General features: G+C 33.1%; 47 protein-coding genes (2 of these 47 running past the window's edge). 20 read left to right on the plus strand and 27 right to left on the minus strand.

The genetic code is table 11. The annotated features are described in order from the left end of the window. Positions 1-443: the start of a UDP-N-acetylmuramate--L-alanine ligase gene (locus VDP25_RS13145; RefSeq protein WP_334470504.1), read on the minus strand. Its footprint begins 910 nt before the window's first position; only the first 443 of its 1,353 coding nucleotides appear in the window; its start codon is at positions 441-443; the stop codon falls past the left edge of the window. Between the two features lie 210 nt (positions 444-653). Further along, positions 654-1,598: a tetratricopeptide repeat protein gene (locus VDP25_RS13150; RefSeq protein WP_334470506.1), complete on the minus strand. Its 945-nt coding sequence runs from the start codon at positions 1,596-1,598 to the stop codon at positions 654-656. 185 nt (positions 1,599-1,783) lie between these two features. Here VDP25_RS13150 and VDP25_RS13155 point away from each other — a divergent pair, with 185 nt between their 5' ends. After that, a complete protein-coding gene (locus tag VDP25_RS13155; RefSeq protein ID WP_334470508.1) occupies positions 1,784-7,867 on the plus strand; it encodes an alpha-2-macroglobulin family protein in 6,084 nt (2,027 codons plus the stop codon). Positions 7,868-7,933: 66 nt separating this feature from the next. On the opposite strand, the gene VDP25_RS13160 is transcribed toward VDP25_RS13155, so the two are convergent. The 6 genes from VDP25_RS13160 to VDP25_RS13185 form a co-directional block, all read right to left on the minus strand. Next, a complete protein-coding gene (locus tag VDP25_RS13160) occupies positions 7,934-8,662 on the minus strand; it encodes an SDR family oxidoreductase (protein WP_334470511.1) in 729 nt (242 codons plus the stop codon). An 81-nt stretch (positions 8,663-8,743) separates the two neighbouring features. After that, positions 8,744-9,268, minus strand: a complete 525-nt coding sequence (locus VDP25_RS13165; protein WP_334470513.1) for a DUF4136 domain-containing protein — start codon at positions 9,266-9,268, stop codon at positions 8,744-8,746. Positions 9,269-9,297: 29 nt separating this feature from the next. Next, positions 9,298-10,290, minus strand: coding sequence for a T9SS type A sorting domain-containing protein (locus VDP25_RS13170; protein ID WP_334470515.1), 993 nt, complete (start codon positions 10,288-10,290; stop codon positions 9,298-9,300). A gap of 42 nt (positions 10,291-10,332) precedes the next feature. Further along, positions 10,333-11,046, minus strand: a complete 714-nt coding sequence (locus VDP25_RS13175; protein WP_334470517.1) for an ion transporter — start codon at positions 11,044-11,046, stop codon at positions 10,333-10,335. Positions 11,047-11,061: 15 nt separating this feature from the next. Beyond that, the gene (obgE, locus tag VDP25_RS13180) at positions 11,062-12,060 is read right to left on the minus strand and encodes a GTPase ObgE (protein ID WP_334470519.1); all 999 of its coding nucleotides are present in this window, start codon (positions 12,058-12,060) and stop codon (positions 11,062-11,064) included. A gap of 63 nt (positions 12,061-12,123) precedes the next feature. Next, complete coding sequence (locus VDP25_RS13185; protein ID WP_334470520.1) at positions 12,124-13,233, minus strand: adenylate kinase; 1,110 nt, start codon at positions 13,231-13,233, stop codon at positions 12,124-12,126. Positions 13,234-13,388: 155 nt separating this feature from the next. Here VDP25_RS13185 and VDP25_RS13190 point away from each other — a divergent pair, with 155 nt between their 5' ends. From VDP25_RS13190 to VDP25_RS13230, 9 genes are all read left to right on the plus strand, one after another. Next, on the plus strand, positions 13,389-14,543 hold the full coding sequence (locus tag VDP25_RS13190; RefSeq protein ID WP_334470522.1) for a 5-(carboxyamino)imidazole ribonucleotide synthase: 1,155 nt from the start codon (positions 13,389-13,391) through the stop codon (positions 14,541-14,543). Between the two features lie 2 nt (positions 14,544-14,545). Further along, a complete protein-coding gene (purE, locus tag VDP25_RS13195; protein WP_215927608.1) occupies positions 14,546-15,025 on the plus strand; it encodes a 5-(carboxyamino)imidazole ribonucleotide mutase in 480 nt (159 codons plus the stop codon). A 169-nt stretch (positions 15,026-15,194) separates the two neighbouring features. After that, a complete protein-coding gene (locus VDP25_RS13200) occupies positions 15,195-17,225 on the plus strand; it encodes a M3 family metallopeptidase (protein WP_334470525.1) in 2,031 nt (676 codons plus the stop codon). Between the two features lie 27 nt (positions 17,226-17,252). After that, a complete protein-coding gene (locus VDP25_RS13205; protein WP_334470527.1) occupies positions 17,253-18,035 on the plus strand; it encodes a hypothetical protein in 783 nt (260 codons plus the stop codon). Positions 18,036-18,082: 47 nt separating this feature from the next. Then, entirely contained in the window at positions 18,083-18,586 is a 504-nt protein-coding gene (locus VDP25_RS13210) for a GbsR/MarR family transcriptional regulator (protein WP_334470529.1), read from the plus strand. Positions 18,587-18,976: 390 nt separating this feature from the next. After that, positions 18,977-19,411: a hypothetical protein gene (locus VDP25_RS13215; RefSeq protein WP_334470531.1), complete on the plus strand. Its 435-nt coding sequence runs from the start codon at positions 18,977-18,979 to the stop codon at positions 19,409-19,411. A gap of 9 nt (positions 19,412-19,420) precedes the next feature. Further along, positions 19,421-20,299: a methyltransferase domain-containing protein gene (locus tag VDP25_RS13220; protein WP_334470533.1), complete on the plus strand. Its 879-nt coding sequence runs from the start codon at positions 19,421-19,423 to the stop codon at positions 20,297-20,299. A 96-nt stretch (positions 20,300-20,395) separates the two neighbouring features. After that, positions 20,396-20,953: a sigma-70 family RNA polymerase sigma factor gene (locus tag VDP25_RS13225; protein ID WP_334470535.1), complete on the plus strand. Its 558-nt coding sequence runs from the start codon at positions 20,396-20,398 to the stop codon at positions 20,951-20,953. A 25-nt stretch (positions 20,954-20,978) separates the two neighbouring features. Beyond that, positions 20,979-21,245: a hypothetical protein gene (locus tag VDP25_RS13230; RefSeq protein ID WP_215927596.1), complete on the plus strand. Its 267-nt coding sequence runs from the start codon at positions 20,979-20,981 to the stop codon at positions 21,243-21,245. Here the strand turns inward: VDP25_RS13230 and VDP25_RS13235 are convergent. Continuing rightward, positions 21,219-22,055: a hypothetical protein gene (locus VDP25_RS13235; protein WP_334470537.1), complete on the minus strand. Its 837-nt coding sequence runs from the start codon at positions 22,053-22,055 to the stop codon at positions 21,219-21,221. The two genes, VDP25_RS13230 and VDP25_RS13235, sit on opposite strands and share 27 nt — an antisense overlap. Before the next feature lie 119 nt (positions 22,056-22,174). Between VDP25_RS13235 and gcvP the strand changes: the two genes are divergently transcribed. The 4 genes from gcvP to VDP25_RS13255 all read left to right on the plus strand — a co-directional run bounded on the left by gcvP (position 22,175) and on the right by VDP25_RS13255 (position 27,711). Beyond that, positions 22,175-25,024 carry an aminomethyl-transferring glycine dehydrogenase gene (gene gcvP, locus VDP25_RS13240; protein ID WP_334470539.1) on the plus strand — a complete coding sequence of 950 codons (2,850 nt, stop codon included), beginning with the start codon at positions 22,175-22,177 and terminating at the stop codon, positions 25,022-25,024. 161 nt (positions 25,025-25,185) lie between these two features. Beyond that, a complete protein-coding gene (locus VDP25_RS13245) occupies positions 25,186-26,244 on the plus strand; it encodes a 3-oxoacyl-ACP synthase III family protein (RefSeq protein ID WP_334470541.1) in 1,059 nt (352 codons plus the stop codon). Positions 26,245-26,264: 20 nt separating this feature from the next. Further along, positions 26,265-26,801 (plus strand): methyltransferase, encoded by a 537-nt coding sequence (locus VDP25_RS13250; RefSeq protein WP_334470543.1) that lies wholly within the window; start codon positions 26,265-26,267, stop codon positions 26,799-26,801. 58 nt (positions 26,802-26,859) lie between these two features. Next, positions 26,860-27,711: a glycosyltransferase family 2 protein gene (locus VDP25_RS13255; RefSeq protein ID WP_334470602.1), complete on the plus strand. Its 852-nt coding sequence runs from the start codon at positions 26,860-26,862 to the stop codon at positions 27,709-27,711. A 50-nt stretch (positions 27,712-27,761) separates the two neighbouring features. On the opposite strand, the gene VDP25_RS13260 is transcribed toward VDP25_RS13255, so the two are convergent. Both VDP25_RS13260 and pafA read right to left on the minus strand, forming a co-directional pair. Beyond that, positions 27,762-28,568, minus strand: a complete 807-nt coding sequence (locus VDP25_RS13260) for a DNA/RNA non-specific endonuclease (protein WP_334470544.1) — start codon at positions 28,566-28,568, stop codon at positions 27,762-27,764. 9 nt (positions 28,569-28,577) lie between these two features. Then, a complete protein-coding gene (pafA, locus tag VDP25_RS13265) occupies positions 28,578-30,245 on the minus strand; it encodes an alkaline phosphatase PafA (protein WP_334470546.1) in 1,668 nt (555 codons plus the stop codon). 112 nt (positions 30,246-30,357) lie between these two features. Here pafA and VDP25_RS13270 point away from each other — a divergent pair, with 112 nt between their 5' ends. Both VDP25_RS13270 and VDP25_RS13275 read left to right on the plus strand, forming a co-directional pair. Next, positions 30,358-31,095 (plus strand): MlaE family ABC transporter permease, encoded by a 738-nt coding sequence (locus VDP25_RS13270; protein ID WP_215927582.1) that lies wholly within the window; start codon positions 30,358-30,360, stop codon positions 31,093-31,095. 2 nt (positions 31,096-31,097) lie between these two features. After that, positions 31,098-31,865 (plus strand): ABC transporter ATP-binding protein, encoded by a 768-nt coding sequence (locus VDP25_RS13275; protein WP_215927580.1) that lies wholly within the window; start codon positions 31,098-31,100, stop codon positions 31,863-31,865. Positions 31,866-31,868: 3 nt separating this feature from the next. Here VDP25_RS13275 and VDP25_RS13280 read toward each other — a convergent pair whose 3' ends face one another. The 4 genes from VDP25_RS13280 to VDP25_RS13295 all read right to left on the minus strand — a co-directional run bounded on the left by VDP25_RS13280 (position 31,869) and on the right by VDP25_RS13295 (position 36,009). Further along, complete coding sequence (locus VDP25_RS13280; RefSeq protein ID WP_334470549.1) at positions 31,869-33,362, minus strand: DUF389 domain-containing protein; 1,494 nt, start codon at positions 33,360-33,362, stop codon at positions 31,869-31,871. Between the two features lie 88 nt (positions 33,363-33,450). After that, entirely contained in the window at positions 33,451-34,539 is a 1,089-nt protein-coding gene (locus VDP25_RS13285; protein WP_334470551.1) for a mannose-1-phosphate guanylyltransferase, read from the minus strand. Positions 34,540-34,550: 11 nt separating this feature from the next. Further along, positions 34,551-35,147, minus strand: a complete 597-nt coding sequence (locus VDP25_RS13290) for a SprT-like domain-containing protein (RefSeq protein ID WP_334470553.1) — start codon at positions 35,145-35,147, stop codon at positions 34,551-34,553. A 25-nt stretch (positions 35,148-35,172) separates the two neighbouring features. Then, positions 35,173-36,009 carry a DUF4349 domain-containing protein gene (locus tag VDP25_RS13295; RefSeq protein ID WP_334470555.1) on the minus strand — a complete coding sequence of 279 codons (837 nt, stop codon included), beginning with the start codon at positions 36,007-36,009 and terminating at the stop codon, positions 35,173-35,175. A 127-nt stretch (positions 36,010-36,136) separates the two neighbouring features. Between VDP25_RS13295 and VDP25_RS13300 the strand changes: the two genes are divergently transcribed. Together VDP25_RS13300 and VDP25_RS13305 are read left to right on the plus strand one after the other, a co-directional pair. After that, positions 36,137-37,027 carry a hypothetical protein gene (locus tag VDP25_RS13300; protein ID WP_334470557.1) on the plus strand — a complete coding sequence of 297 codons (891 nt, stop codon included), beginning with the start codon at positions 36,137-36,139 and terminating at the stop codon, positions 37,025-37,027. Further along, positions 37,024-37,515 (plus strand): hypothetical protein, encoded by a 492-nt coding sequence (locus VDP25_RS13305; protein WP_334470559.1) that lies wholly within the window; start codon positions 37,024-37,026, stop codon positions 37,513-37,515. The genes VDP25_RS13300 and VDP25_RS13305 overlap by 4 nt, the downstream gene beginning before the upstream one ends. Here the strand turns inward: VDP25_RS13305 and VDP25_RS13310 are convergent. The 9 genes from VDP25_RS13310 to porU all read right to left on the minus strand — a co-directional run bounded on the left by VDP25_RS13310 (position 37,512) and on the right by porU (position 52,931). After that, positions 37,512-41,552 carry an FG-GAP-like repeat-containing protein gene (locus VDP25_RS13310; protein ID WP_334470561.1) on the minus strand — a complete coding sequence of 1,347 codons (4,041 nt, stop codon included), beginning with the start codon at positions 41,550-41,552 and terminating at the stop codon, positions 37,512-37,514. The genes VDP25_RS13305 and VDP25_RS13310 overlap by 4 nt on opposite strands. A 131-nt stretch (positions 41,553-41,683) precedes the next feature. Then, positions 41,684-42,367 (minus strand): SDR family NAD(P)-dependent oxidoreductase, encoded by a 684-nt coding sequence (locus VDP25_RS13315; RefSeq protein WP_334470564.1) that lies wholly within the window; start codon positions 42,365-42,367, stop codon positions 41,684-41,686. Next, the gene (locus VDP25_RS13320) at positions 42,360-43,322 is read right to left on the minus strand and encodes a M28 family peptidase (protein WP_334470566.1); all 963 of its coding nucleotides are present in this window, start codon (positions 43,320-43,322) and stop codon (positions 42,360-42,362) included. The genes VDP25_RS13315 and VDP25_RS13320 overlap by 8 nt, the downstream gene beginning before the upstream one ends. Before the next feature lie 85 nt (positions 43,323-43,407). Then, the gene (locus VDP25_RS13325) at positions 43,408-44,142 is read right to left on the minus strand and encodes a hypothetical protein (RefSeq protein ID WP_334470568.1); all 735 of its coding nucleotides are present in this window, start codon (positions 44,140-44,142) and stop codon (positions 43,408-43,410) included. A 152-nt stretch (positions 44,143-44,294) separates the two neighbouring features. Further along, positions 44,295-45,914, minus strand: coding sequence for a pyruvate dehydrogenase complex dihydrolipoamide acetyltransferase (locus VDP25_RS13330; RefSeq protein ID WP_334470571.1), 1,620 nt, complete (start codon positions 45,912-45,914; stop codon positions 44,295-44,297). Positions 45,915-45,917: 3 nt separating this feature from the next. Continuing rightward, positions 45,918-46,919 carry a pyruvate dehydrogenase (acetyl-transferring) E1 component subunit alpha gene (gene pdhA / locus VDP25_RS13335; protein ID WP_334470573.1) on the minus strand — a complete coding sequence of 334 codons (1,002 nt, stop codon included), beginning with the start codon at positions 46,917-46,919 and terminating at the stop codon, positions 45,918-45,920. A gap of 112 nt (positions 46,920-47,031) precedes the next feature. Further along, positions 47,032-47,514 (minus strand): cytidine deaminase, encoded by a 483-nt coding sequence (gene cdd, locus VDP25_RS13340; RefSeq protein ID WP_334470575.1) that lies wholly within the window; start codon positions 47,512-47,514, stop codon positions 47,032-47,034. Positions 47,515-47,592: 78 nt separating this feature from the next. Beyond that, entirely contained in the window at positions 47,593-48,855 is a 1,263-nt protein-coding gene (gene porV / locus VDP25_RS13345) for a type IX secretion system outer membrane channel protein PorV (RefSeq protein WP_334470577.1), read from the minus strand. Positions 48,856-49,064: 209 nt separating this feature from the next. After that, the gene (gene porU / locus VDP25_RS13350; RefSeq protein ID WP_334470579.1) at positions 49,065-52,931 is read right to left on the minus strand and encodes a type IX secretion system sortase PorU; all 3,867 of its coding nucleotides are present in this window, start codon (positions 52,929-52,931) and stop codon (positions 49,065-49,067) included. A 275-nt stretch (positions 52,932-53,206) separates the two neighbouring features. Here porU and gldJ point away from each other — a divergent pair, with 275 nt between their 5' ends. Both gldJ and VDP25_RS13360 read left to right on the plus strand, forming a co-directional pair. Continuing rightward, positions 53,207-54,895: a gliding motility lipoprotein GldJ gene (gldJ, locus tag VDP25_RS13355; protein ID WP_334470581.1), complete on the plus strand. Its 1,689-nt coding sequence runs from the start codon at positions 53,207-53,209 to the stop codon at positions 54,893-54,895. Positions 54,896-54,960: 65 nt separating this feature from the next. Continuing rightward, on the plus strand, positions 54,961-56,241 hold the full coding sequence (locus tag VDP25_RS13360; protein ID WP_334470583.1) for a UDP-N-acetylmuramoyl-tripeptide--D-alanyl-D-alanine ligase: 1,281 nt from the start codon (positions 54,961-54,963) through the stop codon (positions 56,239-56,241). A gap of 507 nt (positions 56,242-56,748) precedes the next feature. Here the strand turns inward: VDP25_RS13360 and VDP25_RS13365 are convergent. The 3 genes in view from VDP25_RS13365 to VDP25_RS13375 are tightly spaced (at most 14 nt apart) and all read right to left on the minus strand, a layout consistent with a single transcriptional unit that may run on beyond the window. After that, positions 56,749-57,168: a hypothetical protein gene (locus VDP25_RS13365; protein ID WP_215927555.1), complete on the minus strand. Its 420-nt coding sequence runs from the start codon at positions 57,166-57,168 to the stop codon at positions 56,749-56,751. 11 nt (positions 57,169-57,179) lie between these two features. Then, entirely contained in the window at positions 57,180-57,599 is a 420-nt protein-coding gene (locus VDP25_RS13370; RefSeq protein ID WP_334470585.1) for a GreA/GreB family elongation factor, read from the minus strand. Between the two features lie 14 nt (positions 57,600-57,613). Continuing rightward, a protein-coding gene (locus VDP25_RS13375; RefSeq protein WP_334470587.1) for a Glu/Leu/Phe/Val family dehydrogenase crosses the window boundary here: on the minus strand, positions 57,614-57,671 show its end. 1,259 nt of this gene lie beyond the right edge of the window; the window shows 58 of its 1,317 coding nt (coding positions 1,260-1,317); the start codon falls outside the window, past its right edge; it ends in the stop codon at positions 57,614-57,616.

Consider the following 57,671-nt stretch of genomic DNA (forward strand, 5'->3'; position numbering starts at 1 on the left):
TTTACCATCACATCAAAACCTTCAAGCTGTGCACCAACCATATAATCCACATCTCTATTATGATAATGCATCACGTGCAAAATCATAGAAGTAATGGTTGTTTTTCCATGACTTCCGCCAATAACCACACGTGTTTTATTTTTGGCTTGTTCGTATAAAAATTCTGGATAACTATAGATTTTTAAACCGAGTTCCTGAGCCTTTAATAGCTCCGGATTATCTGCTTTCGCATGCATTCCTAAAACTATCGCCTCTAAATCTGAAGTGATTTTTTCAGGATACCAACCAAAAGCATCTGGCAATAAGCCTTTAGCTTCTAATCTCGATTTTGAAGGCTCGAAAATGGTATCGTCGCTTCCTGTAACTTTATAACCTTTATTGTGAAGTGCTAAGGCCAAATTGTGCATTGCTGCACCACCAATAGCGATAAAATGTACGTTCATAGTATCCTTAAATGTATACCGTAAAAATACTATAAGTTTTTTGAAATGAGAATTTATCAAACAAGGTTCTCGATACGATTTTCTCGTTCCACAAAAATCACTTGCACTGACACAAAAACGAAATACGAAACATAATCTATACGTCAGTACGAATGTTTCTTAATTCAAAGTAAAAAAAAACAAATAAATGTATTGAGAAGAAGGTATAAATTAAATCGTCTCCTTAAATTCCTTAAACACATCAATATCAGGTAAGCCTGAAATCGCTTTATTTATCCAAACTAAAGCTTCAGTTTTATTATTCTTGTGTTTATAGATTTGTGCTAAGCGATAATAAGCCCATTCTTTAGGCACACCATCTTTTGCCGAATGGTTAGACAAATACGTTTTAAGGCATTTTTCACCTTTCTCTAATTGAATATTATAATCTGCGCACACCTTACCAATTTGATAGTGCATTGCGTTACGCTGGTGTTTATCTTTAGCTTCTTCTAAATTACCTATAGCTTTTTCTGGCTGTTCTTGTCCTTCGTAAAATTCAGTTAACTTTTCATAACACGTTACAGAACCACCCACTTTTATAGCTAATCTATAATATTTTTCGGCAAGCTCTGGTTCGTCATCATATTCATAAACATAGCCTTTAGCTAAATAACCATCAACTTTAGATAATTCCTCTAATTGTTCTGCATACATTAAAGCTTTAGAAAAACTTCCTCCAACAATACCAGGAAGCGAAACATACAATTCTACCAAAGCCCAACGTGTGTCAATATGTTGGGGATCCAGTTGAGCTGCTTTTAAAAATGATTGTTTAACATCTCCAATAATGCCAAGCGCTTTAATTTTACTTATACTCAAGGCTTTCATTCCCAAAGCACCTCCATACTTATAGTGATAATTAGCATTATTTGGTCGTTTTTGCTTTAAAATTTGATATTGCGCAATAGCCTTATCCCATTTTTTCTGATGGCCATAAGCATCACCTAAAAGTTCGATTCCTTTTAAGTCGTTTGGATTTGACTCTAAAAATGCAGTCATTTCATTTTGAGCCTTTACAAATTGCTTTTTAGCTATAAACGCTTCCGCATTCGCTATTGAAGTTTGTGAATAACAGAACGACGACAGCATTAAAACAAACAAATATCTAATCATATAATTATTAAATCTTTAGACAAAAATACAATTTAATAACGCTCGGTTTCCTCAACAAATTGTTAACTTCACTCATCTAAATAAGACTTTTACTCATTAGACCTTTTTTTGGAATACCTTTTGAAGGTATTTTGTAGAAAATGATCACAGTTAAACTAAAGATTACCACATTTACGGAAAACACTATGAAAAACTATATCTCTATACTCATGCTCATTTGCTTTGCTTCTTTTTCTAATGCTCAAAATGAATTTGAAAATCAATGGAAAGAAGTGGATAAGCTCGAAAGCGAAGGCCTTACCAAAAGTGCTTCTGATCTGGTTGAAACCATCTATCAAAAAGCGATTAAAACCAAAAACACTCAACAACGTATCAAAGCATTATTGCATATTAGTAAATATATGCTCATCCTTGAAGAAGATGCACAACTCAACATCGTAAATCGTTTTAAATCTGAAATTGAGTCTTCAAAAAGTAATGTAACTAAGCCCCTATTGGAAAATATGCTAGCAACCATGTATTGGCAATATTTTCAGCAAAATCGCTACCAATTTTATAATCGTACCAAAACGTCTCAAAAAGTGAGTGATGATTTTAGAACATGGGATTTACAAACTTTATTTAGTGAAATTCACACCTATTTTCAACGTTCACTTAGCAAGGACACACTACTTCAACAAGAATTATTAACTAATTATTCTACACTTTTAATTGAACAAGACAACTCTAAAGATTATCGTCCAACATTATACGATTTACTAAGTCATAATGCACTAAACTTTTATAAAACAGACGAAAATAGTATTACACAGCCTGCATACAAATTTAGTATTGATAACAAAGCATTTATTTCAGATAGTGAGCGTTTTATCACTATAGATTTATCATCTAAAGACACATTATCACTTCAACGCAATGCCTTAAAAATCTATCAAAATTTAATAAAGTTTCATAAAAAGAATAAAGCGACTAAAGCTTTTGTAGAAATAGACATTGAACGACTAAATTTTGTAAAACAACATGCTGTATTTTCTAATGTAGACCATTTACTTCTGGAAACTTTAAGGTCTAAATCAAACGCATTAGCATCTTCTGAATTATCGACTTTATATGATTTTGAAATTACTACAGTATATTATACACAAGGCAACTCTTACAATAACACTATTAAAGACAGTGAAGACAACACCAAAAACCGCTGGAAACTAAAAGAAGCACTACAACTTTGTAATTTGGCAATTTCTAAATTCCCAAATAGTGTTGGTGCTCTAAAATGCAAGGTTTTAATTGAGCAAATTCAACAAGCTAATTTACAATTACAGACTGAAGAATTTATTAGTAATAACTCTCCTTCAAAAATCTTAGTGACCTATAAGAATTTAGACGCTTTAGATTTTAAAATATATAAAATTTCACAAAACCAATTAGAACGTTATAATCAAATTTACAGAGCGAAAGAGAAGCGTGATTTTTTCAACAAACTGAATCCTGTTGAAACATTTTCAAGAGCATTAAAAACCGAAGGAGATTATCAAAGTCACAGCACAGAAATTGTATTACCACATCTAGAAAATGGTCTATACTTAATTAAAACAAATACAAATTCTGAACATGACGTTTTTGCAACAGCCCATATTCAAGCTACAAATTTAGCATTGGTTGAAAGCTCAGAAAACGACACGCATTTGTATCAAGTTATCCATAGACAAAATGGTAAGCCTTCAGCCTATGCAGAAGTTGAATTATCGTATGCAAACAACAGAAATAATAGGCGTTCAACAAAGTACTTTACAACAGACCGTTTTGGTAAGTTCGAATTTAAAAAGAACACCAACTACTATAGAGATGTTCAAATTAAGGTTAAAACTAAGGATGAGACGGGTTACTTTGGAGACTTCTATATTAATAGAAAATACGACCAAAACAAAAATAACGACACACAATACCGCAACTTTTTATTCACAGACAGAAGTATATACAGACCAGGCCAAACCGTTTATTTTAAAGGTATCGCAATCAAATCTAAAGACGGAAAAACGGAAGTATCAGCTCATGAGGTTTCAAAATTAAGATTGAAAAATGTGAATGGTGAAGTTATAAGCGAACTTTTATTAAAAACCAATGCTTTTGGTTCAGTACATGGTGAGTTTGTTTTACCTAATGATGGCTTAACTGGTAATTTTAGCATTGATATGTTTTCACATAGTTACGGCTACACATACATTTCTGTTGAAGAATACAAACGACCGAAGTTCAAACCAGAATTTCAACCCATTACAGAAACTTACAAAGTAAACGATAGCATTACGGTAAACGGAACGGCAATCGCTTTTGCAGGTAGTAATATTACAGATGCTAAAGTAGCATATCGTGTAAAACGAAATGTAAGATTTCCGAGTTGGTATTATTGGAGACGTCCCTATTTTAATGCGGAAGCTCAAGAAATCACTTTTGGAGAGACCAAAACAAATGCTAAAGGAGAATTTGAAATTACATTTAAAGCACTTCCTGATGAAAGTGTTTCTAAAGACAATCTTCCTGTTTTTAATTATGAAATCACAGCAGATGTAACAGATATTAATGGCGAAACTCGTTCTACATCTACCATTGTTAATGTTGGTTACCATGCCATGACACTCAATATAGTTGCTCCACAGAATATTGATAAAGCTCAAAAAGACGTTGAATTCACTTTAACGTCTCAAAATCTTAACGGACAATTTGCACCAGCAAAAGGACAATTAAAAATATATAAACTAAAGGCGCCAAATCGTGTTTTAAGAACAAGACCTTGGCAAGCCCCAGATTACCAAACACTTTCTGAAGCTGAATTTAAAACACTATTCCCTAACGAACCTTATAATAATGAAGAGCAATTAACCAATTGGGCAAAAGGCGACGAAGTTTTTAGCACCGAATTTGATACCGAAAAAGAAAAAAACATCATCTTAAAAAGGTTAAGTAAATGGGAATCCGGCCAATATATTATTGTCGCAGAAAGCCAAGATAAATTCGGACAACCCATAAAAGACCAAGTCTTTACATCGTTATTTAGTGATAAAGACAAGACCATAGCAGATAACCAAATCTATGAAGCACAGTTAGATAAAGACACTTACGAAATTAATTCGATGGCAAAATTAACCTTAGGTTCTGCCGCTGAGAACATCACAGTTACCGTAGAAATTGAAAAGGACAACACAATTATAATGACACAGTTAGTCCAACTCAACAATTCTAAAAAAACAATTAGCATTCCTGTAACAGAAGGTGATTTAGGCGGCTTTACAGTACACACGTCATTTGCCGCTTTTAACGAATATAAATCTCAAAGTTTTAATATCAATGTACCTTACCCGAGTACTGCTTTAGACATTGAAACCACCACTTTTAGAGATAAATTACAACCAGGACAAGATGAAACTTGGAGTTTTAAAATTAAAGGACCAAAAGGAGATAAAGTATCTGCAGAATTATTAACCAGTATGTATGATGCCTCTTTAGACGAATTTAAAGGGCACCATTGGAGTTTTAATCCCATAAGCAATCCTACTTATTATGGAAGAATAAACAAAAATTCTAGACAAAGTTTTGGTAATACTAATTTTAAATTATTCAATAATTTTAATCGTTCTAGCTATTATCCAAACCAAAGACGCGATGCATTAAATTGGTTTGGGTTTTATTTTGGGAATAATCACAGGTACTTAAGTAGAAGTAAAAGACTTTCTTCGCCAGAAGCCGTGGCAATGGTTTCTGATTCTGCTGAACTTGAAGAAGTCGTGGCTGTTGGTTATGGAACAAAAGCTGATCCAGAATATCAATTCACTAGCAACAAAACAAAGATGGTTCCTGACTCTACTTCGATACTAGGAGCAACACATATGGAAATACATGGATTACCAGAAGAAAACATCCAAATAAGAAAAAACCTAAACGAAACCGCGTTCTTCTTTCCACAATTACAAACCGACAAGGAAGGAAATGTGAGCTTCAATTTTACAGCACCAGAAGCCTTAACCAAATGGAAGTTACAATTATTGGCACACACTAAAACTCTAGAAAGTGCCGTAACAAAATTAGAAACAGTGACGCAGAAAGAATTAATGGTGATACCAAACGCACCACGTTTTTTAAGAGAAGGAGATCAAATTACAATTAGTACTAAAATTGCAAATCTTACCGACAATGAATTATCTGGAATGGCTCAATTGATATTAACTGATGCTGTGACCGGGAAATCCATTGATGCAGAACTTTCAAATTCTAGTAACACCTCTCCTTTTGTAGTTGATGCCAAAGGCAATATGCAAGTTTCTTGGAATTTAGAGATTCCGGAAGGTATACAAGCAGTACAATATAAAATTATTGCTAAAGCTGGCGATTTTAGTGATGGTGAGCAAAATGCCTTACCTGTTTTATCTAACAGAATACTAGTTACGGAAACGCTACCAATGTGGATACGTTCTAATCAAACAAAAACATTCACTTTAGATAAACTGAAGAATACTACCTCAACAACACTGAGTCATCATAAATTAACTTTAGAAATGACATCGAATCCAGCGTGGTATGCTGTGCAAGCCCTACCTTATTTAATGGAATATCCTTATGAGTGTAATGAGCAGACATTCTCGCGTTATTATGCCAATGCATTAGCACAACACATTGTACAATCGAATCCAAGAATTGAAGCTGTTTTTAACCAATGGAAATCGACTGACGCATTACTTTCAAATTTAGAAAAGAACCAAGAATTGAAATCATTATTGATTGATGAAACCCCTTGGTTACGTGATGCACAATCTGAAACCGAACAGAAGAAACGCATTGCCTTATTATTCGACCTAAATAAAATGAATAACGAATTGCAATCTGCCATGAGAAAACTAAAGAACAACCAACACAGTTCTGGTGCTTGGCCTTGGTTTAATGGTGGTCGTGATAATCGATTTATTACCCAACATATTATTGCTGGTTTTGGGCATCTTAAGAAACTAAATGTCGCACAGAATAACAGCGAAGAATCTATGATTCAAAATGCTTTACGATATTTAGATGCAGAATTTATTCAAGAATATAAAAACATCAGAAAGTACAACAAGGATGCTGATTTAAGCAAGGATCATTTGTCGCATACCCAATTGCATTATTTATACACGCGAAGTTTTTATCCTGAAATAACTCCTTCTAAAGAGGTTCAAAATATTATGGATTATTACCAAGGACAGATTCAGAAATATTGGTTATCGCGTTCATTATACGCGAAAGGCTTAATGGCTTTAACCATGCACAGAATGGATGACGAGAAAATTGCTGGTAAAATTATAAAGTCGTTAAAAGAAAACAGTATTACTTCAGAGGAATTAGGCATGTATTGGAAAACCAACACCAACTCATGGCACTGGTACCAAGCACCAGTTGAAACACAAGCCTTAATGGTGGAAGTGTTTTCGGAAATTGGTACAAGTATACAAAGCGAAGCAAAGAATCTCGAGGTTGTAGACAATCTAAAAATATGGTTACTTAAAAACAAGCAGACCAACAGTTGGAAAACGACTAAAGCAACAACCGAAGCCGTTTATGCATTATTATTACAAGGAAGTGATTGGCTTAGCGTTACAGAACAAGTAGACGTTAAAGTTGGTAATGAAACTATTTCACCTTCAACATTAGAAAACGTAAAAGTAGAAGCTGGCACAGGGTATTATAAAACCTCTTGGAATGGTTCTGAAATTAAACCAGAACAAGCCGATGTTACCATTACTAAAAAAGGTGAAGGCATTGCTTGGGGAGCTTTATATTGGCAATATTTTGAAGATTTAGACAAAATAACTTCAGCTGAAACTCCTTTAAAGTTAAGTAAAAAGTTGTTCTTAAAATCGAATACCGATAAAGGTGAAGAAATCACCGAAATCACCTCAGCAAGTCAATTAAAAGTAGGGGATTTAATTAGAGTTAGAATTGAATTAAGAACCGATCGCACTATGGAATTTGTACATCTTAAAGACATGCGCGCTGCTGGTTTAGAACCTGTAAATGTATTATCGCAGTACAAATGGCAAGATGGTTTGGGGTATTATGAAAGCACCAAAGATGCGGCCACCAATTTCTTTATGGACTATTTACCAAAGGGGGTTTATGTCTTTGAATATGATTTACGAGTGAGTAATGCAGGTAATATGAGTAATGGTATTAGCACTATTCAGAGTATGTACGCACCAGAGTTTAGTAGTCATAGTGAAGGCGTTAGAATTTCAGTAAACTAACAGTTAATATTCTAAATTTAAAAAAAGAGGTTTCTAATTAAAACCTCTTTTTTTTTTATATTTTACTTATCCTTTACTTGGAGGCGTGGTAGGCCTTACTTCTATTTTACTTGGTAGAGTTCTTGGATTCATTTTTAATAAATCAATGACCAATTCACCAATATCTTCACTTTGAATTTTCCAAGCTTGTTCATCGTTTGGCACATTACCATTAAAATGCGTCGATACAGAACCAGGCATGATTGTACTTACTTTAATTCCGTATTGTCTTAAATCTAGCATCACTGCCTGTGTAAATCCTGTTACACCAAATTTACTCGCATTGTATGCAGAACCACTAGCAAAGAAGTTAGCGCCAGCTAAACTTGAAATGGTAATATAATAACCTTTTGATTTTTTGAGTTCCTGAACACTAGCCTTAATAGAATTAAACACTCCAGTAAGATTTGTATCAATGGTGTCATTCCACTGTTCTGTTGTTAAATCCTCAATACTTGCAAAATGCCCCAAACCAGCATTAGCTATAACAATATCTAACTTGCCAAATTTTGACACTGCTTGTTGTACGGCTGCTTCCTGACTATCTAGTCGTCTTACATCGGCTTCAACTCCTATTATAGCATCTAATTTATTTGTTTTTGCTGCCAATTCTTGAGCTGCACTTTCAGCTGAATTCTGATGCCTACTCGTTATAACTACTTTTACTCCTTTATTTAATAATGCTTCTGCAACACCATAACCTATACCTTTTGTACCACCTGTAATAAGTGCTACTTTTCCTTTTAATGCTTCCATTTCTTTTGAATTTCAGTTGACACCAAAATTACAAAACACTGAAACAACGTTGAAGTTAAAACTGTTATGAAAATGATAAAATTACTTTTCTAACTTAGGAGGATAGCTTGCAAAAATTTTTTCCACTAAAGCCTCAAACTGTGCCTCGCGTTTCTCTGGTGTTGCATTAGGATTATAACTACTTTCACTCACAGCTTGCCAAAACATTCCTGTTTTAGAATCATCAACAAATTCAATAACAATTTCTCGCGTTTGCTTATTCATTCCTACAGGAATTCCTATAGCAACTCCACCTCCAACGTGTCCGCCACCTCCTCCAACACCAATACCAACATTACTTTGGTTTCGGCTTTGGATATCTTGACTTTGTATATCGATATAAAAATCAGGGTAATCTGATTTTAATAACCCCATTGTTTTGAGCTTTTTATCCATAGCTCTGATTAAGCGTTTCGTATCTAATTCGCTTAAACCCGTTTTCATGTCATCAAAATAATTATAACTCTTGTAATTACTAAATTCTGTTGACTTTTCGTAATCGTAGTTGACTATTGTACCACATGAGGTGATAAAAAATAATATAAATAGAAACGTTAACTTTTTCATCTTTTTAGTTTAAAGATACTAAAAACGCATTACGCTTTTATCACAAGTTTTGTTAAACTCCCTTGCTTAGTCGTAATTTTAATAAAATAAACTCCCGATTGAAAAGCTGTTAAATCTAATTTATGCGTGTTTGTTTCTAAAATTTTTTCGCCAGTACTTGAATATATTTTTAAGCTTTCAAAATTCTCATTATTGAGACCATCAACAAACAGAATTCCAGATACGGGATTGGGATAAATTTTAAATAATTCCTCTTCAAATTCACCTAGAGATAAGCTTTCACACGCTATTTCAACTTCAGCATTTGAATTGCAACCCAAAGCATTATTCTCAATTAAAATAGCATTATTCTCAATTAAACTACACACCAAATCATTCTCACAAACCGCAAGTTGGGTATTATTAAGAATCTCTGCCGTCAATGAATTATTCAATTGCGCTGTGTTCAATCTAGAAATATCAGATAGACTTGCGTGTTCTCTGATGTATAAAACAGGGTCTTGAACTAATCCTCCAATAATATTTAGATTCTCATTTAAACCATTCAAGTCAGATAACAGATCGTTGTTTTCTAAATATAATGTGATAAACTCAGTTATATTCCCGGCTCCTTCCAAAGATGTTAAAGCAGACATATCTCTAACTAAAAACACCACAGGAACATTAACTGTGTAATTATTTAAAAATAATATGTCCTGAAACATTGGGTTGTTATCTATAACGATAAAAGCATCTTGTTCGCTCAAACCCGTAATTGTAATAGCGTCTAAGCCTTGCATATTACTAAGAGAAGTATCATTAATAAGAAGACTTCCTACGGCATTTATCTGAGACAATGGAGAGAGATCTACAATATCATTTCCTTGAATAATAAGAAATCCTTCAATAGCCTGACAATTTGGGTATTGAACTTCGAAATTATCTACAGCAGATTGTCCAAATAATACAACATCTCCTTCAGGACATTGTCCAAAACTAGCTGTAAAAAAGACTAGTGCTATAAGGTTTAAAAATGTTTTCATATCGAATAAGTCAAAAAGGTTTGTATTAATGTTTTAAGGCATCTATTTCTTCTCCTCGTTTGGTTCTACTGCTTTGGTTAGAGAAGACGAGATAATACCTGTTGGAATCGCTACAACTCCCAAACCAATTAACAGTATAAAAAAGGTAAAAATGCGACCACCAACAGTAATTGGATATACATCACCATAACCAACTGTTGTTAAGGTAACAATAGACCACCAAAGACTTGAAAACACAGAGGAAAAATGTTCTGGTTGGGCTTCGTTTTCAAAATAATAAATTCCAACTGCGGCAAAATAAATGAGCATTATAGTGATAATCATAAAGAGGATTATTTGCTCTTTAGCTAACTTCATGGCATTAGCAAAATGACGCATTGCTTTATTATAACGAACTAATTTGAATAATCTAAACAAGCGGAACATCCTCAATAGACGCAACGATCTTAAGTCAATTCCAAAAGACAAATAAAATGGTAAGATTGCTAGAAAATCAATAATTCCGAAAAAACTGAAAATAAATCTCAGCTTATTATCTGCAACATAAATACGTGCTAAATACTCAAAAGTAAAAACAATAACACAAAATGCTTCAATAGCATTTAAAACCACTTTAGTTTGTGGTTTTAAATCGGGCAAGGTTTCAATTGAAAAAGTAACTACCGAAAATATAATTAAAAACTGAATAAAATAAGCAAAGCGTTTACTCTTTTTAGTATCATTGAGCTCTACTAAATTTTTAAGGTAGTTTTTCATCTTAATGCTTAAACATTAATCATTCAACAACTTCCAAAGTTTATCTTTTAACTCTGTTAATCCTTGGTGTGCTAAAGAAGAGATAAACATATATTCTGCTTTTAAGTCTTTATCTAGAATGGTCGATATTTCAGATTTCAACTCATCATCTAGCATATCAGATTTTGAGATTACAACGAGACGTTCTTTGTCTAGCATTTCAGGATTATAACGTCTTAATTCGTCTTCTAAAATTTCGTATTGTTCTACTATATCTTTGGCATCTGCAGGAATTAAAAACAATAGAATTGAATTTCGTTCAATATGTCTTAAAAAGTAGTATCCTAAACCTTTTCCTTCTGCTGCACCTTCTATAATACCAGGAATATCTGCCATTACAAAAGATTTAAAATCGCGATATTCTACAATACCTAAATTTGGTTTTAAGGTTGTAAACTCGTAATCGGCAATTTTAGGTTTTGCAGAAGTTAATACAGATAATAAGGTTGATTTCCCTGCATTAGGAAAACCTACCAACCCAACATCTGCTAAAACTTTAAGCTCTAAAGTAATATCTTTTTCTTCAAGTGGAATTCCGGGTTGTGCATAGCGTGGAGTTTGGTTTACTGAACTTTTAAAATGCCAGTTACCACGACCTCCCATACCTCCTTCAACGACTATTCTTTCTTCCCCATCTTCGGTAATTTCAAATAGAATCTCATCTGTTTCAGAATCACGTACAACCGTTCCTAAAGGCACTTCAACATAGACATCTTCTCCATCTGCACCTGTACTTCTACCAGAACTACCATGTGCTCCATGACCAGCTCTAAAGTGCCTCTTAAATTTCAAGTGAATAAGTGTCCAAAGGTTAGAGTTTCCTCTTAAAATCACGTGACCTCCTCTACCGCCATCACCGCCATCTGGTCCACCTTTAGCAATATATTTTTCGCGATGTAAATGCGACGAGCCCTTACCTCCATTTCCGGAAGTAACATGCATTTTTACGTAGTCAACAAAATTTCCTTCAGTCATATTCATTTCCCACCAAAGTGGGAATCTTTTTAGTTAGATTCCTATTTTAGTAGGAATGGTAATTTATAATTTATCTATTACAGTACTTAAACGCACTGTAATATCTTCAACACTACCAACACCATCAACACCAAAATATTTATTTTGATCAGTGTAGTAATCTTTTAAAACAGCCGTTTTAGTATAGTATTGTTTTATTCGGTTTCTTATGATACTCTCATCTGCATCATCAGTTCTTCCACTCGTTTCTCCACGTTTAAGTAAACGCTCTACTAAAACCTCATCATCAACCTCTAGAGCCACCATAGCGTCAATTTGAGAATCTTTATCTTCCATTAACGCATCTAAGGCTTTTGCTTGTGCATTGGTTCTTGGAAAACCATCAAATATAAAACCATTAGCACCTGCATTTTTCTCCACCTCTTTATTCAACATATCAATAGTAACCTGATCTGGCACTAATTCTCCTTTATCCATAAAAGACTTAGCTAACATTCCTAAAGCGGTTTCGTTTTTGATATTAAATCTAAAAACGTCACCTGTAGAGATGTGTATTAAATCGTATTTCTCTTTTAGAAAATTAGCTTGTGTTCCTTTACCTGCTCCCGGAGGGCCAAATAGTACTATGTTTGTCATATGTTGTGTTGTTTTTAATTGATATACATCTGGCAAATCTCTTCCTAATCCATTATAATCAAGTCCATAACCAACGATGAACTTATTAGGAATTTCCATACCGACGTAATGAAGTTTAAAGTCTTTATTATAGGCTTCGGGTTTGTAAAACAGCGTTGCAATAATCAATTGCTTTACATTTTCGTTTTCAAAAATACGATGCACTTCTTCCAAAGTGTTTCCTGAATCTATAATGTCTTCTAAAATAACAACTGTACGCCCTGTTAAATCTTGGGTTAATCCAATTAAGCGTTGAATATCTTCTGTAGACTTCACACCTTCATAAGAGGCCAGTTTAATAAAAGTAACTTCACATGGCTTTGGGTATTTTTTTACAAAATCGCTTACTAACATAAACGAGCCATTTAAAATCCCAATAAACACAGGTACTTCGTCGCCTAAATCCTCAGCAATACCATCTACCATTTTTTGGACAGCGGTATCTATTTCTTGTTCAGATATAAAAGGTTTGAAGTATAAATCGTGAAGCTTAATCACTTTCTTTTTATTTTAGAGTTGCAAAGATACATATTTGATTGCTTTTTAAGGGATTTTTGATTTAGGAATTTAGAGGGATATATGATATTTAGCGTATTTTTGCTATAAATTAAGTTGAATCTTTTAAAATATTTCCACTTTCGTGGAAAGTGAACATGAACTATTTTTCTTCAAATTTTAAACTCGGAATTCTTGGTGGTGGCCAACTTGGCAAAATGATGTTATACGATACGCGTAAGTTTGATATTTACACTTGTGTCTTAGATTCTAGTCCTGATGCACCATCACGACTGGCCTGCGACGAATTCACCGTTGGCGATTTATTAGACTACGACACCGTAATTAACTTCGGAAAACAGGTTGATGTATTAACTTTTGAAATAGAAAATGTTAATGTAGATGCTTTAGAAACACTTGAAAAACAAGGTGTAAAAGTGTTTCCTTCGTCTAAAACATTACGAACCATTCAAAATAAAGCGACTCAGAAATTATTTTATCGCGATCATAATATTCCGACAGCAGATTTCTCAAGATTTGCATATACGTCTGAAATTGATGAAGCTGTAGATCATGGAGGCTTAAATTATCCTTTTGTATGGAAAAGCGCTCGATTTGGTTATGATGGTACAGGTGTAAAAGTGGTTAGAAATCTTTCTGACTTAACGGATTTACCAAATGTGGAATGTATTACAGAACAGTTAATTCCATTTAAAAATGAATTAGCTGTAATTGTGGCTAGAAACGCACAAGGAGATGTTAAAACGTATCCGGTTGTTGAAATGGAATTTCATCCTGAAGCCAATCAAGTGGAATATGTGATTTGTCCGGCTAGAATTCCTGATGCTATTGCAAAGAAGGCAGAATCTGTTGCATTAAAAGTAGCAGCAGAATTTAAACATGTGGGTTTATTGGCTGTGGAAATGTTTCAAACTGAAACTGATGACATTTTAGTAAACGAAGTTGCACCAAGACCACATAATTCTGGTCATTATAGTATTGAAGCTAGTTATACCTCACAATTTGAACAACAAATCAGATGCATTTTAGGTTTACCACTTGGCAATACCGAAAGTAAAGTCGCTGGAGTGATGGTGAACCTTGTTGGTGCCGAAAATCATACCGGAAATGTAGTGTATAAAAACATTGAAAAAATTCTTGCAATGGATGGAGTAACACCTCACATTTACGGAAAAAAACAAACCAGACCTTTCCGTAAAATGGGCCATGTAACTATTGTTAACAAAGAGATCTCTGTAGCTCGTAAAATAGCAGAACAAGTAAAACAAACAATCGAAGTAATTAGCGAATAAAAATGAGTAAAGTAGCCATAATAATGGGAAGTAAAAGCGACATGCCAGTAATGCAAGACGCTATAGATATATTAAACGGTTTTGATATTGAAATTGAAGTTGATATCGTTTCGGCACACAGAACCCCTGAAAAATTATTCGATTTTAGTAAAAATGCTCATAAAAGAGGCATCAAAGTAATTATAGCTGGCGCAGGTGGTGCAGCACATTTACCAGGAATGGTAGCCTCTATGTCTCCGTTACCAGTTATTGGTGTTCCTGTAAAAAGCAGTAATTCTATAGATGGTTGGGATTCTGTATTATCCATTTTACAAATGCCAGGCGGAGTACCTGTAGCTACTGTAGCTTTAAACGGAGCCAAAAATGCAGGAATTTTAGCTGCTCAGATTTTAGGCAGCGCTGACCAATGTGTTTTAGACAAAATAATGGTTTATAAAGAAGGACTAAAATCTAAAGTTATAGACTCCGCAAAAAATCTATAAAAAAAGCCTCAATTTACATCAAGGCTTTTTTTTGCTATTAATCAATTCTTAGTAGTAAAATACATCACTAAAAAGATTTTACAAAAGTACAAACAACTTATGTAATCACCCTCTTAATTTTTAGTTAAAAAACAGATTATCAATTATTTAGTAAGAAAAATAACATAAAATGACAATTCTTAATAATTCATTCAATACTCCTTATAAAACAGCCCCTTTTTCTAAAATAAAAACAGAAGATTATCTATCGGCTTTTAATATTGCCATAGAAAAAGCAAAAGCCGAAATTGATGCCATAACAGCAAACACCGAAGCACCAACTTTTAAAAACACCATCGAAGCCTTAGATTATTCTGGTGAAGAGTTAGATCGTCTATCTAGTATTTTCTTTAATTTGAATTCTGCTGAAACTAATGACGAGATTCAGAAAATTGCACAAGACGTCTCACCTTTGCTTTCAGATTTCAGCAATGATATCACGTTGAATGAAGCCTTATTTAAACGCGTAAAAGCAGTTTACGATGCTAAATCTAGTTTAGATTTAACTACAGAGCAAGACACACTTCTCGATAAAAAATATAAAGGATTTTCTCGTAATGGAGCTAATTTACCTGAAGATAAAAAAGAAAAACTTCGTGCCATTGACAAAGAATTAAGTCAATTAAAATTAAAATTCGGAGAACATATTTTAGCGGAAACAAATAAATTTGAAATGCACCTTACAGATGAGTCTGAGCTTTCAGGTTTACCAGAAGGAGCCAAAGAAGCCGCTAAACAATTAGCAGAAAGCAAAGACAAAGACGGTTGGTTAATCACCTTAGATTATCCAAGTTATATTCCGTTTATGACCTATGCAGACAACAGAGCTTTAAGAGAAAAATTATCTAAAGCCTTTGGAAGAAAAGGATTTCAAAACGATGAACTAGACAATCAAAACATTGTTCTTAAAATAGCACAATTGCGTTTTGAGCGTGCTCAACTTTTAGGCTATAAAACACATGCACACTTTGTGTTGGAGGAGCGTATGGCAGAAACGCCAGAAAAAGTAACGTCATTTTTAAACGAATTATTAGAAAAAGCGAAACCAGCGGCTAATGCAGAATTTGAAGAATTAGAAGCTTTCGCAAAAGAATTAGATAACATCGATCAATTACAAAAATGGGATTCTGGTTATTATGCTGAAAAGTTGAAACAAAAATTATTCGACTTGGATGATGAGCAATTAAAACCGTATTTCAAATTAGAAAATGTAATCAATGGTGCTTTTACAGTAGCTAATAAATTATTCGGTCTACAGTTTGAAGAAATTAATACCATTGATAAATATCACGAGGACGTTTTAACGTATAAAGTTACGGATAGCGAAGGAGAATTAGTTTCCATTTTCTATGCCGACTTTTTCCCAAGGGCCGGAAAACGAAATGGTGCTTGGATGACGTCTTTTAAACCACAGATGATAAAAGATGGTAAAAATGAAAGACCACATGTATCTATCGTATGTAACTTTACAAAACCAACAAAAAGTAAACCATCATTATTAACCTTTAATGAAGTCACAACATTGTTTCATGAATTTGGTCACGCCTTACACGGTATGTTAGCCAACACCACGTATCCAAGTATATCTGGAACTAGCGTATATTGGGATTTTGTTGAATTGCCAAGTCAGGTATTAGAAAATTGGTGCTACGAAAAAGAAGCTTTAGAGTTATTTGCAACACATTACGAAACAGGCGAAGTCATCCCAATGGAACTGGTTGAAAAAATAAAAGCTTCCGCAACATTTCACGAAGGTATGCAAACCTTACGTCAATTGAGTTTTGGATTATTAGATATGTCTTGGCATGGTATTGACCCTTCTAATATTACAAATGTAAAGTCTCATGAAGTTGACGCCTTTGGAGATACAAGTCTGTATCCTGATGTCGCAGAAAACTGTATGAGCACGTCGTTTTCGCATATTTTTCAAGGAGGCTATTCTTCGGGTTATTACAGTTACAAATGGGCTGAAGTTTTAGATGCAGATGCCTTTGAATATTTTAAAGAAGAAGGCATTTTTAATAAAACTGTGGCAGATAAGTTTAAAACCTTTGTATTATCTCAAGGAGGTACTGACAACCCAATGACTTTGTATAAAAAGTTTAGAGGACAAGAACCAAAACCTGAAGCCTTATTAAGACGTGCAGGCTTGTTGAAATAAAACGTAACGTTAGTGCGTTCACTGTTTATGAGCTTATTAAAACTTATTGGGCATATCGCAATCATTTTAATTTTAACAATAATCACGCAAATTGGAGGTATTATTTGGCTTCTGGCTATTATTATTTCAAACAAAATCAAAAAGGGAAAACGTATTGTTTTCCCTTTACTTTACCTGCTATTTAACCTTGTTATCATTCCGCCAATTGCTACTCATTTTGGAAGAGAAAAATTACCATGGTTTGATAAGCATTTAAAACCTCGAAATTGGTTTTACCCCTTAGCTTTTAGGAATTATGTGAACCAAGAATTAAAACGCGAACTAGAAGATTCTGCTCATGTTTTATTCAAATCCGGAATTACAATCACCTATTTAGATGCTAACTTTCCTTTTTTTAATGGCTTTCCCTTATTGCCGCATTTAAGTCATAATGATGGAAAAAAGATAGATTTATCTTTTATGTATTTAGATCACAATGGCATTTCAACCTCTAAAAAACCTTCAATTTCTGGTTATGGTGTTTATGCTAATACCGATAAAAATTACAGCTTTAAATCTTGTTTAGAAAAAGGTTATTGGCAATATGATTTTACAAAGTATCTCACACTTGGAACGATTCATAACCTAAAACTAGATAAACCTAAAACAGTGCTTATAATTAAAAAATTGCTTTCTGCGCCTTCAACCCAAAAGCTATTTATTGAGCCACACTTGAAACAATCACTCGGTTTAGGTCATGAATCTAAAATTCGATTTCACGGTTGTAAAGCGGTACGACACGATGACCATATCCATTATCAAATCAAATAAACTTTCAAAGATTATTGAAAGTTTAAAAATTATTATATATTTGTATTATGGAATATCAAGAAGCAAAAGAAAAATTTATTAGCACTTGGGGAAGTTTAGGCTCACTTTGGGGCATCAATAAAGCGATGGCTCAAATACAAGCCTTACTTTTTATTTCCACGCAGCCTTTGTCTATGGAAGACATTATGGAAGATCTTAAAATTTCACGTGGTAATACCAGTATGAATTTAAGACAATTGATGGATTGGGGCATTGTAACCAAAGTTTTAGTTTCAGGTGAACGTAAAGAATTTTTCACCACAGAAAAAGACGTACAAGAACTAGCAAAAATTGTAGCCAAAGAACGCAGCCGAAGAGAAATTAGACCTGTAATTAAAGTCCTAGAAGAGGTCTCTACAATTAAAGATGATGGCACTGAAAAAACAAAAGAGCTCATTAAACAAACAAAGGCATTAAACCAATTAACGCAAGATTTAGATACTTTAATGAATAAGATGGTGAATCAAAAACAAAATTGGTTAACAAAGTCGGTTTTAAAACTAATGAAGTAGCAGGTATATTTTTTTAAAACAAACTTTCAATTTTTTCTGAAAGTTTAAAAACAAAGAAAACATGAAACACTTTTATGATATCAACAAATTGTTAATCCTGATTACTCTGTTTCTTTACTTAACTTTTTGGGGAGGCATTATGGCACAAATTGTTTTAGGTCTTGTTCAAATTTTAATGAGTGTAACACTTATAGTTAATTTTAAAACGCTCTCTAAACCTGTCAAAAACCTATTTAAAAGTTATGTAATTACAACGGTATCCCTTATTGTACTCTTTCGGATTAAAGGCCATTTCGGAATTGGAGGATTCCAACTCATATTTCTATGGTTATTCGTTTCAATGGGTCTTGCCCTATTCCATTTCTATATCACTTATAAAATTAAATTATCATGAAAACACAAATTCCAAATTGGTTAATCATTCTAGGTGGCTGTGGACAAATATTCACCGCATTAATTTATCCTTATATAAGACACAAGGTTTTTGACTGGTATAATGATGTGAAACAGCTAAAACCTCTAAATCAAGAAATCGCAAAAACGTATGGCAGATATATTCAAGGTCTAAATTTTTCTTTTGGATTAATTGCTATCGTAATTCCCAACGATTTACAAAACGGATCAAACTTAGCTATTGCATTAACCGGACTTATTGCGGCATATTGGGTTGGAAAAGTCGCTACACAAATTGCATATTATCCCATGTACCAAATACCTCAGAAATTAATTTTCAAGATCGGTAGTTATTTCATGAATACCTTGTTCATACTATTTGCTGTGGTTTACACGTGGTTATTAATGATAAATCTTAGTTCAATCTTATAAATTTCCATCATGAAAACACAAGCACTACCTATTGACAGCTATTCTGAAAAAAACAAAATAGAAATGATAGATTTCTATAACGAAGCCTCAGAAGATTACGAATTTTGGAGTCAAGACTTTAACATGCATTTTGGTTATTATGCACCGTTTAAAACTAATCCTTTTAAACGCGACAGCATGCTTAATCAAATGAATGCTCAGGTTATAAAACGACTTCAAATTAACACTAAAAAACATAGACTCATCGATTTAGGTTGTGGTATGGGCGGCACGATGCGCTATGCCTTAAAACAACATCAAAATCTCATCACTTATGGAGTCACGCTTTCTGATTTTCAAGTGAAACATGGGAATGATTTATTACAAGGAAAAAATGGTATTATTCTAAAAGAAAATTACAACCACACCTCATTTCAATCTCATTCCTTTGATTCGGCTGTAGCCATAGAAAGCTTTTGCCATTCCGGTCACGGAGAAAATTCATTAAAAGAAGCCTATCGTATTTTAAAACCTGGCGGAAAATTAGTCATCGCAGATGCCTTCCTAAAAAAAGAGCGTTCAGAACTTTGCAAAGGAGCAGAATATGCCTACAACCGTTTATGCGATCATTGGAGTCTTGAAAAACTGGAAACTCACACTTTTATAAAGCAAAAGTTACAAGACTTAGGTTTCATAAATATTACAATTGAAGACACCTCTCATAGCGTTGCTCCTTCTGTACTACACGTACCATTTGCAATTACGGGCTTTATATTAAAAAAATTACTGAGTTTTAAATCTATAAAAAGAGAAAGTCTTCACAACTTAAAAGGATCATTCTACGCATTATTAACAGGATTACACCTCAAAAGTTTTGGATATTATATCATTAGCGCCACAAAAAAATAATGAGATATGCACGCTATGTAATTTTACTTTAATTTTTAGAACTAAATTATATTTAAAAATTTTAACCTATTTTTGAGTCAGCAATGAAAATGAAAAATGCCTAAGCATCAAATAAACCCAAACAATTGGGTAAAATCATATTCAGATTATTTATTTAATTACACAATTACTCGTGTTAATAGCAGAGAAATTGCTCAAGATTTAATATCTGAAACATTCTTAGCAGGCCTTAAATCCATGAAAAACTTTAAGGGTGAAGCGAGTGAACGCACGTGGCTAATCTCTATTTTAAAACGTAAAATCATTGACCATTACCGAAAAATAAATTCTAATAAAGGTAAAGCCGAAGTTAGAATGAGTTACAACAGTGATACAGATACTGAAGGTGACTGGTTAGAAGAGCGCGTGGCAGATGCCAGTGACAAAACTGCTGAAGACCATTTAGTGAATTCAGAATTAGGTGACGCCATCTACGATTGTTTAGGGAAATTACCTGAAAAACAAGCCGACGTTTTTAAGATGAAAACCATTTTAGGTTATGATACAGAAACCATTTGTAATGATTTAGATATTACTGCGTCTAACCTATGGGTTATTATACACAGAGCACGAACTGCATTAGCAGAATGCATGGAAGATAATTGGTATAAATAATATTCCGTTTACAAGGACATTAAAAATGAAAAAAAGTTTTTTATTTATTAGCTGTGATGAAGCAAAGCATATTTGTGACAAAGTACAATATGATGAAGCTTCTTCTTGGGAACAATTTAAACTAAGATTACGTCTTATGTATTGCCACATTACAAAGAAGTATTCTAATAAAAACAAGAAATTATCTGAAACCATAGAAAAATCAAAAGTTCAGTGTCTCAAAACTGAAGAACTAAAAAAGCTTCAATCACAATTTGATAAAGAATTAGCGAAGCAACAACAAGACCAATAGCCAAATAATAGGCAAACCTTCTACCCAAAACGCACTAAAATATTTTGATTGATTTTTGTTTGAAAGAAGCAATAATACTAGTGTAATAATCGTCGTTATTACAATGGCAATAATGGATACATCTAGTAATTCATCTTTAAAAAACTCTAACATCAAAAAAACAACTAAAAGGGCTACTCCTATAATTTTAGTGTTTTTAACCCCTATTTTTTGAGGTATTGTTGCTAACTTTAAACTATCGTAATTTAGATCTCTAATCTCAAACGGCAACATTAATACAAGCACATAACAAAACCGTTGCACACCTATAATTACGCTATCAGGACTCATCACAATATCATTATTTAACATGGGCAATAAAACCGTTGTAAGCATCCATATTAATGCAATAAGGTAAACTTTTAAACCACTGACTTGCCTTAAATTTTTATGGTCATCAAACAAATACTGTTTAGGAACCATTATCGGAATAGCATAAAAGAATGTAATAATTCCAAGAATAACAATAAGTACTAATGCATTAAACTCAAGCTTTAGCACAAAATAACACATAGCTAAAAAGGCTAGAAAAGAAAACACTTGTAACGCTTTTAGCCAGCTGGCCAAACTGCGATGATGAAACTTAACGATTCCAAAATATTTTACAAAATTATACCCCGTTATCGTTGCAAAAAAAACAAAACTTAAGAGAGATTTATCATAATCAACATTCATCTCTATTAGTGTTATCCATGCTAAGGCATAAGCGGCTAATGCAACATGAATACTACTATTCAAATAAAAGTTAAAGATGCGTTTTAAAACTCCCATTCAACAAAAGTAAGGAATGTGTTAATAACCTATCGTTTCGGTTAAAAACTTTAGTTTTCATTAACTAAAAAATTAGGCTAAATCCTTACTTTTGCAGAACTAAATAAATTATTTTTTTAATGGACACAACCTCATTTGCACTCAGACATATTGGCCCAAATTCAACCGAACAACAAGCCATGTTAGACACTATAGGTGTTAAAGATTTAGAACAATTAATTACTGAAACTATTCCAGATAATATCCGTTTAGAAAACGATTTAGATCTTGATGCTGCAATGAGCGAACAAGAGTATCTAACTCACATTTATAAACTATCACAACTCAACAAAGTCTACAAATCTTACATAGGTTTAGGCTATCATCCTACAAATTTACCTGCTGTAATTCAGCGAAACATATTAGAAAACCCAGGATGGTATACTGCTTACACACCTTATCAAGCAGAAATTGCTCAAGGTAGATTAGAAGCATTATTAAATTTCCAGACCATGATTATTGATTTAACAGGTATGGAAATTGCCAATGCATCACTTTTAGATGAAAGTACTGCAGCAGCAGAAGCTATGGGGCTTTTATTTGCCGTTAGAGATCGTGCTCAAAAGAAAGCCAATGTCAATAAATTCTTTGTTTCAGATTTAGTATTGCCACAAACTATTGCACTACTAGAAACTAGAGCAAACCCAATAGGAATTGAATTAGTAATTGGTAACGAAGCAGAATACAACCTTTCTGATGAATATTTTGGTGCCTTATTACAATATCCTGGAAAAAATGGTCAGATTACAGACATTAAATCCTTTATAGAACAAGCCAACGCTAAAAACATTAAAGTCGCTGTTGCAGCAGATATTTTAAGTCTAGTAAAACTTGAAGCTCCAGGTAAATTTGGGGCAGATGTAGTTGTTGGAACAACACAACGCTTTGGAATCCCAATGGGTTATGGAGGTCCTCATGCTGCTTTTTTTGCAACTAAAGAAGCTTACAAACGAGATGTTCCTGGTCGTATTATTGGTGTAACCAAAGACAAAAATGGCAATAGAGCTTTGCGTATGGCATTACAAACGCGTGAACAGCATATTAAACGCGACAAAGCAACATCTAACATCTGTACTGCTCAAGTACTTTTAGCTGTTATGGCAGGAATGTATGCTGTTTATCATGGTCCAAAAGGTTTAACTTTTATTGCAGATAAAGTTAAGAACTCTACCTCTACTCTAGCCAATGCTTTAGAAAAACTAGGATTAGAGCAAGTAAACTCTCACTACTTTGATACGCTTCAAATAAAAACAGATGCTGTAAAGGTTAAGTATGAAGCAGAAAAACGTGAAGTTAATTTCCATTATCCAGACACCAATACAGTAACAATTTCAATAAATGAAACTACAACTATTGAAGACTTAAATGAAATTATTTCAATTTTTGAAAATGCAACAAGCAACACTACAGATAAAATTGCATCTATTTCTCATATAAAAACCATTCCAGATCATTTAAAACGTCAGTCTGAGTTTTTAACGTTTGAAGTTTTTAATACCTACCATTCTGAAACAGAATTAATGCGTTATGTAAAACGTTTAGAGCGCAAAGATTTGGCTTTAAATCACTCAATGATTTCATTAGGGTCTTGTACCATGAAATTAAACGCAGCATCTGAAATGCTACCACTAAGTTGGCCAAATTGGGGAAATATACATCCATTTGTACCTGCAGACCAGCCTATAGGTTATAAATTAGTATTAAAAGAATTAGAAAACCAATTATCAGAAATCACTGGATTTGCAGCAACATCACTTCAACCAAATTCTGGTGCTCAAGGTGAATTCGCCGGTTTAATGGTTATTAAAGCTTACCATGAGTCTCGTGGAGATCACCATAGAAACATTTGTTTAATTCCATCATCTGCTCACGGGACAAACCCAGCAAGTGCTGTTATGGCAGGTATGAAAGTGGTTGTTACCAAAGCTTCAGAAAATGGTAATATCGATGTCGAAGATTTAAGAGAAAAAGCAGAATTACATAAAGATAATCTTTCTGCGATAATGGTTACTTACCCATCAACACATGGAGTTTACGAATCTGCAATAAAAGAAATCACACAGATTATTCACGATAACGGAGGCCAAGTTTATATGGATGGTGCTAACATGAATGCGCAAGTAGGCTTAACTAACCCTGGAAATATTGGTGCTGATGTTTGTCACTTAAATTTACACAAAACATTTGCCATCCCTCATGGAGGAGGTGGACCAGGTGTTGGACCAATATGTGTAGCAGAACAATTAGTTCCTTTTTTACCAGGAAACCCAATTGTAAAAACAGGAGGTCATCAAGCAATTTCGGCTATTTCTGGCGCTCCTTTTGGATCATCATTAGTTTGCCTTATTTCTTATGGCTATATTAAAATGTTAGGCTACAGAGGCTTGAAAAAATCGACCGAAATTGCGATACTAAATGCGAACTATATTAAAGAACGTTTAAAAGGATCGTACCCAACTTTATATTCAGGAGAAATGGGAAGAGCCGCTCACGAAATGATTATAGACTGTCGTGATTTTAAAGCCAATGGCATTGAAGTTACAGACATTGCAAAACGTTTAATGGATTATGGATTCCACGCACCAACAGTATCATTTCCGGTAGCAGGAACCATGATGATTGAACCTACAGAAAGTGAAAGTAAAGCGGAAATGGATCGTTTTTGTGATGCTATGATTTCTATTAGAAAAGAAATTGATTCATCATCTAAAGACGAATCCAATAACATATTAAAAAATGCACCTCATACTTTAGATATGCTAACCGCTGATGAATGGACACTACCATACAACAGAGAAGCGGCAGCATTTCCTCTAGATTTTGTGAGAGACAATAAATTTTGGCCAAGTGTAAGACGTGTCGATGATGCCTATGGAGATAGAAACCTTATTTGTAGTTGTGCACCAATTGAAGATTACATGGAAGCTTAAAAATAGTATTATAAAAAATTTACAAATTGAAAGCTTTTTTATGCATTTCAAATTATAAACAGCAATTATTACGAATTCATTAAAAATTAAAGCATTAAAACTTTAAATTATAGAAAATTCTATAATATTAAGTAGCTTCGTAGTATTGAAATTAAAGAACTATGGCAATTAGAATTACAGGAACGGGAAGTTATATACCAAGTATTGTTGAAAAAAATGAAGATTTTTATAATCATCAATTTTTAAATGCTGATGGAACTTCAATTGATAGCCCTAATGAAATTATTGTAGAAAAATTTGAAGCTATAACAGGTATTCAGGAAAGGCGCTATGTTAATGAAAAACAATTAAACAGTGATATTGCTTTTATTGCGGCAACAAAAGCTATTGAAGATGCTGGTATTGACAAAGAGAGCATAGACTATATTATTGTTGCTCACAATTATGGCGACATAAAATATAACACAGAACAGAGCGACACTGTACCTAGTATAGCATCGCGTGTTAAACATTTGCTGCAAATTAAAAATCCTAAATGCGTAGGTTACGATTTACTTTTTGGTTGTCCTGGTTGGATAGAAGGAGTCATTCAAGCCAACGCATTTATCACAGCAGGTATTGCTAAACGCTGTTTAGTAATTGGTAGTGAAACCTTATCTAGAGTTATTGATAAACACGATAGAGATTCAATGATTTATAGTGATGGCGCAGGAGCTGTTATTATTGAAAAAAATGATGAAAAAGGTGGAATTTTAGCACATGAAACAGCGACTTATGCTTTAGATGAAGCACATTTTATCTTTTTTGGAGAAACCAATAATCCTGAGATTACAGACCAACGTAGATACATTAAAATGTATGGTCGTAAAATCTATGAATTTGCGCTTTCTAATGTACCAATGGCATTAAAATCTTGTCTCGAAAAAAGTGGCAAGTCCATTACCGATGTTAAAAAAATATTGATTCATCAAGCTAATGAGAAAATGGACGAAGCCATTGTGAACCGGTTTTATAAACTATACCAAATGAAAACGCCTCAAGGCATAATGCCAATGTCTATAAATAGGCTTGGCAATTCTAGTGTAGCAACCGTACCTACGTTATTAGATATAATTTTAAAAGGTCAATTAGAAAATCAAGAAATTAATAAAGGTGATATTATAATGTTTGCAAGTGTTGGCGCTGGTATGAATATCAATGCTATTGTATATCAATATTGATTTTACTGATTCAACAATAGATGTACGAAAAAACATATCCAAATAAACGCTTTAAACTCACCCTTCAGTTTTTACAAAAACATGTTAATCTATCGGATTCGATCTTAGATTTAGGTGTTAAAAATCCGTTTTCAGAAATTATGATTTCTGAAGGTTACTCGGTTGAAAATACCACAGGTAAAGATTTAGATGAAGAACGTTCTGAAATTGAAGACTCGTCTGCAAAAGTAGTAACCGCCTTTGAGATTTTTGAACATTTCTTATCTCCTTATGAAGTTTTAAAATCTATTAAAGCTGACAGAATTCTTATCAGTGTACCATTAAAACTCTGGTTTGCTTCTGCTTATAGAAGTAAAACAGATATGAGAGATAGACATTACCATGAGTTTGAGGATTGGCAACTCGATTGGCTTTTAGAAAAAACAGGATGGATAATTAAAGACCGACAAAAATGGACTAATCCCGTAAAGAAATTTGGTATAAGACCTATTTTAAGGCATTTTACTCCACGGTATTACATTGTCTATGCAGAAAGAGGTATAAATTCCAAAGCATAAATCCCTAATTTCAATTGCGTTTTACTTAGCTTTGAAACTTAGTATTTTGAAATTTCTAATGGATATTTACATCATCATTCCTGCTCACAACGAAGAAGATTACATTGGTAAAACTTTAGAATCTTTGGCGCAACAAACACTATTGCCTAAAGCATTAGTTGTTGTAAATGATAATTCATCAGACGCTACTCAAAATATTGTTGAAACATATGCTTCAAAATACACTTGGCTATCTATTGTAAACTCCAAGTCTTCAGACCAACATTTACCTGGATCAAAAATAATTCATGCTTTTAATAAAGGTTTAGAAACTTTAGATAACAACTACAACATCATTTGTAAATTTGATGCCGATCTTATTTTTCCAAAAGATTATTTAGAAAAAATAGCAGGCCATTTTCAGTCTAATCCAAAATTAGGAATGGCTTCTGGGTTCTGTTATATTAAAAAAAATAATGCATGGGTTCTTGAAAATCTAACCAATAAAGATCATATTAGAGGAGCTCTTAAAGCCTATAGAAAAGAATGTTTTAATCAAATAGGGCAATTAAAAGCGTCTATGGGTTGGGATACCGTAGATGAACTCTTGGCTAAATATTATAATTGGGACATTTTAACTGACGAAACACTTCATATAAAGCATTTAAAACCCACCGGACAATCCTACAATAAAGCATCTAAATATTTACAAGGAGAAGCTATGTACAAAATGCGTTATCATTTTTGGATTACTTTGATTTCGGCCTTAAAACTCGCATATAAAAAAGGCAGTTTTCAACTGTTTACAGATTATATGTCTGGCTATTTTAGAGCTAAATCTAATCAAGTCGATTTTTTGGTTTCTAAAGCTGAAGGAAAATTTATTAGGGATTTACGTTGGAAAGGTATAAAGGATAAATTTCTAAAATAAAAACACTAACAGTACGCTATTATTTTTTTCTAATTAGAGCGAGAAATCACTTAGAAACTCCAACTTTTATAACTACTCGATGCTTCTAATGTATTTTCAATAGCATCATCTAACTGCGGAAAAAAATCAATTCCAGTTGCAGCTTCAACCTCATCTACAGAAACCACGAATTTATATAAAGGTAGATCCGAATCTTTGTGATCCATTAAAAAAGCTAACATCTTAATTCGCCCTTTAGTATTATCTAATATTACTTTATAAAATTGATTAGGCACTGAAACATTTTCATCTCCAATAGCCTTTAAATTGTCTTTTAAAACACCTCCTGTAATCACAAAAACTCCATCATTCTTTTTCGCCCAATACCTTACTTTCTGTTCTAACCTATTCCAAACACCTGCATTAAATTTATGTTCTTGTGGACTTATATTACTCGTTAAAAAAGTTTCGTCATGCGCTTCTTTAGTAAAACGCCTATCTCCAGCAGGACACAAATGCCCCTTATCGTAACCAGATTTTTTATAATTTCCCCAATGTGCAGCTCCTGTTTTTACTGCATTGTCGATTTCAAAATAAGGTCGCTTGTGGTTTGTAGAACTTAGATGTGATGCTTTTAACTCATAAGCCACCCATTCGGCTTGTTCATGAGGCTCGCTATACGATAAGGAATAATTTTGATGATGAATTATTTGGTTCGTTGTACTTGTTGGCAAGTAATACGCGTTGGTGCCTTCTTTTACCGTTTGCCCTTCATTTACGATTTTAGTTTTTTCTTCTGAGTTTAAAATATACTCATAACTATAAATGCCAATGACAATGATGATGGCTATTATAGTAAATATTGGTTTTCTTTTCAAAATAAGCGTTTAATCAATAACAAACCCTAAAGGTTTTCCCGTCGCTCCATTTGGAAAACTAATGCCTAAAAGTGCAGAAATTGTTGGCGCAATATCTGGAATTACAGTTTTATCAAATGTTTCACCATGCTTAACCCCTTTACCAAAAAATAATAAAGGCACATGAGTATCGTAATTTAAACCACTACCATGAGTAGAACCCGTTTTACTATATGAAATAAAGGCTGTGTCATTAACTAACAACACATCGCCTGAACGCTTTTGGTTATATCCATTTTGCAACAACATTTCTACTCCATTTGAAAAACTTGATGAACTCATCGTTGTTGCTGTATAAACTTTAGAAATATTCTTATACCCCAATTGCTCCATTGCAATCGCGTTTTGAACATCAATAAGGTTTAAATCTAAATCCTCTACTTTCTTTCTGTCTAAGAATATTTGTCCATTACTAATATTTTCAACAATATCTTTAGTGCCATAAGTCGCCTCTAAAAAAGTATTAAATTTTTCTTTTCTATCTTTATTATCTACGTAACCAGAAGGTATTCTTGCCGAAGTTAAATAAGAAGGTACGTCTACTGCTCCATGATCTGCAGTAAGAAAAACAGTGTATTCCCCTTTACCCACAGTAGCATCTAAATATATAAATAAGCGTTCTAAATCTTTATCTAAACGCAAGTAGGTGTCCTGGATTTCTTTAGAGTTTACACCAAAATTATGACCTACATAATCCGTCGCAGAAAAGCTTACTGCTAAAACATCTGTAATTTGATCTTGCCCTAAACCTTCTGCTTTAATTGCTGCTATAGCAAAATCTGTAGTTAAGCTATTGCCATAAGGTGTTGCTTTTAAAATATCGAAACCTCTATTGTCTTTACTTAATGCTTTTAAGTCGTAAGGAAATGTAGCCTTTTCTTTTCCTTTAAAGCCTCCTTCAAACGTATTTTCATCAACACCACTTTCAGTATACGTTGAAATATCATAAAGAGTATTCCATTCTTTTAAATAAGATTCTGCATGAGTTTCGGTATTAAAATCTTTTACCCATTTTGGCAAATCATTCATATAAAACGAACTTGAAATCCAACGCCCTTCATCTCTTCCATGAAACCAATATGCTGCATTTGCAACATGACCTGCTGGCAAAATAGCTCCTCTATCTTTTAAAGAAATCCCAATAGTTTTACCTTGCATTTGCGTAAACAACCTGTTCTCGTCAGCAAAACTTGTTGTCTGCATTCTGTGTGGTGACATTTTCCCTGCTTTATGCTCAGTTCCCACCGATTTCACATTGTCATCTCCTGCACAATACACCATTTCTTTAGTTTCCTTATCATACCAGTTATTACCTATGATTCCATGAATTTTTGGAGTAGTTCCCGTGTATACAGATGCATGTCCTGGACCTGTATAGGTTGGTATATAATTAAAATGATTGTTTTTACAATTGAATCCCTCATTTATCATGCGGTTAAAACCACCATCTCCAAATTTAGATTCAAAACGTGTTAAATAATCATAGCGCATTTGGTCTACCACAATTCCAACAACTAGTTTAGGTCTAGAGCTTGTTTCTGCTATAGAAGTAGTTTCTGTAGTTTCTATTGTAGTATTTTGAGAGCTACAAGAATTAAACAAAAACAAAATGGAAGCTATAGTGAAGATTTTTTTCATTTCTATATGTCTTTTATATCAATCTCAAAAATACAATTTTTATGTTATCTTAATTTTAATTTAGGGTAATTTCCTAATCATTTTTTATACTTTAGCACTAATTAAATTAAACATGATTTACCTACATAATATAGGCACTTATTTTATAATGATTAAGGATATTTTTCGTAGACCTACAAAATGGTCTGTGATGAAACCTTTAATTTTAAAAGATATAGATGATCTTATTATAGGCTCATTAGGAATTGTTGCTTTTATTTCATTTTTTGTAGGAGGAGTTGTTGCTATTCAAACTTCGTTAAACATGACGAGTCCTTTGATGCCAAAATATCTAGTAGGTTTTGCCACTAGACAATCTATAATACTAGAATTTGCTCCAACTTTTATTTCTATAATTATGGCGGGTAAAGTTGGTTCTTTTATCACATCAAGTATAGGAACAATGCGCGTTACTGAGCAAATTGACGCACTAGAGGTTATGGGAATAAATGCTATTAACTACCTTGTTTTTCCAAAATTTATTGCTCTAACACTTTATCCTTTTGTAATCTCTATCGCCATGTTTTTAGGGATTCTTGGAGGACTTGTAGCTTGTGTCTATGGTGGCTATGGTACTATGGAAGATTATATTGAAGGAGTAAAAATGGACTTTATTCCGTTTCACTTCATCTACGCTTTTGTAAAAACCTTTGTATTTGCATTTTTATTAGCAACTATACCTTCATATTACGGTTATTTTATGAAAGGAGGCGCTTTAGAAGTTGGTAAAGCGAGTACAACTTCTTTTGTATGGACTAGTGTTATGATTATATTAGTTAACTTTTTACTAACCAGTTTATTACTTGGCTAATTATGATAGAGGTTAAAGACTTACATAAATCGTTTGGAGATGCTCATATTTTAAAAGGCATAACAACCTCTTTTGAAAAAGGAAAGACCAACTTAATTATTGGACAAAGTGGCTCAGGTAAAACGGTATTTTTAAAATGCTTATTGGGCTTATTTGAATATGAAGAAGGCTCAATTTCTTATGACGGAAAGATTTTTAGCAAATTAAGTCCTAATGAAAAGCGAGCATTACGTGCCGAAATAGGTATGGTTTTTCAAGGCAGTGCTTTATTTGATTCTATGACTATTGCCGAAAATGTGATGTTTCCATTACGTATGTTTACAAAACAAAGTAAAAGTGAAATGGAAGATAGAGTTAATGTGGTTCTAAACCGTGTTAATCTGCCTGATGCTCATAAAAAAATGCCTAGTGAAGCTTCTGGCGGTATGCAAAAACGTGTCGCTATTGCTAGAGCAATTGTAAACAACCCTAAGTACTTATTTTGTGACGAACCCAATTCTGGTTTAGATCCAAAAACTGCTATTGTTATCGATAATTTAATTCAAGAAATTACAGACGAATTCAATATTATTACAGTCATCAACTCTCACGATATGAATTCTGTAATGGAAATTGGTGAAAAAATTGTATTCTTAAAAGATGGGTTAAAAGCATGGGAAGGTTCTAACAAAACCATATTTAAAACTGATAACGAAGTGGTAACTGACTTTGTTTACTCTTCTAATCTATTTAAGAAAGTACGAAAAATGTATCTCGAAGAAAGTGACTAATGTTTAGTTTCGTTTTATAAATACGGTATCTACTTTCAATTCATTTTTTAGCCATGTTTGTAAATCACGCTCTTTCATAAAAACTAAACTATCTGCAAGTTGAACTTTCCATCTCACGTTAGCGACAGTTACTGTATCTATATTTATAAAATCTTTTGACTCTAACATTTTAGCATAACCAAAATACTCTAAATCATTAAATTTAATTTTAGCATCACGAGATAACTCACTAAATGACACCGCATTTTCATTGGTGTTTTTAGATTCTATTACTTTATTTAAATTAGAGATATTTGATTGCAACTCTTCTATTTGTTTTTGCAAACCTTCAATGACATTATCTTTTCTATCTAAATCTGCATAAGCTCTATCTAGAGATTGTGCCATACGATCTACACTTCTGGTTTTATTAGCGTTTATAACCAATTTAAACTCATTAAGAGCGGCAGACTTATTCTTAGCATTTTGCCAAGAAGTAACGATTTCATCACTTACTTCTCCATTAAAATACAAGTTTATCGTTCTAGAATCCATATCAAGGTCTTCATTATATAACCATAGACTACGATTTTCTGTTATTTCATCTTTTAGAAAACTCTTATAAGCCATATCTATTTTACTCTCGTTCAATACCGTTAAAAATGTCCAAATTGCAGGAATCATTACAATAACAGCAACGGCCATTGCTACTCTAGAAATACGTTTCCGTTTTGCTGAATTAGCATATTTAAGCATTGGAAAACGCAATACTTTTAAAACTAAGAATGTTGCTAATGCTATAAATATGGTGTTAATGGTAAACAAGTACATGGCTCCACCAAAAAAGTTCCAATTACCAATAGCCAAACCATAACCTGCTGTACACAAAGGCGGCATTAAAGCTGTAGCAATAGCAACACCAAATATCACAGAAGCAATTGTTCCTTTTTTGGTTCGTGCAATTATCAGTGCCAAACCACCAAAGAAAGCAATTAAGACATCCCTAATGTCTGGTCTCGTTCTTCCTAAAAGCTCTGAAGTTTCTGTACTCAGCGGAAATAACCAAAAGAATAAAAATGCCGTTAATAAACTTAAGACAATCATTGTGGCTAAGTTTATTAAAGACTTCTTTAATGTATCAATATCATTAATAGCTATAGACATTCCAACCCCTAAGATTGGCCCCATTAATGGCGAAATTAACATGGCTCCAATAACCACAGCTGTAGAATCTGCATTTAAACCAATGGAAGCCACAAAAATAGAACAAACCAAAATCCAAGCGGTTGCCCCTTTGAATGGAATATCATGCTTAATAGCAGTAATGGTGGCATCTCTATCTGTATCATCTCTAAAATCGAGTAATTCAGTTAAAAACAATTTTATACTTGCAAATAAACCTTGTGCATCTTTCTTAACGGCGTCCTTCTTTTCTTCAACAGCTTTCTCTTTGTTCATCTCATTAGTGATGCACTGCTCCTCTTCCTCTGAAAAATTAAATTTATGTTCTTCGCTCATAGTTTAAAAAAAAATCAAATTTTATAATTAAAAACCTAAAAATCAGTAATCAATATATTAAATGTATACCGCTAATAAAACAAAAGGTTTATCCATATTCTTCACCAAAATTGGCTTTTACATTTTGTAGCACTTTTTTAATATCTTGTTCTTTTTCCTTAGGAAAGATAAGCAAAACTTCGTCTTTATCTACAATGATATAATCTTTTAGTCCATCGACAACAATAATTTTATCTGCCTTAGAACGAATCATATTACCATGAGCATCTTCTAATAAGGTTTTAGCATTAACCACAGCATTAGCATTGTCGTCTTTATCTAACTTATCGTATAGGCTTCCCCAAGTTCCTAGGTCATTCCAATCGAAAGTAGCAGGAATCACATAAACATTATCACTCTTTTCCATAAGCGCATAATCTACAGATATGTTTTCTGCTTTTTCGTAATTATCACGAATAAAATCGTCTTCAAATTCTGTATTGTAAACGCTGAAACCACTTTCAAATAATTGATACAATTTAGGTTGGTTATTTTTGAATGCCGAAATAACGGATTTAGCACTCCACATAAAAATCCCGGCATTCCACAAAAAGTTACCTTGATCTATAAAAGACTTTGCCGTTTCATAATCGGGTTTTTCTCTAAATTGACTCACTTGTTTAATTTCAGTTGTAGCCGATTTATCATATTCAATATAACCATAACCTGTATTAGGAAATGTAGGCGTAATCCCCAAAGTCATCAAAGCATCGTTAGATTGGCAATACTCAAAAGCTGTTTTTACATTATTAGAAAAAGCCTCTTCATCTTCAATCCAATGATCACTTGGTGCTACAATCATTACTGCATCTTCATTTTCTTTCTGAATTTTTAAGGCTGCATATAAGATACAAGGAGCTGTATTACGCATGGCTGGTTCTAAAACCACTTGACGTTTGGTAACGTTTGGTAATTGTTCAAAAACAAGATCATTATAACGCTCGTTAGTTAATATAAAAATATTCTCTTCTGGAATTAACTGTGCTAAGCGATTAAATGTTTTTTGTATCAACGTGTCACCTGTACCAAGCATATCGTGAAACTGCTTAGGAAAATCTTGCGTACTTACAGGCCAAAATCTTGAACCAACTCCTCCTGCCATTAAAATGGCGTAATAATTTGAATTTTTGCTATCCATCAATCTATGTTTTAATCTAAAACCTCTACTTCTGCATTGGGGTTAAACAAATATAATTTACCCGAATTAATTTCTACACATTCATAGCGCTTTCTTCTTTTATTTCCCTTTTTAAACACTCTACCGTTGTAAAGTTTAAAGGTTGTATTCAAAGGTACTTCAAAAACATAGGTCTTATCGTTACTTTCGTCAAATTGCTTTAAGGCATAGGCGAGCTGCGTATCTGTATCGCTAGACGCTTTTGGATTTTTAAAATGATTAGCTAATAATGGCAATAACTCTAACGGAAAAATTTCGGGCCTTAAAAACGGCAACATTAAATGCTGAAAGGTATGCTTCCACTCTTTTCCATGTGGCTTAATAAGCCTTCCGTATGTTTTATAAGCTTCAAAATGGGCTATCTCGTGAATTAGTGTAATTAAAAATCGATAAACATTTAAATTAGAATTAATCGTAATCTGATGTTTCCCATTTGGTAATTCTCTATAATCTCCGTGTCGCGTTTTACGCTCATTTTTCACTTTTACGACTAAATGATCAATAGCTAAAAGCTCTGCAATCATGGGTTGTGCCGCAGGAGGAATAAAATTTAAAAGCTGTGTTTGCATTACTGCAAAAATAAGCGTTAAATTATTACTTTTTAAGTCTTTTTCTAATCAAAATAAACACAACAATTCCTATTATTACAAATGGCCAAATATACACTAGACCTATAAAAAACAATTTCAGAACATCCCAACCTGAAGTAAAACCGTCTTTAATTTCTGATAAAAACGTTTTTTTATAATGCTCTGGTTCTTCTTTATATTCTACCGTTTCATATAAATCAATCTGAATGGTACTAAAAGCCACTTTATTGGTTAAATATTTTAATTGTCCTTGACTGGATTCAATTTCCTCTTGAATACGTTGTAATTTTTCTTCAACACCTAATAAGTCTTCAACACTTTTTGCTTTTGTTCTAAGAATAGATTCGTAGCGCTCCTTAACCTCTAATTTTGTTTTCAATCTAGCTTCCACATCTATAAATTCTGAAGTCACATCTTTAGTGGTTATATTTTCATATTCAATAAATTCGGCAACACTGCTTATAGAATCCATAATAACATCAAAATCTTTAGAAGGTACTTTTAACGTGAATCGGTTTTCTTTTTTATAAAGATTATTCTCGAAGCGTAAATCTGAGACATAAGAATTGTATGCTTCAGAAATACGCTTGACGCGTTCTGTAGCTATTTTTACATCTTCAACTTTGTACCTCACATTTGCAGATTTAATGATTTTTAAATGTTTTAATTCTAATTTTGGAGTCTCGGTAGTACTATCATCGGTTTTAACGGCTTCAAAATCGGCTTTAACCTCAACACTTTCTAAAGCAAAGTTTTCCGAGGACTCTGAATGATTACATGCCACTAATAATACGGCTAGTACCCATAATTTTAATACTGTTTTTAATGATTTACGTTTCATAATTCTTTATTTTTAAGATTTAAAACCAAATCTATATTGAAACATGTATTAGCAATTGTAAAGCCGTTGTAAAACAATTGTAAAGCGTGTACAATACTGAAACAGAAGCACTAAAGCAAACTAACTATTGATTTCTAACGACTTAGAATTATTCGTTCACCTTAAGGAATTGGTTGTAAAAACCTTTCTGAAACGGCATAATGCTTCTAAGTCTGTAAAAGACTGGAGTGGAAATGACATTGTAGTGTTTCAAGAAGACTTATTTGAACGTGTAAAAGCACGAGTCAGTGAAAAATGGTTTTATACCTATTTTAAAAACGATGCTGATAAATTACCAAGGGTAGATATGCTTAATTTACTCAGCACTTATGTTGGATTTAAAAACTGGTCTGATTTTAAAACTGCGAACAGCAAAGTCTCTAAACAAAAATCTAAAGCCTTACAATTTTATCTCTTACCGATTGTACTACTAACAATTTTAATAGCCTTTTGGTTCACCAATAGAAGTCATACCTATACCATTTGTTTTATCGATGACATTAAAGGGCAACCTATAGATTCAATTCGTTTAGATATAAAAATTCTAAATATTGATGAAACTCCAACCTATATAAAATCTGATGACAACGGTTGTTTTACGTATACGACAGATGCAGACTATATAACGTTTGTAGTACAATCTCCTTATCATAAAACGGATACCATTGTTAAATCGATAAAAAACATAGACAATGGCAAAGTCAAATTAAATACAGATGATTATGCTTTAATGCTCGATTATTATTCTAGCAAAAACCTTATTGACTGGAAAGCACATAAAGCAAATCTCGAAAAGATCTTTTCTAATGATGCTTTAATTTATCAAATTTTCCCCAATAATATAGGTATCGAATTATACACAAAACATGAATTCATTACTAAACTCACAACACCAACGCAAAGTTTAAAACAAATGAAGATTCTGAGCAAAACCTATGCTGATGGTAAAATTGTGAAACTTAAATTTATTGTAGAATGAAACGCTATTTGACGCTTTTGGTTTTAATCTTGTGTAGTTGCAATAATAGCAATGAAAGATCTATTGAGCATTCTGAAATGGAATGTCTAGAACTCGATGACGCCAACACATTAACTATAGAAAAACCTTACTTTAATGAGTTACATATTGTTGAAGAAAAACTACAAGAAACATACGATCTAATTTACTTATCTAAAAAAAATGCAGCTTTTGAAACCTCTAGAAAATCAAGCACTATTCTGATTTCAAATATCATTTTAGATAGTTTAGACCATGACGATTATCCTATAGTAGATGATTTATATCAAATTGGATCTGTAGAAGTAATTAATGATTCTACTACAAACATCAATTTTGGTTATACCGTGAAACAACATAACGCTATAAAAAGAGATACTTTAAAGGCTCTTATAAAAAAGCAACACATTACGATTGAAGGTCAAACCACAACAGCAATCAAAATTGATTTTAAAAACTATAATGATTAATTATTAACGACAATCATCGTGGTACTAGTATTTACTTTCAGCAGGTATAAACCTGTTTCAGTATTAGTTAACGTAATTGTTGTTGTATTTGTCAATTCATTATAGCCTCTATCTCGTATTTCAATTTTACGTCCTCTCATATCATACACTTCAATGCGGTCATTCGTTTTTGTATTTGAAATATGCAATTTACCATTAGTTGTTGGATTAGGATAGACTCCCATTTCTGAAGCAACTTCAGTAACACTTAATTCTTCACCTTCAAAATAAGGTATTGCAAAGCTAAATGCATCTTCAGCTACCACTTGACCAATAAATCGTCCGGGAATATCATCTGCTGGTGGATGTATTCCACCCCAAATACGACTTAGGCTCGTTTGGTCTGAAGCATCTCTATAAGTTGCCCATTGTAAAACAACATCTTGTGATGGTCCTTCTTCAAATACTAAAAACTCATTCTTTTTTGCGACAAATTCGGCTATACCTCCAGGGAAAAATTCATCACCTGTTATCATAGTCATTAGTTCTGCTGCCGCTCTAGAATACGTAGAGTGTCCAGATACAAAACCTGCAAATGGTGGTGTCACAAAAGTTGGTCTCTGATAAGGGTACCAATCTTCTGCTAATATCCAACCTACACCTGCTTGGTCTGTTTCTGTATTACTTATATAGTCATGACCTTTCCAAGTATACATCTTTATTTTACCTACATTTTCATTAGTAAGACCCGCCAAAGGATCTCCCAACTCTACGACTTCGATATAACCATCAATTAATTCGATACCAGAAACACTATAGTTAGACAATGAAGGATCGGAACTTTGCCCTTGTGTTGCCATATAACGTATGGCAGATATTGGTCTGATATAATCATACCACCCTTTTATACTCCAACCAGAAATAGCAGCATCATGCATACCTCCACCTAATATAAAATAAGATTTAACATCCCATTCTAAAGGGGGTAAAATGTCTCCTTCTCCCTCAAAACGTTTTTCAAATTCCTGATGATCACTAACATAATTTAATAGTGTAAACCAATGACCTGGTGGAGTTTCAGAATCTGGACCGTCTGCCCAAAACTCTGCTAATACTCTAGTATAATCACCACGAGGCACAATATTAGGTTCGTAAGGATTACCTGTAAACGGATTTATAGCATGTCCATTACTATTAGAACCACCTTCTGTAAAATTATAAAAACTTGGATAGTCGGCATAATTTGTTGGAAACGTACTAATATCTACATTTCCTATTGCGCTTGGTGAAATATCCCACATAACATTATCGCTAGGATCTAAATGCGATTGCCAAACAGATACCATTGAAAATCCCCATTTATAAGCTTCACTTTCTGGGGTGTTTTCTGTTGTACTTATATAAGGTGGATTTGACGGATCGTGATACACATTAAAGACATTCCCATCCCTTTCGTATGCCACTTTATCCTCTTCTTTTAAGGCAAAAGGTAATACATTCCCCCATTCAGGACTTAGAAAAGGAGGTACATTACCTTCTACGATATTACCACTTTGATCAATAAAAGTTTCTAAACTTAGTGGCTCCCATCTATTAGGATCGTTTATAGGAGGGTGAAAAAAGACATCTAAAGCATAAGGTGCATTTACAGGTTCATAATAACCATTATCATAGCCAGTAGCTTCTCTTGCTCCATCTTGCAAACCATAATCTATTAATATCTGCCCAACAAAATTACCTAAAGCTGCTGCACTTCCATTTTCGTATAACAAAGACGTAAACGATGTATCGTAACCTAACTTGCCCATTAACAAATCAAATCTAGCTTGAGTCATTTCAACATTTGGGGAGTTTTGAAAACGATGAGACAACAAACGATACATTGCAAAACTAATAGCTTCTTTCTCTGACTCCTCTATACTTTCAGAAGGAGCAAAGTCTTCTAAAGTACTACTGAACCCATTGACCGTATTCCCAATTAAATAAGGTCTTGCAACATCGTCATAAATTGCCCAAATATCGTACATCGCAACACTAGAATGAAATAAATTCCTAGCATGTATCGTTGGCCTTGCATAATCTCGTCTTATAGCCTCTAGTAAAGCTTCATTCCATAATCTTGCAATAGATATATCTTCAGGAAGGTTATCTGCATTCAAATTAACCTGAACAGAAGTTGCTAAACTAATACAATCTTCAGTAGACTCTGTTACTGTAACAGATCCCAATTCTTCTATATGCCATTTCACGGTAATTGTATCTGTACCTTGACCACTTAAAATCTCTCCACCTACAACTTGCCAATTTGCTATTGATTCAGCTCCAATGCTATAAGTATACACCTCTGTAGAGAGAAAAGACGATGATAAATTACCCACAATAGTGTTAGGTGAAATATAACTACAAGAGCCATCGTCTGAGGTTGCATTAGGATTATAACTACAAGACAAAGGGTCTGTACAACCATAAGTTTTCTGGCTTGGTATAATATTTAACTCCTCATAACCCTGTCCTTCAATTGCCTTTATAGTTGTATCTACACTTAAATCGTTATAAGTTTCAATTAAGCCTGATGGCCATTTTATTTCTAGTTCTGTAATTGTAGTTGCTTCACCCAGACCAAAATGGACCGCTTGTAAGCTCTGACTCAATAAGCCTACACCAGAATAATAACGTTTTAAGCTTCCGTTTTCTGTAGTTAGGGTCACTATTGTACCTATGGCATCACGATTTGATGTTGTGCCTTCTAATTGAATTTTGAAAAAATGTACAGCAGGATCTGTAGTATCAAAATTTAGGGTTTTGTTTTCGTATAGAAATGATGGTCTATCACTATTAGTAATAAATAAATCGATGTCTCCATCATTATCATAATCCCAATCAATAGCCTCTACACTTATAGTTAAATCGTTTAATTGTAATTGAGCTGAAACATTATAAAACTTATCTTCGCCTTCTACAAAAGCATTTCTAAAATAAAAATTTTGTTCTGCGCTTCTATTACCGAAATCATAACCATTAGCAATAAACAGATCTTCATCGCCATCTAAATCGAAATCGGAAAATCGTGTTCCCCAAGACCATCCTGTAGCGTTAATCTCATACGCTTCGGCCTGTTCGCTAAATGAATTATCACCATTATTACGAAGGAAAAAATTCTGATCTATTGTAGTTATAAATAAATCAAAATGACCATCATTATTATGATCACCTATTGTAATTCCCATATCATCTCCCATAGTAGCTAGACCATAGTCTGCTGCTTGTTCTACAAATGAATTACCATTATTGTTTATATAGACATAATTAGCTTTACTTAGGTCGTTTGAAACTAGTAAATCCATAAAACCATCTTGATTAAAATCAAAAGGCAATGCAGTATAACTATGTCTACTTACATCTGAAAAAAGGCCTATTTCAACTGTTACATCTTCAAATGTATTGTCTCCATTATTTTTATAGAGTTGGTTTGTGCCACAACCCGACCAATCATTAATATAGATATCTAAATAGCCATCATTATTATAATCAAACCAAGTTGCTCCTGTATTATAGCATTCATTAAAAGTTGTAAATCCAGCACTTTCTGTAATATTAACAAACGTGCCATTACCTAAATTTTGCCATAATTGTACTTTTAATGAGTAGGTTAAGAATAAATCTGGAAATCCATCATTATTAAAATCTCCCCAAAATGCACCATTTTTATTTCCAGCTAAACCAAAGTATTCGCCACCACCTTCTTCTTGGAGTAATAAATTAGTAAAACCAGCTATTTCTGTAACATCGGTAAATGTTCCGTCATTATTATTTCGAAATAAGCGACTTAACGTTTTAGGGCTAGTAGGATCGTCTTTTGCCTTTGCAACCACGAAAATATCTAAATCATTATCACCGTCATAGTCGGCTACGGCGACTCCATTATTCTCTCGAAGCACCCCTAAACCAACAGTGTTTTCTACCCGATTAAATGTTTGCGCATTTACATCTTGAAAAATAAAAAACAATAAAAAAGCAACGAAAATGAAACGTATTTTGTTTGGTAATTTTAGACTCATTTCTTTGGTTATTTTTATAAATATAAAAATTAGCTTTAATATTTTATTATCCAATTGTTAGAATAACACAAATGATATAAAACAATTGGCTTTTTTAATTAAAAGTCAGCTTTAGCTATGACATCAATATATTAAGGTGTAGAATTAGAAACCTGCAATACTTTTCCGTTATAATATTTATTTCCTGTTAAGGCAAAATCTTGAATATATGTTGCCATTTCTTTAGCCGATGTCGGCGCTTGATAGCCAGGAAAAGCTTCTTCTAACATTTCGGTTTGAACAGCTCCTAATGCTAAAACATTAAATTGAGGGCCTGTTTCTTTATATTCTTCAGCGAGTAACTCTACCAAAGTAATTACAGCACCTTTACTAGAACTGTATGCTGATAATCCTGCAAACTTCATACTTCCTTGAATACCTCCCATCGAACTAATGGTCACTACGTGCCCATTGTTCTTCATAAATGGAAGTACCGTTCGTGTTAATTCTGAAACACCAAACACATTGGTTTGGTATACTTTTTCAAAGTCTTTAAATGTTGTTTGTGCAAAAGGTTTATTAATTATGGCACCAGCATTATTAATTAAAATATCTACATGCTTCCATTCTTTTTTAATAAAGTCTGCTACTTTTTGATAATCATCCTCATTACATAGATCAAATGCAAAGGATGAAATATTATCAAAATGAAGTTGACTTATTGGCTTTGTATTTCGCGATAATGCTAAAACATTATGGCCTTGTTTTGCCAATAGGCAAACTAATTCAAATCCAATTCCACGACTTGTCCCTGTTATAATAATATTTTTATTCATCTTTTAATATCACTTCTTTTGTTGGTGCGTTCATCATGCCTTCTAATGCAGGAATCATCTTATTAATAAAGTTAACCATATGCTCATAATCCATTTTATCGGCTTCATCATCTACATGATGGTAGTAATCGTAATTTGTAAAATCGAAAGTTGAAATGGCATGTGCAGGTATATTTAATTCTTTAAAGAAGGGAAAGTTATCTGACCTCATAAATAAATTCATCTTTTTTGCTCTATCAAAAAAACCAACAACTTCCTCACCTGCATATTTATTTAAAGTTTCAGCTAAACTAGAGCGTTCGTAACCACTCATATAAGCCATTGGTTCCGTTGAAGCTCTAGGTACACCAATCATTTCAAAATTAATCATTGTATAAACATTCACCCCCTTATCTTTTAAACGTTTAGCTAAATGAGCAGAGCCTTTTAAACCTAATTCCTCAGCATCATATAATGTAATTAAAATGCTACGTTTATTGCTCTTAGTCTGGGCAAAATACCTCCCAAATTCCATAGCCGCTATGGTACCAGAAGCATCATCATTGGCGCCATTTGCAATTGAATCTCCTTCTACTACTTTTCCTTTACCAATATGATCGTAGTGTCCACCTAGAATTATATATTCATTTTTAAGTTTTGGGTCATTTCCTTCAATAACTCCAACAATATTGTAACCATCTAAATCATTTAGTTTAAACGAATCGCGATACGTTTTAAAATAAGGTTTAATACCATTAGACTTTAAATAGTTTTCTATAAAAACAGCGGCTTTTTCTATGCCTTCAGTTCCTGTTGCTCTCCCTTCCAATTCATCTGAAGTTAAATACTCCATACTTGCTCTAATGGCTTTTTCTGTGATTTCAGGTGTTACTTCATTAGAGTTTGACGTTTTTTTACTCGAAGAACATGAACAAACTAATGCTATTAAGATTATTGAAAGTGCTTTTTTCATCATAAATTTTATTTGTGTTTAAATATAAAAAAATCCTATACCAAACTAATGGCATAGGATTTAAAAGATTATTTTTAATTGAAAAGATTTACATTTTTTTGTTCGCTTTTTTAGCTAAACGCGCTACTTTTTTATTCAAATCTTTCATTAATTTATCTACTGCGCTTTCACACATTGGTTGAATCTTATCTGTACTCATAACAGGAATACCTTTTACCATAGCTGCTTTTTTTGAAGAACCCGCAACTTCATGAAACTGAAAAATACTCTTATTATCTTTAGAATATAAATCCATACTAAATCTTGCTTGTATGCTAACATAACCAAAACTACCAACTCCTGTTTTCACAAAACCAAAATCTAAATGAATAAACATTATAGCATCTACACCTAAATCTTCTGCAACGCCTTTTAAATCTTTAACATTTTGTCTGTAATTAGGGATAACCTTATAGCCTTGAACCGTTGTAGTTGATTCTATATCTTTATTTATGCTTCCTGCTTCTTCATAAGTAGGTTTAAACGTTTTATATGTTTCATTAGCCCATACATCTTCTTCTGCTATAAATTCAAAATCAAAATTTTCAGCGTATTCACTAAAAAAAGCGTCATGCAATTTATTAAGTGGCTCAGTTAAATTAAAATTGGGGTCATCACTTAGGTTGGTGTTTTTTGCAATTAAATCTGCAGAAGCATCAAGTGCTGATAAGTCTATCATTTTGTCTGCATAAAATGTTACAACAGCCACTTTCTTCTTTTGTGCATTACCCAACATAAATAATGTAAGAAATGTCATTAACACAACTACTTTTAAATTTTTCATTTTATATTTTTAGTAAACTACTGAATAGCAGTTAAATTTAGCTGCAAAAGTAATCTTATATTATGGTTAATACAACAACAAAAAAAAACCTATTTCAGGTTAATGAAATAGGTTTTTTATATAATCTTCACGATGCTGTGAACGTTAATATATTAAACTAACATTGTCACAGGGTTTTCAATATATCCTTTTAAAGTTTGAAGGAATTGTGCTCCGGTTGCACCATCTACAGTTCTGTGATCACATGCTAGACATAATTTCATAGTATTACCTACTACAATTTGTCCGTTTTTAACTACTGGTTTTTCAACAATATTCCCAACAGATAAAATCGCTGAATTTGGTTGATTAATAATTGATGTAAAGCTATCAATACCAAACATTCCTAAATTAGAAACCGTAAACGTACTACCTTCCATCTCTTCTAAAGACAATTTCTTGTTTCTTGCTTTACCAGCATATTCTCTAACAGCAGCACCAATTTGTGTTAAGCTTTGCTCATTTGCAAATTTAACCACTGGCACTAATAAACCATCTGGCACAGCAACGGCAACACCAATATGAACATGATTGTTTAATTGCATTCTGTCATCAAACCACTGAGAGTTAACTTGAGGATGCTGTTTTAACGCTAAAGCACATGCTTTAACAATCATATCATTATAAGAAATTTTAGTATCTGGTATAGAGTTATATTGTGCTCTAAATGCTATTGCATTTTCCATGTCAAACTCCACATTTAAATAATAATGTGGTGCGGTAAATTTAGATTTTGCTAAGTTTTTAGCAATGGCTTTACGCATATTTGAATTTGGCACTTCGTCAAAATCTTCTTGTCCTGTTGGAACAAATTTACCAACTGAAGCAGATTGTGCTGCTGGAGTAAAGTTTTCGATATCACGCTTTACAATACGTCCATTTTCACCAGAACCATTAACTTGACTTAAGTTAATTCCCTTCTCTTCTGCCATTTTTTTAGCTAAAGGAGAAACAAAAACTCGTCCTGAGCTTGTATTTGACGTTGAGACTTTTGGTGTTTCTTTCTTTGCTTCTACTTTTTTAGGCTCTGCTTTTGGTGTTTCTTTTTTAGTTTCAGCCTTTGGAGCTTCTTTCTTTTCATCACCACCATCAACTTTAAAGTTTTTCGCAAGACCTGAAATGTCAGTTCCTTTAGGACCTATAATTGCTAATAAAGAATCTACTTTAGCCGTTTCTCCTTCATTTAAACCAACGTATAATAAGTTACCTGATTGGAATGATTCAAATTCCATCGTCGCTTTATCGGTTTCAATTTCAGCAAGAATATCTCCTTCTTCTACCTCTTCTCCTACTTTTTTAAGCCATGTTGCTACTGTGCCTTCTTCCATGGTATCACTTAAACGCGGCATGGTAACCACTGTAACACCTTCTGGAATTTCAACTTCACTTGCTGATTCCGCTTCTTGAGATTCTTCAGCAGCACTCTCAGTATCTTCTGTTTTTTCTTCAGATGATTCTGATGCGCTTCCATTTAAGTAACTAGAAATATCTTCGCCTTCTTCACCAATAATAGCTAAAAGCGTATCTACTTTTGCAGTTTCACCTTCTTGAACACCAATATGTAGTAACGTTCCTTCGTTAAAAGACTCGAACTCCATAGTTGCTTTATCCGTTTCGATTTCTGCTAAAATATCTCCTTCTTCAACTTTGTCACCTACCTTTTTTAACCAAGAGGCAACAGTTCCTTCTTCCATGGTGTCGCTTAAACGCGGCATATTTATTACTTCTGCCATAGCTTATTTAATTTTGTGATCTATAAATGGGTAATCTTCTTGCTCATAAACAGCATCGTACATCACACTCTTATCTGGATAAGGAGACTCGTCTGCAAATTTTTCACATTCAGAAACGCGTTTCTTAACATCCTTATCAATAGCTTTTAAATCTGCTTCTGTAGCATATCCTTTCTCTAAGATAATATCTTTTACCTGAGTAATTGGGTCAATTTTCTTATACTCTTCAACCTCATCTTTTGTTCTGTAGTGCTGAGCATCTGACATTGAATGCCCTCTATAACGGTATGTTTTCACTTCTAAGAACGAAGGTCCGCCACCTTTTCTAGCACGTTGAATTGCTTCATCAAAAGCTTCAGCAACTTTAATAGGATTCATCCCATCAACTGGTCCAGAAGGCATTTCGTAGCCTAAACCTAATTTCCAAATATCTGTATGGTTTGCTGTACGCGCTACAGAAGTTCCCATAGCATAACCGTTGTTTTCACAAACGAATACAACTGGTAAATTCCAAAGCATTGCTAAGTTAAATGTTTCATGTAATGAGCCCTGTCTTGCAGCTCCATCACCAAAACAACAAATAGTTACAGCATCTTTACCATGATATTTATCTCCAAAAGCAATACCAGCTCCTAAAGGAATCTGACCACCTACAATTCCGTGACCTCCGTAAAAGCGGTGTTCTTTTGAAAAAATATGCATTGATCCACCAAGACCTTGAGATGTACCTGTTGCTTTTCCATATAACTCTGCCATTACTCGTTTAGGATCTACTCCCATACCAATTGGCTGAACGTGATTACGGTAAGCCGTTATCATTTTGTCCTTAGTTAAATCCATAGCATGTAATGCACCTGCTAATACAGCTTCTTGTCCATTATATAAATGAAGGAATCCTCTAACTTTTTGTTGAATGTAAACTGCGGCAAGTTTGTCTTCAAACTTTCGCCAGAACAACATGTCCTCATACCACTTTAGGTAAACTTCTTTGGTTATTTTTTGCATTTTTTGATGAGTTCTTTAAAATAGAATAGCAAAAATAACACTTTAGAAAATACTGATGAAACAGTATATCGTAAAAAAACAGTTAATTAATGAATTTAATGCAACGAAAACGTTATAATACCGAACTTTCAAAAAGAAGCGGCAACAAATTCGCTAATGAGTTAGATTTTACCACCTTTCCTTTTGCTCCCATAAAATAAATTTCGATGGGTTGATTTTGTTTGATTTCGTATTCTGCGATAGATTGCCTACAGGCACCACATGGAGGGATTGGTTTATCTGTTACTTGATTTTGGGAAGATGCTGTAATTGCCATTTTTAGAATCTTAGCCTTTGGATATTTGGCACCTGCATAATAAATAGCTGTACGCTCTGCACATAAACCAGAAGGAAAACACGCATTTTCTTGATTACTACCAATGACAACCTCATTATTATCGAGTAAAATAGCAGCACCTACATTAAATTTTGAATACGGTGCGTAGGCGTTATCTCTAGCTTCAATTGCCGTATTCATTAAGTTTTGAATTGCTTGAGGAAGCTCATTAAAACCTGTATATACTTGTAATGTAGTTTCTATTTTAACCTCCTTCATAAATTTACTATTTATTTTAGACAAAAAAACTATTGCTTTTTTTAACAATAGTTTTGAAATTTAAATTATTTATAGATTCTAATACTCATCATATTCCCCTGATCCAAAGTTAAAGGTCAATGAAAAACGCAATGTGTTTTCTAATGGACTTTGAATTTTAGAGGCTGAGAATAGGTACGATAAATCTACATTTATTGTTGTGTATTTAAACCCTGCTCCTAAAGCAAAAAACTTACGTGCTCCTTTATCATCTGCTTCATTAAAATACCCCGCTCTAAACGCAAAGTTCTCTTGATATGTATATTCAGCACCTAATGCCCATGTAAATTCTCTTAACTCTTCACTAAAACCTCCTGGTGCATCACCAAACGATTGAAAAACTCCACTTAAGAAACTTACATCTGTACTTTGACCTTCAATGATAACATTCTCTTCTGAAGCATCTAATTGCTCTTGTGTTTGAAAATCTCCATCATCTGGACTAAAAACACCATCATCATTTGTATCTGTAAATACCGTTTTATCTCCCATAATTGGAGGTGTTGGCACTAAATATTTAGAAACCTCAGCAGTAACAGCCAATTTACTATACTGGTCGAAAATAAAATCGAAACCAGCACCTAGACGTAAATTAGTTGGCTGAAATACTTCTTGACCACCATCATCGTACTTAAATCTTGGACCTAAGTTTTGTACTGCAAAACCTAATCTCCAACGCCCATTAAAATCATTATAAGCCTCTTCTTCACTTTGGTAATATCCTGTTATATCTGCTCCAAATGTACTCCCTGGACTCGCATTTGGATCTACTGTATCAATTCTAAGGGCTGAACGCATATAACGTAGAGCTACTGCCATAGCAAATTGATCACTTAATCTTAACGAATATGCTGCATCTATAGCAAATTCATTTGGTTTTACTGCTACACCAGGATCATTAGCATCTTGTGTTAGCACAATTTCACCTAATGAAAAATATTTAAGTCCTGCAGAAAAAGAACTGTACTCGTTTATTCTATTGAAATAAGTTACATAACTTAACGAGATATCATTTACTAATCTGGTTAAATAGGGTGTATAACTTAAACTCACTCCTTGTTTAGCTTCTGAAAATGCATATTTTGCAGGATTGTATTGTTGTGAAAATCCATCGACAGAGGTAGCTACACCCATATCTCCTAAAGAGGCTGATCTTGCATCAGGTGCAATAAGCATAAAAGGCAAGCCTGTAGTAATTACTCTACTATCAAAACTGTTACGAGTAATTTGTGTGGTTTCTACTTGAGCAAAGGTTAGGTTAATTGTCGCGATAGCGATTAGGGATAATATGTATTTCTTCATGTTCATTTTAGTTATTAATGCTAACTTATCAGCACTAATTCGTTAGCAAATATAAATTATTATTTAAGAATTAATTTAAACTTTTTCTTTTTGCTCTCAATTCAACTTCTTTTTTTCCTGCTTTCTGTTTTCTTATACCGTAATAATGAAAATCTTCTACAAAATAAAAAGCTATAATTTCAGCTACAAAACAAAAAAATTAAACACTTCTATAGTATAACAAGTTTTTGAATTTTTTCAACTTGCTTATTTAAACGGTTAGATTTCACTTTTAGTTTATAAACATAGACTCCTTTTCCTATTTTATCTCCAAAATCATCTCTTCCATCCCATATAATGCTTCTAGATAATGACGACGAACCTTTAGAACAACATTCATCGGCACTAGTTTGTCCATTTAAAGTTCTTACCAATTTACCTGTGACTGTAAAAATTTGCACAGAAATATCTAAAGGATCAGAACTGTTATGATTAAACCAAAACTCTGTATAATTCACAAAAGGATTTGGATAATTTAAAACATTATCAATAATCAATTCTTCGTCTTCATCAAAAACTCTAAACTGAATTTCTGCTGTTGAAGAATTATTATAAACATCCCAAGCTTTTAATGTAAGTGTATGCACTCCTGGTTCTAAATCTCTAAAAGGATAAGAAACTGTTCCATTAGTATAATCATCTACACTGGCTTGGTAATAATTATTTAATACAATTGGGTTGGTTTCGTCTCCATCTATAATGGCTGTAATATCGTGACCTATCCCGCTTGCTGTATTGATTCCATTATCGTCTTGAAGTTTCACCAACAACGTTGGTGATTCGTTAGTGATACCTCCAGACACAAAATTTTCGTCATTCATGAATAGATTTATCACTGGTCCGATATCATCTGTTGGTGCATTTTCATTAATACCTCCAACTTTAATATCGAAATTTGCACCTGCTTGATCTGAAAGTTGATCATCCGTTTGAGCATAAAAACTAATTTTACCATTGCCAACAGGAATAACAATATCTCTTGGTACAATAAAATCGAATTCAAATTGCCCATTAACAATACTTGCTTGCCCTTTAAAAATGACTTCCCCTAATGTTGTATAGTCCATAATAATTACACCATCAGCGTCTGTTACTCCATCATTACCTAAGGTTTGACGTTCAATTGGCTTATCATAAACCGTAGCGGTTAATGTTCCTTTATAATTAGGTAATACGTTTCCATTTACATCTACAACCTCACCTGCTAATTTTGTATAAGCTAAAGCTTTAAGTGTATCAATAGGCTGTGTAATTTCTACATCATTAACCTTAGTTAATCTAATATCTGGTTTTGCGAAGGCTAATTTCATTGCTGGATCACCAATTAGAAAGACCAATCGTTTTTGAGAACGCCCAACGATAGAATTATCTGTTTTAGTTAATCGCAATGCTTCTCCAATAGATGGATAATCATTAGAACCAAACGCATAGAGATAATCGTCCAAGGCTAGGTTAAAAAATCTTCCAGTAGATTCTGAGATTTGACGTGTTGTTGTTAGTAAAGCAATGGCACCTCCGTTTTTATTCCAAAAGGTAAACTCTCCTGCCGTATCTCTATGTGGATCATCAAATTTGGTATATTCACAAGTTACAGTTATAAACAAATTGTATTTGCAGATATTATTAACTTCTTGTGAATCAAACTTATCAAAAATCCGTTCTTTTGCTATTCCATCTTCTCCGCCATGACCAAAATAATTCACTACTAAAGCTCCAACTTCAATAGCGTCTCTTATGGCTTCATTTACTTTAGGATATCTATCTCCTGCTGCAGTTGACTCTTGCTCAAAAGCATCAGAATGAATCTTTACGACATTTAAAAATGGTTTTTCTTGATTTAGCGAATTCCCCAAACTTTCTGTAGTCTCTTGTAAATTTCTTTCCCAGCCCTCATCAACATCATCAGAAATAAGCAACACATTATTCCTCCAACTGCCATAAGACTCAGATTGATAGTAGGTATTAATTTTATCTACCATTTCTTTGGCTCGCTGTACGTCTTCTGCTAAAATTCGGCCTACAGCGATATCCATTCTATCAGAAGTTGTTAACCCATCTCCCTCATTATCATCTAGCATGGCATAGAAATCATCTGAAACAAAGGAATTACCGAGACTAAAACTTGCTTTAGAGTACCATGATGGCACTAAGTTGGTATTATTACGTATTCTATCCTTATAGTCATAAGACCCTTCTCCAAACAAGCATAAATATTTTAATCGTTTGCTTGGTGTACTTGCATTATCATAAACGTATTTAATAAAATTCCTAATTGCAGCTACATCCTGACTTCCTGTACTAAATTCATTATAGATTGTTTCTAAATCAACTACTTTTACGTTTAGATTATACCTATCTCTATTAATTTGCGCTAAACGTTCTGCTTGTGTTGTCAGTTGAGAAGGAGATAAAATAATATAATCTATATCTTCAAACTGTCCTTGGGCATTATTAAAAATAGTTCCTTTTAGATTTTGATTTGCAACACTTGACCTGCTGTCTTTATTAGGTTGTAAAACACTGGCATTAGAAAATGCTATATATGTTTTCTGTTCTCCAGATTGTGCTTTAAAGGTTATTGTATTTTCGCTAGTAGAATTTACAAGATTGGTAACATTAAAACGATCTGTAACATCCCATATTTCTGTTACTGCAGAAGTATTAGACAAGTTATATTGAGCTATTCCAGGTGTGGTAATAACATCTTTATTTTTAAAAACTAACTGATCGCCTTCATAAATTAAGTCTCTAGTTGCTTCAATATTAATATAATCTAAAAATGCATTTGACGATGGGTTACCGTTGTTGTTATAATCAAATGTAACCGTAATCTCATCAGATGTAATAATATGTGAGTTATTGTGTGTTTTATCAGTTGCTAATACAGATCCAGGACTTATGGTTCCTAATCCTATATTATCAACTTGATTTCCATTTATTGAAATCTTCATTGTTGTTTCTACTTCAGAAACAGACCCAACAACAATTTTAAAATCTACAGGAATATCAGTTACTAAATTTGGAAATTCAAATTTATAGGAACGTTGATTTTCAATATCAAAATCATCTCCAAACCAACGTCTACCTATTTTTCCCAGGTTATATTCATCAACTTCGTAGTACTGATAATCTTGAAATGTATTAATTACTATATCTGGCGAAGCATCTATAGTTGGCATTTCTTGAATACGCTTACCATTACCAGAACTGATATTCACATAATAATATGTCTTATCTGTAAATATATTTAAATTGGTTTCACTTTCTTCACTATAAGTTTTAGGTCCTTCACCATAAAAAAGGATGTAATCATTGTTATCAAAGCTTCCATCTTCTTCACCAATGAACTTTACGGCATTTTCTACAACATCGAAAGGGTAATTTTCTGAATTACTTAAAGGTAACATTCTCCCTCCATTACCATAAATTTTTATTGTTCTTGGATCTACTGAATTGGTATTAATACCTAAACTACTTAAAAAGCTTTTGGATAATCTATAGACACCCGAATCTTCAATATAAAAACGAAACCATTGTCCTGTACTTAAAACTGAGTTTACAATTCCATTGGCATCATTTAGGTTGTTGGCTGTACGAGCAGAACGTGTGCTATACGTAATTGTAAAGCCTGTAATTTTTTTATAAACTCCTCTATCCTTAATAATAGGACTTAATTCAAAATAATGAGCACGTTTATCTCTTGCATTAGTATTGTATATCTTATACTTAGGAGAATTTGGAATTAATTTTGGACTTAAATTCTTTAATTCAGAAGCAGAAATAGATTCATAAGCAACATTGGTTAATTGTATTGAGTTTTCATCAATTTGACTTCCGTTACTTTCCCATTGAGCAAAAAAGGTTAAACCATCACTTTCATTATAACTAAAATGATTATCATCAAAAGCAGGCACTTCTATTTTACTATAAGCTGTTTCTAAAACTTTATATCCACTCCAATTTATATTAAATTGTTTTTGCTGCCCAAAACAAAGCACACTAAACAACATCAAAGCGATTATATAGCAATTTTTCATGTATTCTTTTTCGTTTTTAGTCTCAAATAAAATAACGCCTGTTAAAGCACTATATTATGACTTTGCAATTTTTATTTCAAAAATACAACAATAATTCATTTGCTCCCTCGTTATTAAAGAGCAAAATACATCGGCAAATCGAAAAAAGTCCGTTGTTGTGCTCAAAAAAAAGGATGAAATGCACATTTTTTTGCAATTAGACGCGAAAAAAAGTTGTCAGTTTACCTTTAATTGTTATATTGCGACTCTAAAATTAAACGAGCTTACTTAAACGTATGGATATGAAACATGTCTCAAACCTAAAATTTCTAATAGCAGTAACGCTTTGCGCTTCAATTGTAAGTTGCAACCGTTCTTCTAATTCTGGCAATGTAGATACTGCCACAGGATGGAAAATCAACGATAAACAAGGTGGTTTTCAGTACAACACTCAATTTAAGGAACAAGAAACACCTCCTGGAACTGCATTCATTGAAGGCGGAACCTTTACAATGGGTAAAGTAGGTGATGATCCAATGCACGATTGGAATAACACTCCAAATCAACAACATATTCAGTCATTCTACATGGATGAAACTGAAATTACTAACCTAAATTATCTTTATTATTTAGATTATTTAAAAAGTGTTTATCCTCCAGATAACCCAGATTTCGCACTTATATACAAAGGTGCACTTCCTGACACATTAGTTTGGAGAAATCGTTTAGGTTATAATGAAATGATGACAGAAAACTATTTACGTCATCCTGGTTATGCAAATTACCCTGTTGTTGGTGTAAGTTGGATTCAAGCTGTAGAATATGCTAATTGGAGATCTAACCGTGTAGCTGAATTATCTTTACAAGAAGCTGGTTACATTAAAAGAGATGCTCAATATACCGATTTGAATGCTGAAAGTACTTTTGATGTTGATACTTATATTAACGCTCCTACAGAGACTTACGGAGGTAATTCGGAGGTATTAGAAGGTGGAAAACGTAGACAACAAACAGATGCAGATGGCAATCCTGTTAATATTTATGCTAATAGAGAATCTGGTGCAATCCCTGTAAAATACAGACTACCAACAGAAGCAGAATGGGAATATGCCGCTTTAGGTATGAGTGAATTACGTAGCTTTAATGTTTATAGAGGACGTAAAAAATACCCTTGGGATGGTCAATATACAAGATCTGGAAAGCGTGTAAATCGTGGAGATCAAATGGCTAACTTTAAGCAAGGAAAAGGTGATTATGGTGGAATTGCTGGCTGGTCTGACGATGGTGCAGATATTACTGCAGAAGTAAAAACATACTCACCAAACGATTATGGTTTATATGACATGGCTGGTAATGTTGCCGAATGGGTTGCCGATGTTTACAGACCTATTGTTGATGACGAATTCAATGATTTCAACTACTATAGAGGAAATGTATATACTAAGAATGCAATCAATGAAGATGGTACTGTAAAAATTGTAACTGCAGATGAAATTGTTTATGATACATTAAGCAACGGAAAAATTGTAGCTAGAGATTTACCTGGTGAAATCGCAAGAGTTCCTGTAGATGAAGAAGAAACTTATTTAAGAACTAACTTTAGTAAAAGTGATAACATCAACTTTAGAGATGGTGACAAACGTTCTTCTCGTTACTACAGAGAGAATTTTGATGAAACAGAAGGTGGAGCAGCAAAGAAAAATACCACTAGCAAAATGTACAACTCACCAAAACATAGAGTTGAAACAGATTCTGCTGAGGGTAAATTAATTAGAGAATATGACAAATCTAATAGTAGAACATCTTTAATTAATGACGAAGTAAGAGTTTATAAAGGTGGTTCTTGGAGAGATAGAGCATACTGGATTGACCCAGCACAACGTCGTTACTTCCCACAAGATATGGCAACAGATTATATTGGCTTTAGATGCGCAGTATCTAGAGTTGGTTCTAAAAGCCAAAAAGGTGGAAAAAGACGTAACTAATAAACGTTAAATAATATTTTAAAAAGTCCTGATAAATTTATCAGGACTTTTTTATTTTTAAGCTCATGAAAATAGACGATATATATCAAAAATTTAAAGCCTGCACAGCGGTTTCTACAGACACTAGAAAACTTCAACAAGGCTGTATGTATTTTGCGCTTAAAGGGGATAATTTTGATGGCAATCAATTTGTAAATAAAGCTTTTGACGGTGGAGCAAAATATTGTGTTATAGATGATAAAAATGCTTTAATAAGCGATGATTGCATCTTAGTTGAAGATGTATTAACAACACTTCAAAAGCTTGCAACATATCATAGAAAGACAATTAACATTCCTATTATAGCTTTAACTGGCAGCAATGGTAAAACCACTACAAAAGAGCTTATTAATGCGGTTTTAGAAACGACGTACAAAGTAAAAGCTACAGTTGGAAATCTAAACAACCATATTGGTGTGCCATTAACCTTATTAAGTTTTACAAAAGAATTAGACTTTGGAATTGTAGAAATGGGAGCCAATCACCTAAAGGAAATTGCTTTTTTATCGGGTATTGCACAGCCTGATTATGGTTTAATTACCAATTTTGGAAAAGCACACCTAGAAGGTTTTGGAAGCATTGAAGGAGTTATTAAAGCGAAGTCTGAATTGTATGATTTTTTAATGCAAAATCAGAACAAAGTCTTTATAAACACTGACGACAAAAAGCAAGTAACTCAAATTGCTAACTATAATAATGTTAGTCATTTTGGATCTCATACGAATAATGATTGTATTGTTGCTTTTGAAAATGCAAACCCCTATGTCACCATAACATATGATGGTATTACAATTGAAAGTCAACTTATAGGCGATTATAATTATGGCAACATAGCAGTAGCTGTTGCGATTGGAAAATATTTTAATGTAAGCTCTGATAACATACAAAAAGCTATTGAAAGTTACCACCCAGATAATAACCGCTCTGAAATTATAGAAAAAGGCAATACAAAAATTATTCTCGACGCTTACAATGCCAATCCTACAAGCATGTTAGCAGCGCTTAAAAATTTTAAACAACTACAAGTTAAAAACAAGTTTCTCTTTCTTGGAGATATGTTTGAATTAGGTTCTGAATCTGAAAAAGAACATCAAAACATAGTCGATTTTATTGAAGATCATTTTGAAAAAAACACATATTTAATTGGTAAAAACTTTTATAAGACCAAAACCAAAGCATCAACACTTAAGTTTTCAACTTATGAAGATTTAAAACCACATATAGAATCGCTTCAACTTAATAATGCTACAGTTTTGATTAAAGGGTCTCGCGGAATGGCTTTAGAACGAATTTTAACATTATTATAAAATAAATAGCCGTGAAAGAATTCTCTTTCACGGCCTGCTATTAACAACAAAAAAATAATTGGGAATTACCCTTTTGTAATCTTAAGTAAAAATTTAAGTTATTCTCTTCTGTACTTTCTTAGAGACAAGTAGAATTTATTTTTAAAAGTATTACACTCATCAACGAGCTTCATATAACTTATCCGCTTCTGTTCATGGAATCTTAATCGGTTTAAATCATATTCAGTTTTCCCATATTGATATTCGGTTTTCAACTCTTGCTCGTACTTGCACAAGATGGCCATATTTAAGACATTCTTTCTTCGAATGGCTTGAATAGTACTAGAAACAGAAGCCTTTTTAATAAGCTGTTTTTCTATAACACTAAAATGATCCAGTTCGTTATTAAAAAATTCTAAAGTATTAATCCATAGATTTAATTCGTTTAAATCTTTTTGTATACACAATTTTCTTTGCTGATTAAGTTGATGCGATAAAACGGTGTTCAAAAGCTTATATGATATAAGATTAATTAATTTTTATAAGTGTAAACTTTCCTTGTACTTTATTAAAAAACTCATCTTTAAGCCTCCTGTATTTATCCAAGTGATATAGGTAACTTCTCCTATAACTTTCGTGCTCATTAATGTATGCCATATCGCATTGTGTATCCTCACACTCTACAATGTTAGATCTAGAATTTGAATATTTTATAAGTGCTTCTAATAGGATTTCGTTTTCAACTTTCTTTTTTTGAAAACGCTCCTCAACACTATAGTCTTCCAATTTTTCATTTAGATCTGCGGTGCAAATATTAATAAGGTTAACCAACTCTTTTTTTATATACTTTAAATGATTAATCCAATTACTTAACTCCATAGTGTTGATTTTATGTGTTACATCAACATCTGAATCGTGATGAAAAATTTCAGTATTTAAAGTTGTCATATCTTATATTTTTACATTACAATATCTAATCCACTAAACGTTTCTTCTTGGGTTACATCAATAATTTTTAGCTGTTGTTTCCCTCCTGGAAAATCCCAAAAAATGGTATCCTCTTTTGAATAACCAATTAATGCAGATCCCATTGGTGTAAGAATAGAAATCTTATTTTGTTTTATATTTCTTTCTGTTGGAATTACAACTTGTAACTTTTTTTCCAAACCATTTTCTAAAACTAGCGTCACGATACTATTAAATCTAATAATATCCTTAGGCATTTCTTCTTCACTAACAATCTGAGCTGTTTTTAGCTCTTCTGACAGTTTCATTAAACATTTTTGAGTTTCATGGTCTTCGGCATAACCCGATACATTTAGTATACGTTTTAAGTAAACGTATTCTTTCTTTTCAATTATTAAACTTCCGTACTTCATGTTTTTACATTTATTTATGGAAAAATACCTCTTTGTATATATGCTTTTTCTATACGTTCAATAGCAATACAA

The organism is Winogradskyella sp. ECml5-4 (assembly GCF_036903175.1).
Classification (GTDB): Bacteria; Bacteroidota; Bacteroidia; order Flavobacteriales; family Flavobacteriaceae; genus Winogradskyella; species Winogradskyella damuponensis.

Excerpts from the sequence above, each read along its gene's own strand:
- VDP25_RS13320 (WP_334470566.1), bottom strand. The coding sequence starts at position 43,322 with ATGATGAAAAAAGCACTTTCAATAATCTTAATAGCATTAGTTTGTTCA.
- VDP25_RS13160 (WP_334470511.1), bottom strand. The coding sequence starts at position 8,662 with ATGGAAGCATTAAAAGGAAAAGTAGCACTTATTACAGGTGGTACAAAA.
- VDP25_RS13325 (WP_334470568.1), bottom strand. The coding sequence starts at position 44,142 with ATGAAAAATTTAAAAGTAGTTGTGTTAATGACATTTCTTACATTATTT.
- VDP25_RS13250 (WP_334470543.1), top strand. The coding sequence starts at position 26,265 with ATGTACGAAAAAACATATCCAAATAAACGCTTTAAACTCACCCTTCAG.
- cdd (WP_334470575.1), bottom strand. The coding sequence starts at position 47,514 with ATGAAGGAGGTTAAAATAGAAACTACATTACAAGTATATACAGGTTTT.
- VDP25_RS13280 (WP_334470549.1), bottom strand. The coding sequence starts at position 33,362 with ATGAGCGAAGAACATAAATTTAATTTTTCAGAGGAAGAGGAGCAGTGC.
- VDP25_RS13200 (WP_334470525.1), top strand. The coding sequence starts at position 15,195 with ATGACAATTCTTAATAATTCATTCAATACTCCTTATAAAACAGCCCCT.
- VDP25_RS13235 (WP_334470537.1), bottom strand. The coding sequence starts at position 22,055 with ATGGGAGTTTTAAAACGCATCTTTAACTTTTATTTGAATAGTAGTATT.
- purE (WP_215927608.1), top strand. The coding sequence starts at position 14,546 with ATGAGTAAAGTAGCCATAATAATGGGAAGTAAAAGCGACATGCCAGTA.
- VDP25_RS13225 (WP_334470535.1), top strand. The coding sequence starts at position 20,396 with ATGCCTAAGCATCAAATAAACCCAAACAATTGGGTAAAATCATATTCA.
- VDP25_RS13210 (WP_334470529.1), top strand. The coding sequence starts at position 18,083 with ATGGAATATCAAGAAGCAAAAGAAAAATTTATTAGCACTTGGGGAAGT.
- VDP25_RS13360 (WP_334470583.1), top strand. The coding sequence starts at position 54,961 with ATGAAAATAGACGATATATATCAAAAATTTAAAGCCTGCACAGCGGTT.
- VDP25_RS13275 (WP_215927580.1), top strand. The coding sequence starts at position 31,098 with ATGATAGAGGTTAAAGACTTACATAAATCGTTTGGAGATGCTCATATT.
- VDP25_RS13245 (WP_334470541.1), top strand. The coding sequence starts at position 25,186 with ATGGCAATTAGAATTACAGGAACGGGAAGTTATATACCAAGTATTGTT.
- VDP25_RS13215 (WP_334470531.1), top strand. The coding sequence starts at position 18,977 with ATGAAAACACAAATTCCAAATTGGTTAATCATTCTAGGTGGCTGTGGA.
- VDP25_RS13370 (WP_334470585.1), bottom strand. The coding sequence starts at position 57,599 with ATGAAGTACGGAAGTTTAATAATTGAAAAGAAAGAATACGTTTACTTA.
- gcvP (WP_334470539.1), top strand. The coding sequence starts at position 22,175 with ATGGACACAACCTCATTTGCACTCAGACATATTGGCCCAAATTCAACC.
- VDP25_RS13330 (WP_334470571.1), bottom strand. The coding sequence starts at position 45,914 with ATGGCAGAAGTAATAAATATGCCGCGTTTAAGCGACACCATGGAAGAA.
- VDP25_RS13290 (WP_334470553.1), bottom strand. The coding sequence starts at position 35,147 with ATGCAAACACAGCTTTTAAATTTTATTCCTCCTGCGGCACAACCCATG.
- obgE (WP_334470519.1), bottom strand. The coding sequence starts at position 12,060 with ATGACTGAAGGAAATTTTGTTGACTACGTAAAAATGCATGTTACTTCC.
- VDP25_RS13165 (WP_334470513.1), bottom strand. The coding sequence starts at position 9,268 with ATGAAAAAGTTAACGTTTCTATTTATATTATTTTTTATCACCTCATGT.
- VDP25_RS13305 (WP_334470559.1), top strand. The coding sequence starts at position 37,024 with ATGAAACGCTATTTGACGCTTTTGGTTTTAATCTTGTGTAGTTGCAAT.
- VDP25_RS13175 (WP_334470517.1), bottom strand. The coding sequence starts at position 11,046 with ATGAAAAACTACCTTAAAAATTTAGTAGAGCTCAATGATACTAAAAAG.
- VDP25_RS13190 (WP_334470522.1), top strand. The coding sequence starts at position 13,389 with ATGAACTATTTTTCTTCAAATTTTAAACTCGGAATTCTTGGTGGTGGC.
- VDP25_RS13150 (WP_334470506.1), bottom strand. The coding sequence starts at position 1,598 with ATGATTAGATATTTGTTTGTTTTAATGCTGTCGTCGTTCTGTTATTCA.
- pafA (WP_334470546.1), bottom strand. The coding sequence starts at position 30,245 with ATGAAAAAAATCTTCACTATAGCTTCCATTTTGTTTTTGTTTAATTCT.
- VDP25_RS13255 (WP_334470602.1), top strand. The coding sequence starts at position 26,860 with ATGGATATTTACATCATCATTCCTGCTCACAACGAAGAAGATTACATT.
- porU (WP_334470579.1), bottom strand. The coding sequence starts at position 52,931 with ATGAAAAATTGCTATATAATCGCTTTGATGTTGTTTAGTGTGCTTTGT.
- gldJ (WP_334470581.1), top strand. The coding sequence starts at position 53,207 with ATGGATATGAAACATGTCTCAAACCTAAAATTTCTAATAGCAGTAACG.
- VDP25_RS13285 (WP_334470551.1), bottom strand. The coding sequence starts at position 34,539 with ATGGATAGCAAAAATTCAAATTATTACGCCATTTTAATGGCAGGAGGA.
- VDP25_RS13220 (WP_334470533.1), top strand. The coding sequence starts at position 19,421 with ATGAAAACACAAGCACTACCTATTGACAGCTATTCTGAAAAAAACAAA.
- VDP25_RS13230 (WP_215927596.1), top strand. The coding sequence starts at position 20,979 with ATGAAAAAAAGTTTTTTATTTATTAGCTGTGATGAAGCAAAGCATATT.
- VDP25_RS13310 (WP_334470561.1), bottom strand. The coding sequence starts at position 41,552 with ATGAGTCTAAAATTACCAAACAAAATACGTTTCATTTTCGTTGCTTTT.
- VDP25_RS13270 (WP_215927582.1), top strand. The coding sequence starts at position 30,358 with ATGATTTACCTACATAATATAGGCACTTATTTTATAATGATTAAGGAT.
- VDP25_RS13170 (WP_334470515.1), bottom strand. The coding sequence starts at position 10,290 with ATGAAAACATTTTTAAACCTTATAGCACTAGTCTTTTTTACAGCTAGT.
- VDP25_RS13315 (WP_334470564.1), bottom strand. The coding sequence starts at position 42,367 with ATGAATAAAAATATTATTATAACAGGGACAAGTCGTGGAATTGGATTT.
- VDP25_RS13295 (WP_334470555.1), bottom strand. The coding sequence starts at position 36,009 with ATGAAACGTAAATCATTAAAAACAGTATTAAAATTATGGGTACTAGCC.
- VDP25_RS13155 (WP_334470508.1), top strand. The coding sequence starts at position 1,784 with ATGAAAAACTATATCTCTATACTCATGCTCATTTGCTTTGCTTCTTTT.
- VDP25_RS13365 (WP_215927555.1), bottom strand. The coding sequence starts at position 57,168 with ATGACAACTTTAAATACTGAAATTTTTCATCACGATTCAGATGTTGAT.
- pdhA (WP_334470573.1), bottom strand. The coding sequence starts at position 46,919 with ATGCAAAAAATAACCAAAGAAGTTTACCTAAAGTGGTATGAGGACATG.
- VDP25_RS13205 (WP_334470527.1), top strand. The coding sequence starts at position 17,253 with ATGAGCTTATTAAAACTTATTGGGCATATCGCAATCATTTTAATTTTA.
- porV (WP_334470577.1), bottom strand. The coding sequence starts at position 48,855 with ATGAAGAAATACATATTATCCCTAATCGCTATCGCGACAATTAACCTA.